Source organism: Erwinia phyllosphaerae (assembly GCF_019132875.1).
Taxonomy (GTDB): Bacteria; Pseudomonadota; Gammaproteobacteria; order Enterobacterales; family Enterobacteriaceae; genus Erwinia; species Erwinia phyllosphaerae.
Genome location: NZ_JAHSPF010000010.1, coordinates 52,973 through 110,643 on the forward strand (window position 1 = coordinate 52,973; position 57,671 = coordinate 110,643).

The following is a 57,671-nucleotide window of genomic DNA, read 5'->3' on the forward strand; positions in this document are numbered from 1 at the left end:
CATGGACGCTGGCTGTCGCGCCATCTGAGAAAATCTGCCTGAGCAATAGCCGGAGGTGTTCAGCCTCCGGCTATTCGTCTTAAGCCAGCAGCTTTTTCACTGCGGTGGCAAAGCGATTCATCCCTTCTTCAATATCGGCCGGTTCAATCACCAGAGAAGGCGCGAAACGGATAACATCCGTGCCGGCGTTGAGGATCATCACGCCTTCTGCCGCAGCAGCGTTCAGGAAATCGCGTGCTTTGCCCGCATGCTGCGGCTTCAGCGCCGCGCCGATCAGCAGCCCTTTACCACGGATGTCGGTGAACAGATCCAGCTGTGCATCCAGCGCTTTCAGAGCGGTAACAAACTGCTCGCGACGCGCTTCCACGCCGTTCAGGACCTCTTCGGTATTGATAATATCCAGCGCCGCTTCCGCTACTGCGCAAGCCAGTGGATTACCGCCATAGGTGGTACCGTGAACGCCCGGAGCCATAACGGAAGCGATTTCGTTGGTGGTCAGCATGGCGCTAACCGGGAAACCGCCGCCCAGCGCTTTCGCGGTGGTCAGAATATCGGGCTGCACGCCGTAATGCTCATGGGCAAACAGCTTGCCGCTGCGGCCCATGCCGCTTTGCACTTCATCCAGCACCAGCAGCGCCTGATGTTTATCGCACAGCTCGCGCAGGCCCTGCATAAATTCCTGCGTCGCGGGCATTACGCCGCCTTCGCCCTGAATGGGTTCAACCACGATGGCACAGGTATGATCGTCAATAACCGCTTTCACCGCCGCCAGATCGTTAAAAGGCACATGGATGATATCGGCAGGTTTCGGACCAAAACCGTCGGAATATTTTGGCTGTCCGCCAACGGAAACGGTAAACAGCGTACGTCCGTGGAAAGCATTATGAAAAGCAATAATCTTGCTTTTGAACGGCGAATGGCGTTTAGTAGCGTAGTAACGGGCCATTTTAAAAGCCGCTTCGTTGGCTTCGGCACCGGAGTTGGCAAAGAATACGCGTTCGGCAAAGGTGGCGGCAATCAGCTTGCTGGCCAGGCGCAGCGCAGGTTCGTTAGTAAATACGTTGCTGGTGTGCCACAGCGTTTCGCCCTGGGTTTTTAGCGCTTCTACCAGCGCCGGATGGCAGTGGCCCAGCGCGGTAACGGCGATGCCGCCAGAGAAGTCGACGTACTCTTTGCCCTGCTGATCCCAGACGCGACTGCCTTTTCCTTTTACCGGCACGAACTGCGCTGGTGCATAAACAGGCAGTATCACCTCATCAAACGTTGCGCGCGTTACCGCTAATTTATCCGCTGCCATTGCCTACCTCATCTTTTTTACGTTACAGAAAAGTGAAATTATAATCACAAAATATGCATAAAAAATCACTTTAAGGCAAACAATATTATTGCCTGAGGAAATTTTGCAGCAGCTGATGCCCCTGCTCGCTAAGAATACTTTCCGGATGAAACTGTACGCCCTGCAGCGGCAAATGACGATGCCGAAAGCCCATAATTTCATCGCGTTGCCCCTCACGCAGCGTCCAGGCCGTGACGTCAAACTCCTCGGGCAGCGAAGCCGACTCCACAATTAGCGAATGATAGCGCGTGACCGTCAGCGGATGATTCAGTCCGGCAAACACGCCGCCATCATTATGCTCAATCGCTGATGTCTTACCATGCATCACTTCCCGCGCCCGAACGACCCTGCCGCCAAAAGCCTGAGCTATCGCCTGGTGACCCAGACAAACGCCGAGGATGGGTATTTGCCCGGCAAAGGCCTGAATCGCCGCCAGCGAGATGCCGGCTTCGTTGGGCGTACAGGGGCCGGGGGAAATAACCAGATAGTCTGGCCGCAGCGCGCTGATTTGTGCCAGCGTCAGCTCATCATTGCGCTGCACCAGAACTTCAGCGCCCGCCTCGCAAAAATACTGATAAAGATTCCAGGTAAAAGAGTCATAGTTGTCGATCAACAGCAGCATGCGGGCTCCGGGAAAAGAATAAACGGCGCTATTCTACCCGGTTTATTCCCACTCGCTTACCACTTTGCCAAACGCGTCGGTCAGCGGTGCCAGATCGCCTGCCAGGCTTGCTTTAACGGCAAGCTGCCAGCTTTCACGGTCAATGCGGTTCCATTGAATATCGTAGCCGGCGTGGATAATCAGCTGTTCAAAGAACAGACGCTGGGCACGTCCGTTACCGCGTAAAAAAGGGTGCAGCACGGTCAGCTCGCAGTAGTACCAGGCCAACCTTTCGGCCAGCTGCTCAGGCGGAAGATCGGCAAGGCCGTTTTCCTCTTCCAGCGCCTGCATCAGCGCATTTCCCTCTTTTTCGATATATTCGAAATGACAGCAGGGCGTGTCGCCAATAGTGATATCTACCTGACGCAGTTCACCGGCATCGTCCAGCACGTCCTGGAAAAGTTCACGGTGCATCGCCCGCAGGTGAGGCAAACCCGGATTGCGCGCGCCCAGCTCGGGCAAAGCGCCGCTTAATAAAAAGCTCGCCAGGAAATTATTTGGCAGGCGCTGCTGCCAGAGGGTGTTTTTTTGCTTATCGGTGAGCTTTTTAGACATGGTTTCTCCTTGAAGGGGTAATTGCTGCTGAAGCGTTAAGTATAAGCAGCAATCCCCCATGCGGAGCGTTAAGGCAGGACTTTTGCGGAAAGGATAACTACAGGCTTAACGGGAACGTTCTGGTAAGGCCCTACGTTCTGCGTCGGCACCTGGGCGATTTTATCCGCGACGTCCTGGCCTTTGATAACTTTACCAAAGACGGCGTAGCCAAAGTCACGCTGGCCGTGATCCAGGAAGGCGTTGTCGGCGACGTTAATAAAGAACTGGCTGGTGGCGCTGTCTTTATCGGCGGTGCGGGCCATGGCGATGGTGCCGCGCTTGTTCAGCAGGCCATTGTCCGCTTCGTTTTTAATGGGCGCATTGGTCGGTTTCTGCTGCATATCAGCGGTAAAGCCGCCGCCCTGCACCATAAAGCCGGGGATCACGCGGTGAAAAACGGTGTTGTTATAAAAGCCGTTATTAACGTAATCAACGAAGTTTTTCGTGGAAACCGGGGCCTTTTGATTATTGAGTTCCAGCTCAATATTGCCAGCGGAAGTCGTCAGCAGCACGTGCGTGTCTCCCTTTGCCGCCAGAGCAGACGTAGAGAGCGTAGAGAGCGTAGAGAGCGCAAAAACGGTGGCGACCGCTGTCAAAGTGCGTTTTAACATGAAAGATTCCTTACTTAAGGGCTACAGGCCGAAAGTTGATTGTAAAGAGGCGGTTATCTGTGCGCCAGCGTTTTACCTTTATTTACCTGGTGAACCGCGACGCAAACGCTTTCGCCAGGCAGAAAACGGTGATATTCGTCACGAAAGTAATGAATACGCTCGGGAATAGTTACATTATTTATTTAAGCAGATCACGATTACCGCTACACTGCCCACGCTTAGCGTGAGCGTCCTGCTTCACGATTTTTGACCCCACAGGCCACACTATGACTAATCGAAACCGAATCGGGTTAACCTGGATCAGCTTTTTTTCCTATGCGCTCACGGGCGCGGTAGTAATCGTCACCGGCATGGTGCTGGAAAATATTGCTGACTACTTCCATCTGCCGGTTGCGCAGATGAGCAACACCTTCACCTTTCTTAACGCCGGCATCCTGGTCGCTGTTTTCCTGAATGCCTGGCTGATGGAAATCGTGCCGCTCAAACGCCAGCTGATGTTCGGCTTCGTGCTGATGGTGCTGTCGGTGCTGGGACTGATGACCAGCCACTCGCTCAGCGTTTTCTCGCTGTGTATGTTTGTGCTGGGCGTGGTCAGCGGCATTACCATGTCGATTGGCACTTTCCTGATTACGCATCTGTATGAAGGCCGCCAGCGCGGTTCGCGTCTGCTGTTTACCGACTCCTTCTTTAGCATGGCGGGCACCATTTTCCCGATTATTGCCGCCGCGCTGCTGGCTCGTGCACTGCCGTGGTACTGGGTCTATGCCTGTATTGGTCTGATCTATGTAGCGATTTTTGTGCTGGCGCTCTGCTTCGAGTTCCCGGTGCTGGGCAAAAAGGCCGCCGTGCAGAATGTAGAAAAAGAGAAATGGGGCATTGGCGTACTCTTTCTGTCGATTGCCGCGCTGTGCTACATCCTGGGACAGCTTGGCTTTATTGGCTGGGTACCGCTGTACGCGACCAAAAGCATGGGAATGGATCTGACGCAGGCCGGCGCGCTGGTCGGCAACTTCTGGACCGCCTATATGATTGGCATGTGGGCATTTAGCGCCATTTTACGTTTCTTCGATCCGCAGCGCATTGTGACGGTACTGGCCCTGCTGGCAACCGTGCTGATGTACTGGTTTATTAGCAGCAGCGACGCCGCGATGCTGAAGTGGATTATGATTAGCCTGGGCTTCTTCTCCAGCGCTATCTACACCACGCTGATTACGCTGGGTTCGCTACAGACTAAAGTCTCTTCCCCTAAACTGGTGAACTTTATCCTGACCTGCGGCACCGTTGGCACCATGCTGACCTTTGTCGTCACCGGCCCGATTGTGGATAAGCACGGCGCTCATGCTGCCCTGTTTACCTCTAATCTGCTGTACGCGGTGGTCTTTGTGATGTGTCTGCTGCTGGGCTTTGTCAGCAAGCACAAGCTGCATGGCCATATGTCCTCACATTAATAAAAAAGGCCGGGTAACCGGCCTTTTTTATCCACGCGGCTAGCGCCGGAAATCCACCTGTTCGCTCTCCTGCAAATGGATCGTCGTTACCGCAGGCTGCGTTTTTGCAATCACCCTTCCCTGACGAATTGAATAGCGCGTTGGCACCTGGCGGCGCAGCGCGTCAAACCCATTTTCCGCAGGCAGGATAACAAGGTTAGCGCTGTTGCCGGGCCGGATACCATAATCCGTCAGCTGCAAGGTTCTGGCGCTGTAGTCGGTGACAAGTTTCATTCCTTCATTCAGCTGACCATAGCCCATCAGCTGGCAAACATGCATCCCCATATGCAGCACCTGGAGCATATTGGCGGTGCCAAGCGGATACCACGGATCGAAAACATCATCGTGACCAAAGCAGACGTTGATATCCGCTTCCAGCATCTCCTTTACGCGCGTTATGCCACGCCGTTTGGGATAACTGTCAAAACGCCCCTGAAGATGGATATTAACCAGCGGATTGGCGACAAAATTGATGCCGGAAAGCTTCAGCAGACGAAACAGCCGCGAGGTATAAGCGCCGTTATATGAATGCATTGCCGTAGTGTGACTGGCGGTAACGCGCGCGCCCATCTTTTCGCGCAGCGCCAGTGCCGCGACGGTTTCGACAAAGCGCGACTGTTCGTCATCTATCTCATCGCAGTGAACGTCAATCATGCGCTGATATTTCTGCGCCAGCGCGAAGGTTTTGTGTAACGACTCGACGCCATATTCACGGGTGAATTCGAAATGCGGAATAGCGCCAACCACGTCCGCGCCGAGCCTTAGCGCCTCTTCCAGCAGCGCTTCGCCGTCCGGATAAGAGAGGATCCCCTCCTGCGGAAAAGCCACAATCTGTATATCTACCCAGGGCGCCATTTCACTTTTTACTTCCAGCATGGCCCGCAACGCGGTAAGACCAGGGTCGGAAACGTCCACATGCGTACGCACGTGCTGGATGCCGTTAGCGATTTGCCATTTTAGCGTCTGGTAAGCGCGCGTTTTTACATCTTCGTGGTTCAGCAGCGCCTTGCGTTCTGCCCAGCGTTCGATGCCTTCAAACAGCGTACCGGAGGCGTTCCATGCCGGCTCGCCTGCGGTTTGCGTGGTATCAAGATGGATATGAGGTTCGATAAACGGCGGAAAAGCCAGCCCGCCTTCCGCATCCAGCGCATCGGCGGAAGGCGTGCTTTGAGTCTGGGGCGATATAGCCGCGATTTTGCCGTCGCGGATGTCAATCTGCCAGAGTCCTTCACGCTCCGGCAAGCGAACGTGATAAATGCTTTTTAAAGAAGAAGGCTGCATAAAAGACGCTCCTGAGCACCAATGGTCTGTTAACCCTAACACTATTCAAACAGGACAAAACGCAGGCAAAGCCTGAAATTTCCATAACTTATCTAAAAATGTTTATTAATCAGTCATCTACCCATAAAGGAGTATTTGGAAAGTGCCTTGATATACATCAATAACCCTGAAGGACGCCGCGCTATTGTAGCGGCATTCTTTTGCTATGGGAGGCAAAATGCGCACCCGACTCGTTATTATCGGCAACGGCATGGTCGGCCATCGCCTGCTTGAAGAGCTGGCTGAAAAGGCCGCACCTGACCAGTTTGCCATCACCGTTTTTTGCGAGGAGCCGCGCGTTGCTTACGATCGCGTACACCTCTCCGCTTATTTCACCCATCATAATCCTGAGCAGCTGTCGCTGGTGGCGGACGGCTTTTATGCCAGCCATAAAATTAGCGTGCTAACCGGTGAGAAAGCCTTAACTATCGACCGCCAGCAGAAAGTGGTCTTTTCGGATACCGGTCGCGCGGTTCCCTATGACAAGCTGGTGCTGGCAACCGGCTCTTATCCCTGGGTCCCGCCGATTAACGGTGCGGAAGGCAAAAACTGCTTTGTTTATCGCACCATTGAAGATCTGGACGCCATTGAATCTCGCGCCCGCCATAGCCAGAGCGGCGCGGTCATCGGCGGCGGGCTGCTGGGCCTGGAAGCAGCAGGCGCGCTGAAAAGTTTAGGGGTTGAAACCCATGTAGTGGAATTCGCGCCGGTGCTGATGGCGGAGCAGCTCGATCCAATGGGCGGCCAGCTGCTGCGGCAGAAAATTGAAAATATGGGCGTCAGGGTGCACACCAGCAAAAATACCCGCCAGATTACCGACAGCCCGTCAGGCGGAAAAACGCTGCGCTTTGCCGATGAAAGCGAGCTTGCCGTCGATTTTATCGTTTTCTCCACCGGTATCCGTCCTCAGGACAGCCTTGCCAGAGCAGCAGGCTTACCGGTTGGCCCGCGTGGCGGGGTTATCATTAACGATAGCTGCCAGACGGCGGACGCGGATATCTATGCCATTGGGGAATGCGCCGCCTGGCAAAACCTCGTTTATGGCCTGGTCGCGCCGGGCTACAAGATGGCGCAGGTAACGGCCGATAGCCTGCTGGGCCAGCAGAACGCGTTTACCGGCGCGGACATGAGCGCCAAACTCAAGCTGCTGGGCGTGGACGTAGGCGGCATTGGCGATGCGCACGGCCGTACAGAAGGCGCGCGCAGCTACGTTTACCTGGACGAAAACAAAGAAATTTATAAGCGCCTCGTGGTCAGTGCTGACAACAGCCGCCTGCTTGGCGCGGTGCTGGTTGGCGATACCAGCGATTACGGTAATCTGCTCCAGCTGATGCTCAACGGTATAGCGCTGCCGGAAAATCCTGATGCGCTCATCCTGCCAGCGCATGCGGGCGATAAACCCGCTATCGGCGTAGAGTCGCTGCCGGAGACGGCGCAGATCTGTTCCTGCTTTGACGTGACCAAAGGCGATCTGCTGCTGGCCGTACATAACGGCTGCCACACCGTGGCGGCGTTAAAAGCGGAAACCAAAGCGGGCACCGGCTGCGGCGGCTGCGTGCCGTTAATGACTCAGGTACTCAACGCCGAGCTAAGTCGCCAGGGCATTGAGGTTAACAGTAACCTTTGCGAACACTTCCACTATTCTCGCCAGGAGCTGTATCACCTGATCCGCGTGGAGGAGATCCAGACTTTTGACCAGCTGCTCGGCAAATATGGCCAGGGCTACGGTTGTGAAGTCTGTAAACCCGTGGTCGCCTCGCTGCTGGCTTCCTGCTGGAATGACTACGCCCTTCAGCCGCAGCTGGTACCTTTACAGGACAGTAACGACAGCTTTTTAGGCAATATTCAGAAAGACGGCACCTATTCCGTTATCCCTCGTTCTGCAGGCGGTGAAATCACGCCAGCGGGCCTGATAGCCATTGGGGAAGTTGCCGACAAGTATGGGCTTTATACCAAGATCACCGGTTCGCAGCGCATCGGCCTGTTTGGCGTGCAGAAAGATGATTTACCTGCGGTCTGGAAAACGCTGATCGACGCCGGATTCGAAACCGGCCACGCCTATGCCAAAGCGCTGCGCATGGCAAAAACCTGCGTAGGCAGCAGCTGGTGCCGCTACGGCGTCGGCGACGCCGTCGGGCTGGGCGTGCTGCTGGAAAATCGTTATAAAGGCATCCGCACGCCGCACAAAATGAAGTTTGGCGTCTCCGGCTGTACGCGGGAATGTTCGGAAGCGCAGAGCAAAGACGTTGGCATTATTGCCACGGAAAAAGGCTGGAACCTCTACGTTTGCGGCAACGGCGGCATGAAGCCGCGCCACGGCGACCTGCTGGCGGCGGATCTGGATCGGGAAACTTTATTCCGCTATCTGGACCGGTTTATGCTGTTCTATATCCGCACGGCCGACAAGCTCCAGCGCACCTCATTGTGGCTGGAAAGCCTGGACGGCGGCATCGACTATCTGAAGCAGGTCATCATTGCCGACAAGCTGGGGCTGAATGCGCAGCTGGAAGCCGATCTGGCCCGTCTGCGTGAACGGTTTATCTGCGAATGGCAGGCCACGCTTGCACAGCCGGAACGGCTTGCCCGCTTCAGCCACTTTATCAACAGCGAGCAGCGCGATCCGCTGGTGCAAAGCGTGGCGGAACGCCAGCAGCACCGTCCTGCGCGTCCGGAAGAGCGTATCGCTATCGTGATGGAGGAAGAACAGTGAGCCAGTGGCATCGCGTTTGTCCGTTAGAACATATCCAGCCCGCTACCGGCGTTTGCGCGCTGGTGGAGGGTGTGCAGGTAGCGCTTTTCCGCCCGCGCGCCGACGAAGAAGTGTTTGCGCTGAGCAATATCGATCCCTTTGCGCAGGCCAGCGTGCTTTCGCGCGGCATTATTGCAGAACATCAGCAGACGCTATGGGTGGCCAGCCCGCTGAAGAAACAGCGCTTTCGCCTCAGCGATGGCCTGTGCATGGAGGATGAAAGCCGCTCCGTGCCCACCTGGCCTGCCAGAGTGTGTGACGGTATAGTAGAAGTTGCGCTTTAACTCAGGGCCGCCGGTCGGCGGCCCCTTTTCTTGCCTGTGAGCCACCTATGGATTTCTTCCCTCTTTTTTGCGACCTGCGCCGTAAAGCCGTGCTGCTGGTCGGCGGCGGCGCGGTTGCCGAACGCAAAGCGCGCCTGCTGTTGAAAGCGGGCGCGGATCTGCGCGTCTGCGCTACGCATTTTTCTCCTCAGTTCACGCTATGGCAGCAGGAAGAGGCGCTTACGCTGCATCATGCCGCGTTTTCGCCCGAGATGCTCGCGGGCTGCTGGCTGGTGATAGCCGCTACCGACGATGACGAAGTTAACCAGCAGGTCAGCGCCAGCGCCGAAGCCAGACAGATTTTCTGTAACGTGGTGGACGCGCCTGAAAGCGCCAGCGTAATTATCCCTTCCATCGTAGACCGTTCACCGCTGCTGGTGGCCATTTCCAGCTCGGGCAACGCGCCGGTAATGGCTCGCCTGCTGCGCGAAAAAATTGAGGCGCTGCTGCCGCAACATCTGGGGAAAGTCGCCGCCTGGGCGGGTTCACTGCGGCCAAAGGTGAAAAGTGCTTTTGCAGATAGCAGCCAGCGCAGACGCTTCTGGGAAAAGCTTTTCCACCACGATCGCCTGGCGCAAATGCTCGCTAACCGTGACGTGGTGCAGGCTGAAAGCCTGACGGAAGCGCTGCTTACCGAACCGCTGGAGCAGCGTGGCGAAGTGGTGTTGGTCGGTGCCGGGCCTGGCGATGCGGGATTGCTGACGCTAAAGGGCTTGCAGCAGATCCAGCAGGCGGACGTGGTGGTTTACGATCGGCTGGTTTCGGCAGAAGTGCTGGAGCTGGTCAGGCGAGATGCAGAGAGGATTTTTGTCGGCAAACGCGCCGGTTTCCACTGCGTGCCGCAGGGATCCATCAATCAGCTCCTGCTGGAGCAGGCGCAGCAGGGTAAACGCGTCGTGCGTCTTAAAGGCGGCGACCCCTTTATTTTTGGTCGCGGCGCGGAAGAGCTGGAGACGCTGGCGGACTCGGCCATTCCCTTTTCCGTGGTGCCGGGCATTACGGCGGCATCGGGCTGTTCCGCTTACAGCGGTATTCCTTTGACCCACCGCGACTATGCGCAAAGCGTGCGGCTGGTCACCGGTCACGTGCAGAAGAACGGCTCGCTGGACTGGCAGAACCTGGCGGCAGAAAAGCAAACGCTGGTGTTTTATATGGGTCTGACGCAGGCGGCAGACATTCAGAAACAGCTAATGGAGCACGGAATGGATGGCGCAATGCCGGTCGCGCTGGTAGAAAACGGCACCTCGACCAGGCAACGGGTAGTCAGCGGGCGGCTGGATGAACTGGCGTCGCTGGCACAACAGGCACAAAGCCCGTCGCTGATCATTATTGGCCGGGTAGTGGCGTTACGCGAGCGGCTGCGCTGGTTTTAACAGGCGAAGGTAGCAACCAGGCCATCAGGGATAATTTCACGGCGTGTCCGTGTTTTGCTCTGCCTCTGTTCATCGGCATGAAAGCGCCCTGATGGCCGTTAACAATCTGAAGCGGCACAGGGCCGCTTCGCAAACCGTTACGGCTGAGCGACAAAGCCTACGGCTTCATACACTTTTTTCAGCGTTTCCTGCGCCTGAGCGCGCGCTTTCGCCGCGCCGTCACGCATTACCTGCTCCAGCAAAGCCTCGTCGTTGCGGTAACGGTGATAGCGCTCCTGCAGCTCGGTCAGCATGCCGGATACCGCTTCGGCTACCGCACCTTTCAGATGACCATACATCTGGCCTGCAAACTGCTGCTCCAGCTCGGGGATGCTGGTGCCGGTCACGCCGGAAAGGATATCCAGCAGGTTAGAGACGCCCGCTTTGTTCTTAACGTCGTAACGCACCACCGGTGGCTCATCGCCGTCGGTCATCGCGCGCTTAATCTTTTTCACTACCGACTTAGGATCTTCCAGCAGGCCGATAACGTTGTTGCGGTTATCGTCCGACTTGGACATCTTTTTGGTCGGCTCCAGCAGCGACATCACGCGCGCACCGGATTCAGGAATAAACGGCTCGGGCACTTTGAACACGTCGCCATACAGGGCGTTGAAACGCGCCGCTACGTCACGGCTCAGCTCCAGATGCTGTTTCTGATCTTCACCAACAGGTACCTGAGTAGTTTGATAAAGCAGAATATCTGCCGCCATCAATACCGGATAGTCAAACAGTCCGGCATTGATGTTCTCTTCATAGCGCGCGGACTTATCTTTGAACTGCGTCATACGGCTCAGCTCGCCGAAATAGGTATAGCAGTTCAGGATCCAGCCCAGCTGCGCGTGCTCCGGCACGTGTGACTGCACAAAAATCGTGCTTTTTTGCGGATCGATACCGCAGGCCAGATAGAGCGCCAGCGTGTCCAGCGTGGCTTTACGTAGCGCAACAGGATCCTGGCGCACGGTGATCGCATGGAGATCGACAATGCAGTAGATGCAGTCGTAATCGTCCTGCATGCCGACCCACTGACGCAGCGCACCCATATAGTTACCGATAGTCAGTTCGCCGGAAGGCTGTGCGCCGCTAAATACGATGGGTTTCATCTTTTTTCGTCCTGCTCCAGCCCGAGTGCGGGCAACAAATCGTTAAAATGGTCGAGCACCAGCGTCGGCTGGCTGCTCGCAATCGGCTCACCGTAGTTATAGCCGTATGTCAGGCCCACGCAGGGCGTGCCTGCCGCCTGCGCGGCCTGGATATCGTTGCGGGAATCGCCCACAAACAGCAGCTCGGCGGGTAGCAGGCCAAATTTTCCCAACACCAGAAACAGCGGTGCCGGATGCGGCTTTTTCGCGATAACGTCGTCGCCGCCGATAATCAGCGAAAAGCAGCTGTCGATGCCGAGAGAAGCCAGCAAAGGTGCCACAAACGGCGTCGGCTTGTTGGTCACCACGGCCATTGGCATACCGGTTGCCGCCAGCTTGTGTAACCCCTCTTTGACGCCGGGAAACAGTTTACTGCCGCTTTCGACAACGGTGGCGTAATGCTTATCAAGCAGCACGCGGGCGTCGCGCAGCAAATCGCTTTCTGGCTGATGGCCAAGCGCCCAGGTTAGCGCGCGCTCAATCAGTACGTCCGCGCCGTTGCCAATCCAGGTAGAAACGCGTTCAAGGCCGGCAGCCGGTAAATCAAGCGCCTGTAACGCCGCGTCTACTGCGCTGGTCAGGCCCGGTGCGCTATCGGTCAGCGTCCCGTCGAGATCGAACGCCAGCGCGCGAATATCAGTGAAACGAGCCATGACGTGATTTCTCCAGTTCCGTACGCATATCATCAATGACTTTTTTGTAGTCAGGCTGATTGAAGATAGCGGAACCCGCTACGAACATATCCGCGCCCGCTGCGGCAATCTCGCCAATGTTTTCTACCTTCACGCCGCCGTCCACTTCCAGACGAATATCGTAGCCGCTCTGGTCGATGAGCTTACGGGCCTGGCGCAGCTTGTCCAGCGTGCCGGGGATAAACGACTGGCCGCCGAACCCTGGGTTCACAGACATGATCAGCACCACGTCAACCTTATCCAGCACGTAGTCAAGATAGCTGAGCGAAGTCGCCGGATTAAACACCAGGCCCGCCTTGCAGCCGTGCTCTTTAATCAGCTGTAACGTGCGGTCAACGTGTTCTGACGCTTCCGGATGGAAGGTAATGTAGCTGGCGCCAGCCTTAGCAAAATCGGGGATCAGGCGATCGACCGGTTTCACCATCAGATGCACATCAATCGGGGCAGTAATACCGTAATCACGCAGCGCTTTCAGCACCATCGGCCCCATCGTCAGATTGGGCACATAGTGATTGTCCATTACGTCAAAATGTACGACATCGCCACCGGCAGCCAGCGCTTTAGCCGTGTCTTCGCCCAGGCGGGCAAAGTCTGCAGACAAAATTGACGGAGCTAGTAAAAACTTTTTCATCCATTTCTCCCAATTAGCGCGCCTGACGACAGGCACGTCGAGCTGTTGAGGTTCAGTCGCTGCTAAACAGCGCCAGCAGCTCATTGACCTGAAGGCGTCCGCTGCCGCTGCGGCTGATCGAGCGTCGGGCTTTGATCTGATGCAGCTGTGCGGCCTGATACCATTCGCGAGTCAGCGGCGTATCGTGATTGGAAATCAATACCGGAATACGATTATCAACGGCCAGCTTTTGCGCCAGCTCGGCCAGGTGCTGCTGCTGCTGCAGGCTGAAACTGTTGGTGTGGTAGGCGGTAAAATTCGCCGTCGCCGACAGCGGCGCATAAGGCGGATCGCAATAGACGACCGAACCCGGCTGCGCCCGACCTAGCGTATCAGCGTACGACTCGCAGATAAAGGTGGCGTTTTGCGAGCGCTCAGAGAACCAGTACAGCTCATCCCGAGGAAAATAGGGTTTACGGTAACGGCCAAAGGGCACGTTAAACTCACCGCTTAAATTGTAGCGGCACAGTCCGTTGTAGCAATGACGATTAAGGTAGAGAAACAGCACGCTGCGGCGATACGTATCGGTAGAATGGTTGAATTCAAACCGACGAGCGTAGTAAAACTCCGCATCGTTACTTTCGCTGGTAAACAGCGCGGCCGCATCCGCTACAAACTCGTCGACGCGATCTTTTACCACGTTGTAGAGATTGATCAGATCGCCGTTGATGTCCGCAAGCACGTAGCGCGGAAAGTGCGTGTTAAGGAATACGGATCCTGCGCCAACGAAGGGCTCAATCAGGCACTCGCCTTCTGGCAGATGACGCTGGATATCGTTAAGCAGCGGAAATTTTCCGCCCGCCCATTTTAAAAAAGCGCGATTTTTTTTCATGCCGTCGTTTTATTACACTTACTGTTCTGGCTGCGGTCACACCGACAGCATATCTGCGCTTTAAATTGCCAGCCCGCATAACGCGGGCTGGCAGAGGATCTCTTCAGGCCGGTTAGCCGTTAATTTTCTGACTCTTTCTTCACCTGGCTGACCGGTTTCACCCAGGGGCTTTTCGCCTGGACTTCTGCCGGTAGCGAGGCAACCGCGCGCTTCGCATCTGCTGGCGTAGCGTAAGCGCCGCTGACCAGCACATACCACGGCTGGCCGTTGCGCGTGGTTTTATAGACGTGATAGCTACTCAGATTCTGCTTTTTCGCCCACGCGTTCAGCGTATCGGAACGTGAGGCGCTGCTCAGCTGGAGCGTATAGTTACCGCCCGTCACGGCAGGCGCAGCTTTCGCTGGTGCGTGCTGAGAGCGACTTTCGCTGGCTACGGCAGCCGGTTTAGACGTGGCGGCCTTGTGCGTAACCTGCGGCTGCGTAACCTGATGCGACGTCGCGGCCGGTTTGTGCGCAGGTGCCAGCTGGCGCGTTGGCGCAGTGACAGGTTTATTCACCGTACCACCACCCGCTACGGTTGCCTGTCCGGTCGGCAGTGAACTCTCCTGCCCGCCGGATGCGGCAGAATCAACCTGTCCTTGCTGGCTGGAAAGCGCGTTGTTTAGATCGCCCGGTAGCTCAACACGCTGCTGGCCAGCTGGCGTTTGCAGAGGTTGCGCTTCGGTTGGCGTAGAGGATACCGGCGGTGCGCTAAGTTCCTGAGGCGCATTGCCCGCGGCAGCGTTATCTGCTGGCGCGTTACCTGTGGATGCATTATCCGCTGGCGCGTTAGCAGGCGCGGCTGAATCGCTTGCCGGTTGCTGCGCACCGCTTTGCCCGCTGATAGAGGCAGAGCCGGACAGATCGATATTTTTATCGCCGCTGCCGGAAGCCGCTGGCGCGGTTGCCTGCTGCTTCTGCTGGTCGCCATCGCCTGATGACGTCAGCGTCGAACCGATGCCGATAACAATCAGCAGCAGCACCAGAATGCCGATCCCCATCATCATCTGCTGGCGGGAAACGGGTACTTTAGGAGCAGAAGACGGCTTGCGAGACCGCTGTGGGCGGCGATCGCTGGTATCGGGCTTTAATTCGTCTTCCGGTTTAAAATCGTCCATTGAGGCTCCTCCAGTAAAGCAGCAGCACCGCTTGATGCGGCAGTGTTATAAACGGTCAGGCAGACAATCGTTAATCGCAGCCAGCACCGTATCATGTCCGACGCCGCCGCGCACGCAGGCCCGGCCTAAAGCCAGCGGCAGCACCAGGCGCAGTTCACCCGCCAGCACTTTTTTATCGCGCAGCATATGCGGCAGATAATGTTCCGCCTTCATGCTTTCCGGACCCTGTACCGGCAGTCCGGCACGCCGCAGCAGCCTGATAATTCTGTCGGTATCGGCAGAGGAAAATTCCCCCAGGCGCTCGGCCGTACGGGCCGCCATCACCATTCCGGCCGCAACGGCTTCGCCGTGTAGCCAGTTGCCGTAACCCATATGCGCTTCAATGGCGTGACCGTACGTGTGTCCCAGGTTCAGCAGCGCGCGCTGACCCATTTCACGCTCGTCGGCAGCGACCACTTCTGCTTTTAGCTCACAGCAGCGGCGAATGCAGTACGCCATCGCCTTGCCGTCCAGCGCCAGCAGCGCCTCCAGGTTTGCCTCCAGCCAGCTAAAGAACTCGCCGTCCAGAATGATGCCGTACTTGATCACTTCCGCCAGGCCAGACGCCAGTTCGCGAGCGGGCAGCGTGCTGAGGCAATCAATATCGATAACCACCGAAGCCGGCTGATAAAACGCGCCGATCATATTTTTACCCAGCGGATGATTCACGGCCGTTTTACCGCCAACGGAGGAGTCCACCTGGGAAAGCAGCGTGGTAGGTACCTGGATAAAACGTACGCCGCGCTGGTAGCTGGCGGCCGCAAAACCGGTCAGATCGCCAATAACGCCGCCGCCTAAGGCAATCAGCGTGGTATCACGACCGTGGGGCTTTTCCAGCAGGGCGGTGAAAACCTGGTCCATTACCGCCAGCGTTTTGTACTGCTCGCCATCGGGAAGGATTACCTGGTCAACCTTGACGCCAGCGTCGGACAGCAGCTGGCGCACAGGCTCAAGATAGAGCGGCGCCAGCGTCTGGTTGGTCACCAGCATAGCGCGATCGCCCGCCTTAAGGGGCCAAAAAGAAGCCGGATCGTTGAACAGTCCGGCAGCGATAGTTATGGGGTAACTGCGTTCCCCCAAAGTGACGGTAATCTTCTCCATGAAGCACCCTAATTTTGGCCCACAGGCGGGGACTGGCGGTTAGCTCTTTTCTAACATATTGATAATCTGGTTTGCGACCACTTTAGCGCTCTGATCGTCAGTGCGAATAGTAACGTCGGCAATCTCTTCATACAGCGGATTGCGTTCGTCGGCCAGCGCTTCCAGCACCTCGCGCGGCGGAGATTCCACCTGCAGCAAAGGACGCTTTTTATCACGCTGCGTACGCGCTAACTGTTTTTCGATGGTCGTTTCCAGATAAACCACAACGCCACGAGCGGAAAGCCGGTTGCGCGTTTCGCGTGATTTAACAGAACCGCCACCGGTCGCCAGGACAATGCCCTGTTTCTCAGTGAGTTCGTTGATGATTTTTTCTTCGCGATCGCGGAAGCCTTCTTCGCCTTCGACGTCGAATACCCAGCCCACATCCGCTCCGGTACGTCGCTCAATTTCTTGATCGGAATCGAAAAATTCCATATTGAGTTGCTGAGCTAACTGACGCCCAATAGTGCTTTTGCCGGCACCCATAGGCCCAACCAGAAAGATATTGCGTTTCTCTGCCATTTTTTCGGTATTACTAAGACAATTCGTTAATGATACCCCGTCCTACAGCGGACAGGACATGAACTGAAACCTCATGAGCGATAGTGCGAGAGTCAGAGGAAAATTATCTCAACACTGAAGGTGTTTTGGCAACCGATTAAATTGACCTTGCCCATTGCGCCCACACCTGGCGCGTTCAGTCCGCTTGATTTATCACTCCGATGTCACAGCATCGGCTACGCCGGTTGCGCACGATAAAAAACGGGTAAATGCATTTTCTTAAAGCCAAACCGAGGCCTGTAATTCAAAAATCGCTAAACCTTGTAAGCTAATTCCGCTCTTGCGTCAAACGCATATGGCTGCAATCCACTAAAAAAGCTTACGACCGTCCAGTTTGTTACAAAAAAAACTTACTCATCACGGATCAGCCGCGGCGTGATAAAGATAACCAGCTCTCGCCTCTTCTGCTCGGTGGTAGCATGACGAAAAAGCGTGCCCAGCAGCGGAATATCGCCCATTAGCGGTACTTTGCGTTGCCCTTTTGCGCTCTGCTGCTGGAAAATACCGCCCAGCGCCAGCGTCTGACCGTCCTTTAGCGTAACCTGGGTCTGGATTTCCTGCTTATCAATTGCGATATATTCGCCTTCGCCGTTACGAATCGTGCTGCCGGGCAGGTTCTGGCTGATATGCAGTTTCAGCATTATCCGTCCGTTTGGCTGCACGACGGGCGTCACATCCATCCCCAACACCGCCTCTTTAAATTCCACGCTGGTGCCGCCACTGGTTCCGCTGGAGACCTCATAAGGAATTTCAGTGCCCTGCTTGATGCTGGCCGGCTGCTGATGCGAGGTAAAAAGACGCGGGCTGGCGATGATCTCCAGCTGGTTTTCCTGCTCCAGCGCGCTCAGTTCCAGGTCGAGCAGCCTGCCGTTCATCCGCGCTAAGGTAAAACCAAACGTCATTGCCGGGTTCGCTACCGGCACCTCCACCCTTAGCTGGCTGGCCCGCAGCGCCTGAGAGATTTGCTCTTCTCCACTCATCCCCCAGCGCACGCCCAGTTCACGCAGGCTCTCTTTGCTGATAGTCACGATATGCGCTGCCAGCTCTACCTGCTCCAGCGGCGTGTCCAGGGTAGCCACCCAGCGCTGGACGTTATCCAGGGCCGCCTGCGTGTCGTATAACACCAGGCTATTGGTGCGCGTATCAACCGTTACGCTGCCGCGTGAGGTCATGAGCCTGGCACGTGACGCCTGCAGGCTGGCGTTAACCTTTTCAGCCTCGGCGTAGCGCAACGTCAGCGCCAGCGTCTTCAAAGGCAGCGTTTTTTCCGCTTCTTCACGTTCCAGCGCCTGCTGACGCTGCTTTTCTGCCTGCCAGCTTAGTGGAAAAACCAGCAGCACGTTGTCTTCTGTGCTGATATGCAGCTGTGCCAGGCGAGAAATCAGCGACAGCGCCTGCTGCCAGCTGACCTCTTTTAACCTGATGGAAAGCCGCCCCTCCACGCCCGGCGCCACCAGCAAGTTTAGCTGCTGGTAATCCGCCAGCGCCTGCAATATCTGGGCAACGGGCGCGTCATCAAAAGCCAGCGAAAGCGGCGTCTGGCTGGCGTACAGCGGCCTGGCCAGTACCAGAAGAAGCGTTGCGATTAACAGACGGATCGGTTTCATAGAGGCTTCCCTGCAAATTTATGGTGAAAGGCGGACACCGTCTGGCCGATTGCAGCCTGATGCTGAACGCCGTCACGCGCTGTAACAGCCAGCGCGGCGTAGGCCACTGCTGCTGTGCCCACAGCTGGCCCTGACCGCCGCTCGTCACCAGCCAGGCGCGATAATCTCCTTCTTTGCCGATTATGCCGCGCAGCCGTGGCACCAGCGCGCTTTTTGCTGGCGTATCGCACAGCACATTTTCCGGCGGCATAAAAGGATCGCGGGCTGCTTTAGCCGCGTTCATACAGATAAAAATAAGCAGCGCCAGCGGATAAATTGCCGCCGGTCGACGGCTCCTTTTCCACAGCGAACTAGCCGTCATAACGCAGTACCATTTTTAATAACAGCTGCTCGTTGACGCGCTTCAGGCTAAACAAAGGAAAATCGATAGCGGCCTGCTGCTCGCTCAGATAGCGAAACAAAGCCTGCGCCTGCTCCCAGCTAAGCGCCAGAGTCAGTTCGCCGCCCTGCGCATTCGGCTGCCAGCTTTGCAGATTGCCGCCTGCCGCTTTTGTCAGCGACAGCAGTGAAAAAGGCTGCTGCGCTGTGGGCCGTAGCGCCTGTTGTAGCCTGGCTATTTCCGCTTCGGTTTGGGTTAAGGAAGCGCTTTTTATAAAATGTTCTGTCAGTAGCCGATAGCGCTTTGCCTCCTGCCGCTGCTGCCCGCTAAGCTGCACGATTTTTTGCTGAAGCGGCCGCTGCCAGCCTTGCCAGAAGGTCAACGCCGCCAGACCGACAGCCGCAGCAATAAGCAGCGTCCGTAGCCAGAAAGCCAGCGAGCACCAGCGGTACAGCCATCTGCTAATCATCACCACCGCCTTTTTGTTCCAGCGCCAGCACAAGACTGAACCGAATCGCGTCCTGCCCGTCGCGGCCGATCCTGCCGTTTTTTACCTGCGCAAACAGCGCCAGCGAGTGCAAACGCTGGCGAAAGCGCTCTATCTCCGACATTTGCAGACAGAAACCCGTCACGTTCAACGTTTCTGCGGTTTTGGTTATTTCGCTCAGCCAGAGCGTGGCGGGCAGCAGGCCGGGCAGCTTTAGCATAAATTCATACCACGCATTAAACCGCTGCTGCCGGGCGACGCTGGCAGCCAGCGCGGCGCTAAGCTGCTCTTTTTGCTGGGCAAGGCGGGTTAAACGAGCTTTGAGCTTTTCAAACTGCCCGTTGACTCCCTTTAGCTGCTGGACCTTGTGCTGCTGCTGTTCAGCGAACCACTGCGCGTCCGCCAGCGGTACGGCTGCGGAACTCAAAACAGCCAGCAGCGCGACTGCCAGCAGGCCATCGCGCCGAAGCCGTAACAGCAGCAGCCGACGCCGCCAGGGAAGCAGATTGACCCAGACCATCAGGCGTCTCCCGGCCGTAAGGCAAGCCCGGCTGCCAGCGCAAAAGTGCCGGTAAACAGCGGTAGCGGCGGCTGTTTAAATGCAAAAGCCTCCAGCGGATTGAGCCATGTCGCCTCAGCGGGAAGCGCCTCCGCCAGCGCCGAGCTGTAATAAAACGTCGGCACATCGGCAAGGTGCCTTTCTCGCAGCCTGGCCAGATCGCTTGCCTCATGGGCCGGGCACCATCCCCATTCCGGCTGCTGGCGTGCGCAATACCATAGCCAGTGATCCTGCAACCGATGCACCAGCGCCGCCTGAGGAGCGAGCTGCAAATGCTGCGCCAGCGCAAACAGCGCCGCCGGTGCCAGCTCCAGCACCTGCGGCCTGAGCCCTGCCGTACCCAGACAGGTCAGCCAGGCCTGAACGGCCTCAAGGCGCGCGGCGGTAAGCCATAACCGACTGCCGTTTGCTTCCGCCCGATAGTCAAGCGCAAGTTTGTCCGGCTCGATGGGAAAAAATCGCTTCGCCGCCGCTGCGATATAGCTGCTACGCTCTGGCTCATGCAGTGGTGTTTGCGGTAGCTCAAGCGGATGCTGCAGTACCAGCTGCACGGGAAAAGTCACGCGCAGCGAGATTTGCCGGGGCAGCTGCCTGCGCCACTGCCGCAATAAGGGGATAAGCGGTTCGGGTCGTTGCACCAGCCCGTTGCTTAACGTATCGTGCGGCAACGCATGCTGCCACCAGTGCCGTAGCTGCCAGCCGTTTCGACGGCGCTGGATCGCCAGAGCGCAAAGCTGTCCGTTCTGAATATCCAGGCCGACTTGCCATGTCTGAAATGCCATTTCGCGCGGTCTCCCTGTCCGGTGAAAAAATGATGTATCCAGGCTTCTGGCTTGCCTTTATACTACCGCGCGATTGTTTATAAACTGTCCAGGCGACTTAAGATGGAAGATATCAGGTGAAGTTCGTAAAGTATTTTTTGATCCTTGCAGTGTGTTGCATTTTGTTGGGAGCTGGCTCGATTTATGGTCTGTACCAGTACATACAGCCACAGCTGCCCGACGTTGCCACGCTGAAAGATGTCCGGCTGCAAACGCCGATGCAGGTTTACAGCGCCGATGGCGAGCTGATTGCACAATATGGCGAAAAGCGTCGTATCCCGCTAAAGCTTGACCAGATCCCGCCCGAAATGGTGAAGGCCTTTATCGCTACCGAAGACAGCCGCTTCTACGAGCATCACGGTATCGACCCTATCGGTATTTTCCGTGCGGCGAGCGTCGCGCTGGTATCTGGCCACGCTTCACAAGGTGCCAGCACCATTACCCAGCAGCTGGCGCGTAACTTCTTCCTCAGCCCTGAACGCACGCTGATGCGTAAAATCAAGGAAGCGTTTCTTGCCATCCGCATCGAACAGATGATGAGCAAAGACGAGATCCTTGAACTCTACCTGAACAAAATCTATCTGGGTTATCGCGCTTATGGCGTGGGTGCCGCTGCACAGGTCTATTTTGGTAAAAATGTCGACCAGCTGTCGTTAGGGGAAATGGCGATGATTGCCGGTCTGCCGAAGGCACCGTCAACCTTTAACCCGCTCTATTCCCATACTCGTGCACTGGCGCGTCGTAACGTCGTGCTTAACCGCATGCTGGATCAGAACTACATCACGCAGTCGCAGTATGACGAAGCGCGTAACTCGCCGCTGGAAGCGCACTATCACGCACCGGAAATCGCTTTCTCCGCACCTTATCTGACCGAGATGGTGCGCCAGGAGATGGTGAAACGCTATGGCGATAACGCCTATAACGACGGCTTTAAGGTCACCACCACCATCACGCGTAAACTGCAGCTGGGCGCACAGAAAGCGCTACAGGACAATGTGCTGGACTACGATATGCGTCACGGCTATCGCGGCCCGGCTAACGTGCTGTGGAAGGTAGGCCAGGCACCGTGGGGACGTACGGAAATCCTGAAGACGCTGAAGTCGTTGCCGGTTTACGGTCCGCTGTATCCGGCGGTGGTTACCGAAGCAAACCGCGAGGAAGCAGAGGTAATGATGCGCGACGGCACCAGCGCTACGCTGAATCTGGCCGGTATGCGCTGGGCGCGTCCTTATAAATCGGATACGACACAGGGCCGCACGCCTGGCAGCGTCACCGACGTGGTGCAGCCGGGCCAGCAGATTTGGGTGCGTCAGGTAGAGAGCGCATGGTGGCTGGCCCAGGTGCCGGACGTAAACTCCTCGCTGGTTTCCCTGGATCCGCACAACGGTGCCGTTCGCGCCCTGGTCGGCGGTTTCGACTTTAACCTCAGCAAATTTAACCGTGCAACCCAGGCGCTGCGCCAGGTCGGTTCGAATATCAAACCGTTCCTCTATACCGCGGCAATGGATCGTGGGCTGACGCTGGCTTCGATTCTGAACGACGTACCCATCTCTCGCTGGGATGCCGGGGCCGGTGCCGACTGGCGGCCAAAAAACTCACCGCCAACCTATGACGGCCCGATTCGTTTACGTCAGGGGCTTGGGCAGTCGAAAAACGTGGTAATGGTGCGCGCGATGCGTGCGATGGGCGTCGACTACGCCGCAGAGTATCTGCAGCGCTTTGGCTTCCCGGCGCAGAATATCGTGCATACCGAATCACTGGCGCTCGGTTCCGCTTCCTTCACGCCGCTGCAAATGGTGCGTGGCTACTCAGTGATGGCAAACGGCGGCTTCCTGGTCGATCCTTTCTTTATCAGCAAAATAGAGGATGAACAGGGCCATACGCTGTTTGAAGAGAAGCCGAAGGTAGCCTGTCCGGAGTGTAATTTGCCGGTGATTTACGGCAACACGCAGAAGGCCGTGGCGCTGAGTGAAGACAGCATTGAAAACCCGACCATTTCACAACAGGGTTCGAATGTAGCCGTGCCGCAGCCGCAGCTGGAACAGGTGCCGCCACAGCCGCAAACTGGCGAACAGCAGTATGCGCCGCACGTGATTAACACACCGCTGTCGTTCCTGATTAAAAGCGCGTTGAACTCCAATATCTTTGGCGAGCCAGGCTGGATGGGAACCGGCTGGCGTGCAGGTCGCGATCTGAAGCGTAACGATATTGGTGGTAAAACGGGGACAACCAACAGTTCAAAAGACGCCTGGTTCTCCGGCTATGGGCCTGGCGTAGTGACCTCTGTCTGGATTGGCTTTGACGACCATCGCCGCGATCTGGGCCGCACCACCGCTTCCGGTGCGATCAAAGATCAGATCTCCGGCTATGAGGGCGGTGCGAAGAGCGCGCAGCCAGCCTGGGATGCCTACATGAAGGTGGCGCTGGACGGCGTACCGGTACAGCCGCTGACGCCGCCTGATGGCGTGGTGACCGTCACCATTGACCGCCGCACCGGCAAGCTGGCCAACGGCGGCGGCAATACGCGTCAGGAGTACTTTATCAACGGCACCCAGCCAACGGAGTATTCCGTTCATGACGTCGGCACTACGCTGATGGATAACGGCGAGAGCCACGAGCTGTTCTGATCGGCGCCAGAGGCGCTTTCATTTCACTCAGTAGCTATATTAAAGCCCGGTTTTTACCGGGCTTTTTCATATTAAACGTGCGGCCCCACAGGAAAGTTCTGCGGACACGCGTCATATCACTCTACGGCAGAAGCCTGATAGCTCAGCCGGCCTTGTTTAACCAGCCATTCCCGCACCAGAAACAGCGCGCTGACGTTACGCGCTTCACGGAAGTCTGGTTCCTGCAGCAGCGCCATCAGATTATCCAGCGGCCAGCGGATTTGCGGCAGCGGCTCCGGTTCATCGCCTTCCAGACTCTCTTCATAAAGATCCTCCGCGACGACGATATTCATTTTGCTGGAAAAATAGGACGGTGCCAGCGTCAGCTTGCCCAGCTGTTCTAACTGGCGAGCGCCAAAACCGGCCTCCTCCTTCAGCTCGCGGTTTGCCGCTTCGAACGGGGTTTCGCCAGGATCGATCAGGCCTTTAGGAAAACCCAGCTCATAACTTTCCAGTCCTACCGCATATTCCCGGATAAGAATAAGGTGATCATCAATAATCGGCACAATCATGACCGCTTCATGCTCGGTCGGCTTCATGCGCTCATAGACGCGCTGAGCGCCGTTGCTGAACAGCAGATCGACAGCCTGTACGGTGAACAGGCGCGAGCGCGCAACGGTTTCGACATTCAGAATTTTGGGTTTTTGCAGTTGTCCGGTCATAGTGGCCCCAGGAAAAGCCAAAAAAATGAGCGTAATAGCTCGCCAGTCACGGTAAATTAACCGATAGTTTCCCCATTGTGCGGGAGTAAACGGGGGATGCCAATCATCGCATACATCATTTTACACCGTTATAACAAATCGACCGATAAGTAATTAAATTGTTTTAAAAAAGTCAATGCGTGATTTACAAAATAGGAATATACCGATACTTCTCGTACGGGCGGCTTGCTACCATCACGGCCGGGACTTATCTACAATTATTCTAATTTTATGATTTTGCGCGCTATTTTAATAAACATCGCAGATTGCCAGCGCTGCCTGAAGCCGTCACAATATCGATATAACTATGACTCAGGACGGTAATTGCCAGCGTAATGGTGGAAGCAGGATGGCGGAGAGGAAAGCATGAGCACAATAGTCATTATATTGGCTGTAATGCTGACCTGTTCAGTGGGGGCGGGTTGTTTTTTTTGGTACGCTATGCGGCATCGTCCGCCGTTGGCGAAACCACTGCCATTCATTAATCCTCCCTTTCGTAAACTGAGCGACGAAGAGCGTAAAGCCGTTGAGCGCTATATCGGCTCACTCGAAAAAAGCCGCAGCGCCACGCTTCCCGGCGGCACCAGCAGCAAAGCTGACCATCTGGTGTTAACTTCGCAAAGCAGTAACGTCTATCCGGTTACGCGTTCTATCACGCGCTACGGCCTCTCTACCGACGAACCCCATAAATGGCGCTATTACCTGGATGCGGTCGAAGTCCATCTGCCGCCGCTGTGGGAACAGCATATCGCCGAAGAAAACTACGTCGAGCTGATCAAGACGCAAACCATTCCGCTGGTGATTTCCCTGAACGGTTATTCGCTGGCGAACTACGTTTATGAGCCACCCGCGCTCGGCCCGGTTACGCGTCCGGCCGGCCAAAATGCCTCCATCAGAAAAGAAGAAAGCGAAAACATTGACCTGCTCAGCGTGCGTAAAGAGACGCCCGAGGAGTATGCGCTCAGCCGTCCCGACGGCACAAGGGAAGCGACGGCCATCTGCTTAGCCTTGCTGCTGCTGTTTATCAGTCTTATCGGGCCAGTGGTGATTATGCCGTGGCTGGTGCTGACCGCGCTGGTTACTATAGTGGTAAGCTGCTGGTCGCTCTGGCGTCGTCCGGGCGAAAAAGATTTGCGTGAGATTCACTGCCTGCGCGGCGCGCCCAAGCGCTGGGGGCTGTTTGGCGAATCTAACCAGGGTCAGGCCAGCAATATTTCACTGGGTATTATCGACCTGGTTTATCCTCCGCACTGGCAGCCTTATGTCGCTCACGACCTGGGCCAGCCGACGGAAGTGGATATCTATCTGAATCGTCAGGTTGTGCGTCAGGGCCGTTTTCTGTCGTTACAGGATGAAGTGCGTAACTTTCCTATCCAACGCTGGCGTAAAAACCTGGTGCTGGCGGCGGGGTCACTGCTGGTGCTGATGCTGCTGGTCACGCTGGTACCTTTAAGCATGCCGCTAAAGCTGAGCATGGCCTGGCTGAAAGGCACGGAAAGCGTGCAGGTGCACGACGTGCAGGATCTGGAAAAAGTCGCTTTGCGCGTGGGCGACAGCCTGAAAGTCAACGGCTATGGCATGTGTTCCGTGCCGGCAACCTATCAGGGTAACCGCACCTACGCGTTTATGCCTTTTGACTGTTCGGCGGTTTACTGGAATAACGCCGCTCCCCTGCCCCAGCCGCAGTCGGACATTATTGATAAAGCCACGGCGCTGCTCAGCACCACCAGTTTGCAGCTGCATCCGCAAAACAACAGCGATCCAAAACTTAATCCGCAGCTTGCCACCGCTATTCAAAAATCGGGCATGATCCTGCTGGATGACTTTGCCGATATCGTATTGAAAACGCAGGATCTGTGTAGCCAGGAGCAGGATTGCGTGCGGCTAAAGAACGCGCTGGTTAATCTGGGCAACGCGAAAGACTGGGAAACGCTGGTACGCCGTGCCGATTCCGGTGCGCTGACCGATACCAACGTCCTGCTGCGTCCGGTGAGCGCAGAGGCGCTGGAAAATCTGGTCAACACCGCCACCTCGTCTTTTTTCTATCGGGAAACGCGACGCGCGGCGGAAGCGCTTAACAGTCCTCCGCCCGGCGGCTTTTTGATTATTAGCGATGAAGGCCGCCAGCTGGTCAGCCAGCAGGCACCGAGCGTTTCCCTGTTTGACTTCAACGCGCCCGACCAGTGGCCAGAGCTACAGCGGCTGGCAGGTATGCTGCTGCATACGCCATTCTCCGCCACGGGTATCGTCACCAGTATTACCACCGACGCCAACGGCACGCGCCATATTGCGCTGCACAGCGAGCCGGATGCCGTGAAGCTGGGCCGCTATCTTGGCACCAGCCTGCTGCTGCTGTTGGTCGCCCTGAGTTTTGTCATCAACTCTCTGCTGGCCTTAAAGCGTATCCACCTTAACCGCGTACGCACCACCGCGATTCAGGACTACTATGACAAATGCTTTAACCCTGCGTTAAGCACGCCCCAGAGCATCCGCCCGCTGTTCTGAGCCGGGCGGTTTTATGCTATTTTTAAGGTTATCGTCCCCTCTGCGCTATCCCATAGACTTCTCTCCGGCCCGAGCCGGAGAAGCACCTTGATTTCTGACAGGCAACCCATACATAGGGATATTCCCAAACAGGAGCAGCGATGAAAGAGAAACCCGCAGAAGCGGTTCGGCTCGATAAATGGCTGTGGGCCGCTCGCTTCTATAAAACCCGCGCGGTCGCACGTGAGATGATTGAAGGCGGTAAAGTTCACTACAATGGCCAGCGCAGTAAGCCGAGCAAGATTGTCGAAGTGAACGCCGAACTGACGCTTCGTCAGGGCAACGATCAGCGTACGATCACGGTGCTGGCGACGGGCGACCAGCGCCGTCCGGCAAGTGAAGCTCAGCAGATGTATGCCGAAACGGCAGAAAGCATTGAAAAACGGGAAAAGATAGCGCTGGCGCGAAAAATGAACGCGCTGACTATGCCGCATCCTGACCGTCGTCCCGACAAAAAGGAGCGCCGGGACTTAATGAAATTTAAAAATTCTGGCGACGAGTAGCTCGCCACAACGAGAGAGAATTATGGCTCATCAAGACCAAATGCACCGTTATCTGTTCGAAAACTACGCCGTGCGTGGCGAACTGGTGACGGTATCCGACACCTGGCAGCAAATTATTAATGGCCATGACTATCCGCTGCCGGTGCAGAAAGTGCTGGGCGAGCTGCTGGTTGCGACCAGCCTGTTAACCGCCACGCTGAAGTTTGATGGTGATATCACCGTTCAGTTACAGGGCGACGGGCCGCTGAATCTGGCCGTGATTAACGGCAACAACCGTCAGGAAATGCGCGGCGTGGCGCGCGTTAACAGCGAAATCGCGCCAGAGAGCAGCCTGAAAGAGATGGTCGGCAACGGCTATCTGGTGATCACCATTACGCCAGCACAGGGCGAGCGCTATCAGGGCGTGGTCGGTCTGGAAGGTGAAACGCTGGCCGAATGCCTGGAAGATTACTTTATGCGTTCCGAGCAGCTGCCGACGCGCCTGTTTATTCGCACCGGCGAAGCAGAAGGACAGCAGGGCGCTGGCGGTATTTTGTTACAGGTACTGCCCGCTCAGGATGCCCAGCAGGAAGACTTTAACCATCTGGCCACGCTGACCGAAACGATTAAAACGGAAGAGCTGCTTGGCCTGCCGGCTAACGAGGTGCTGTGGCGTCTCTATCATCAGGAAGAAGTTACGCTTTACGATCCGCAGGACGTGATCTTCCGCTGCACCTGTTCTCACGAACGCTGCGGCGAAGTGCTGCGCAGCCTGCCGGAAGCGGAAGTGGACGAGATCCTGGCCGAAGACGGTAAGATTGATATGCACTGCGATTACTGCGGCAGCCACTATATTTACGATGCCGTAGATATTGCCGCAATCCGTAACGACTCTGCCGCTGGCGACGAGCGCGTGCATTAATTTAAATACGCTGTCGGCGTAAATGCCGACAGCGTATTTCTCCCCTGTTTTTTAATATGCCCTTTCTCCGTAGTTATCTTTTTAAACCCGTATTGGAACGAATACGCTGAGGCGTTATTAATCGTTTCACGCGCTGCCTCTCATTTCTGTTGCCTGCCCCTTCACCTCAGGTTTCACGCGTGTAAACTGCGCGCGATCGTTATTTACACTTTATTAAGGATTTGCTAACCATCAGGGTTAATGAAACGTTATTCTCTGTTCATCTGCAGCAAAACCGAAAAGACAAAGGAGCAGTAACATGCGTGACCTGACCCCGCAGGATCTCGTCGAATATGGCATTACAGACGCGGTTGAAGTTATTTACAACCCCGATTTCGACACGCTGTATCAGGAAGAAACACGTCCCGAGCTAAGCGGCTTCGAGCGCGGCACCCTTACGCAATCCGGCGCGATTGCCGTCGATACCGGCATTTTTACCGGCCGTTCGCCAAAAGATAAATATATCGTTCGTGATGACACGACTCGCGACACGCTATGGTGGAGCGACCAGGGTAAGGGCAAAAACGACAACCAGCCGCTGTCGCCTGAAGTCTGGCAGCAGCTTAAATCGCTGGTAACGACGCAGCTTTCCGGCAAGCGTCTGTTTGTGGTCGACGCCTGGTGTGGTGCCAACCCCGACACGCGACTGAGCGTGCGCTTCATTACGGAAGTCGCCTGGCAGGCACACTTCGTTAAAAACATGTTTATCCGTCCGGAAGACGCCGATCTCGACAGCTTTGTGCCTGACTTTGTGGTGATGAACGGCGCGAAATGCACTAACCCGGACTGGCAGCAGCAGGGCCTGCATTCTGAGAACTTCGTGGCCTTTAACCTGACCGAGCGTATTCAGCTGATCGGCGGGACCTGGTACGGCGGCGAGATGAAAAAAGGTCTGTTCGCCATCATGAACTACCTGCTGCCGCTGAAAGGCATCGCTTCTATGCACTGCTCCGCAAACGTTGGCGTAGAGGGTGACGTCGCCGTTTTCTTTGGTCTTTCCGGCACCGGTAAAACCACGCTTTCCACCGATCCTCATCGCCAGCTTATTGGCGATGACGAGCACGGCTGGGATGACGACGGCGTGTTTAACTTTGAAGGCGGCTGCTATGCCAAAACCATCAAGCTGTCCGAGCAGGCCGAGCCGGAGATCTATCACGCTATCCGTCGCGACGCGCTGCTGGAAAACGTGGTGGTTCGCGCTGACGGTTCGGTCGATTATGATGACGGCAGCAAGACCGAGAATACCCGCGTCTCCTACCCGATTTACCATATCGACAACATCGTTAAGCCGGTTTCAAAAGCGGGCCACGCACGTAAGGTCATTTTCCTGACCGCTGATGCGTTTGGCGTGTTGCCGCCCGTTTCTCGCCTGACGCCAGACCAGACGCAGTATCACTTCCTGTCGGGCTTTACCGCCAAGCTGGCCGGGACGGAGCGCGGCGTAACCGAGCCGACGCCTACTTTCTCTGCCTGCTTTGGCGCGGCGTTCCTGACGCTTCACCCGACGCAGTATGCGGAAGTACTGGTAAAACGCATGGCCGCAGCGGGCGCGGAAGCGTATCTGGTCAATACCGGCTGGAACGGCAGCGGCAAACGTATTTCGCTGAAGGATACGCGCGCGATTATCAATGCGATTCTGAACGGCGAGCTTTCCAGTGCGGAAACGGTAACGCTACCGATCTTTAACCTGGCGATGCCGCTTGCCCTGCCGGGCGTTGACAGCGCGATCCTCGATCCGCGCAACACCTATGCAGACGCCGCGCAGTGGCAAGAGAAAGCGCAGGATCTGGCGAAGCTGTTTATCACTAACTTTGATAAATACACCGATACGCCAGCCGGCGCAGCCCTGGTCCCGGCCGGGCCGCAGCTGTAACAGCAAAATTGTTCAAAGCGAGGTTTTGCACAAGCTTATACAACATCAGGTGGCGTTCAGGCCAGTGAATAGCTGCAGAGGCCAAAAAGCTACGGTGTGGCTGCAAAAAATGCCGGCACGCATGGACCGTATAAGTTTGTCAGCAGCCTAAAGCCGGTGACTCCACCGGCTTTTTATTATTAGCTTTACGATAATTTTATCCTTCACGCATTCCGATCTTCATGTTTCTAAAACTTATTAAGCTTTGTTATCGCTGGCACAATAAGTTTTTTATTTTTCTTACCTGTGGCTAAAGCGGCTTTTCTTTTTCTCTGTACTTTTAAACACACCCTGACCATGAAAGTTTTTCACTTTCCGCAATCAACTCGCAGAAATGTTTACTAAAAAGTACCGGTTATTTTAATTTCAAAACCCCGAATATCGCGGCGGCAGGCTTGTTTATTAAATAAATTAAAAAAGCGATGGGTAAGAGATGGGCGTAAAAGTAAAACCTAAAGTACTTTCCGGCCATAAGCATAAAAGCCTTAGCCGGAAAGTTTTTAATATTCAGCCGGTAGTCGTAGGCGGCGCCATATTAGCCGGCAGCGGGAGGTAAGCACGGATGCGCAGCCCGCCCCGCTCGCTTTCACCGATTTCCAGCGACCCCTGGTGCGCATCGATAATACGCTGCACTATCGCCAGGCCAAGACCGGTGCCGCTGGTGCTGCGCGCGCTGTCACCGCGCACGAAAGGCTGTAGCAGATGCTTAAGCTGTTCGGGCTGAATACCGGGACCGTCATCTTCAACCTGAAACCAGGCGCGCTGCAGTTCGCTACCGCTGCTGACCTTGATCCAGCCGTTGCCATAGCGCGCCGCATTGACCACCAGATTGGCAAGCGCGCGTTTAATCGACAGCGGATTGATATCCAGCATCAGTTCGGCCGGCATTACGGCGTTTTCGATTTCCCGCTCGTAGCCGCTTTCCGCTGCCACTACTTCGCCCAGCACGCCGTTTAAGTCTGCGCGCTCGGTCTGCATCTCCTGGCCGGTACGCAGATAATCGATAAACTGTTCGATAATGGCGTTGCACTCTTCGATATCTTTATTGATCGACTCCGCCAGATAGCCATCTTCCTGCGCCATCATCTCCGTTGCCAGGCGGATACGCGTCAGCGGCGTGCGTAAATCGTGGCTGACGCCCGCCATCAGTAGCGTACGGTCATCGGCCAGCTGCTTCACGCCTGCGGCCATCTGGTTAAAAGCGCGGGTCACCGAACGCACTTCGGAAGCGCCATATTCACGCAGCGGCGGCGGAATAATGCCTTTTCCCACCTGTAGCGCGGCATGCTCCAGCTCCACCAGCGGCCGGTTTTGAATGCGGATAAACAGCCACGCGCCACCTATCGCTAACAGCATAATCGCCAGCGTGTAGCGGAACAGCGGCGAAAAGTCGCCCTGGTGAATTTCGGTGAGGGGTACACGCACCCAGATATCCGGCGACAGCCAGGTTTTCAGCCAGACCACCGGCGAATTTTTGTTCACCTCGACGCGCACGTCGGTTGGGCCACCGAGCTGCTGCGCCATCTGCTGGCTGAGGAATTCGTAATGTTGCGCCCAGCGTAATCCGCTCTCTTCCGCCGCCGCGTTGGTATACAGTGAAATACCCAGCTCGCGATAAATTTCGCGACGAAACGCCGGCGGCACCTCAAGCTGCGTGCCGTCTTCCAGCTGTAACCTGTCGGTCATCAGCATCCGCACCTCATACGCCAGCACCTTATTGAACTGCTGCAGGCTGGGCAGAATGGCAAAATTCAGCACCACCAGATAGGTTGTCACCAGGCTGACAAACAGCAGAGTGACAATCAGCAGCAGCGTGCGGGCAAAGGAACTGCGTGGAGAGAAGCGGATTCGCCTCATGCTTTACTGCCGTCCGGTACGAAAACGTAGCCCAGGCCCCACACGGTCTGGATATAGCGTGGATGGGCCGGGTCTTCTTCTACCATGCGGCGCAGGCGAGAGATCTGCACGTCGATAGAGCGTTCCATGGCGCTGTACTCGCGGCCACGCGCCAGGTTCATCAGCTTATCGCGGGAGAGCGGCTCGCGCGGATGGCTGACCAGCGCTTTCAGGACGGCAAATTCGCCGCTGGTTAACGGCATTGGCTCATCTTCGCGGAACATTTCGCGCGTGCCCAGGTTCAGCTTAAATTTGCCAAAAGCGATAACCGCTTCTTCCTGCGAAGGCGCGCCCGGCAGTTCATTAGCCTGACGACGCAGCACGGCACGGATACGGGCCAGCAGTTCGCGCGGGTTGAACGGTTTTGGAATATAGTCATCCGCGCCAATTTCCAGGCCAACGATACGGTCAACTTCTTCCCCTTTCGCCGTCACCATAATAATCGGCATCGGGTTACTCTGGCTGCGTAAACGGCGACAGATAGAAAGGCCGTCTTCGCCCGGCAGCATCAGATCCAGCACCATCAGATGAAAGGATTCGCGGGTTAACAGGCGATCCATTTGTTCAGCGTTCGCCACGCTGCGTACCTGGAAGCCCTGCTCGGTCAGATAACGCTCCAGCAGCGCGCGTAAACGCATATCGTCATCCACGACCAGGATTTTGTAGTTTTCTTGCATTTCGATACTCCCAAAGGCGCTATTGCCTGAGCCATTATTCTTAAAAAAGATGCCTGAATGTAACAGCCAATAATGGTTTATATTCTAGCCCAAATTGTTACAAAGCATATTAAACAGCAGCTTATCTTTAATTTCTCAGCGAAACTACGTGGCCGAATGTGGCCTTTGCTGGCCGAATAGTGATGACAAACAAACAGTAACGGAGGTCCGGAAAAAAGAGCAAGGTATTTGCATCGCTGGCCGGGCCGCAACAAAATAGCGCCTGCACTCCCATCCAAGAGACAGATAACGATGAAAACCAAGCTGATCACCCGCGAAGGTTACGACAAGCTGAAGGCCGAACTGGACTTTCTCTGGCGAATCGATCGGCCGGAAGTGACGAAAAAAGTGACCTGGGCCGCCAGCCTCGGCGACCGCAGCGAAAACGCCGACTATCAGTACAACAAAAAACGCCTGCGCGAAATTGACCGCCGCGTGCGTTATCTCACTAAGTGTCTTGAGCAGCTGCGTATTGTGGACTATTCGCCGCAGCAGGAAGGCAAAGTGTTTTTCGGTGCCTGGGTAGAAATTGAAAACGACGACGGCGAAACCAAACGCTTTCGCATCGTTGGCTACGATGAGATCTTTGGTCGTAAAGACTATATCTCTATCGACTCGCCGATGGCCCGCGCGCTGCTGAAAAAAGAGCCTGGCGATCTGGCGGTTGTCCAGACGCCCGTTGGCGAAGCGAGCTGGTATGTGAATACCATCGACTACGTTAAAGAATCCTAATCGGCGCAGCCCGGAAGGCCACAAGCTGGCATTTCCCGGCTGCAATCCGTATAACTGTCCGCCAGTTTAAGCCAGAAAGTAACCCATTATGAAAGATTCGCTGAGCCGCATAATTGCAAGTGAGCTGCAGGCGCGAGCAGAACAGGTTGATGCCGCTGTTCGCCTGCTGGATGAAGGAAACACCGTGCCGTTTATCGCACGCTACCGCAAGGAAGTGACCGGCGGCCTGGACGATACCCAGCTGCGCCAGCTGGAGACGCGTCTGGGCTATCTCCGCGAGCTAGCCGATCGCCGCGAGGCGATTCTGAAATCGATTGGCGACCAGGGCAAGCTGACCGACGAGCTGGCCAGCGCCATTGGTAATACCTTAAGCAAAACCGAACTTGAAGATCTCTATCTGCCTTACAAGCAAAAACGGCGCACGCGCGGTCAGATAGCTATCGAAGCGGGTCTTCAGCCGCTGGCCGATACGCTGTGGCAGGATCCGTCCCACGAACCGGAGCAGCTTGCCGCGGGCTTTATCGACGCCGGGAAAGGCGTAGCCGACAGCAAAGCCGCGCTGGATGGCGCTCGCTATATTTTGATGGAGCGTTTTGCCGAGGACGCCTCGCTGCTGGCAAAAGTCCGCGACTATCTGTGGAAAAATGCGCACCTGACTTCGCGCGTGGTGGCTGGCAAAGAAGAGGAAGGCGCGAAATTCCGCGACTACTTCGATCATCACGAAGCGCTGGCTACCGTCCCTTCACACCGCGCGCTGGCTATGTTCCGCGGCCGTAATGAAGGCTTTTTACAGCTTGCGCTGAACCCCGATCCGCAGTTTGACGAACCGCCGCGCGAAAGCCACGGTGAACAGATTATTACCGACCATCTCGGCCTGCGCCTGAACAATGCTCCGGCTGACGGCTGGCGCAAAGCGGTAGTGAGCTGGACATGGCGCATCAAAGTGCTGCTGCACCTTGAGACCGAGCTGATGGGCACCGTGCGCGAACGCGCAGAAGATGAAGCCATAAATGTTTTCGCCCGTAACCTGCACGATTTGCTGATGGCTGCGCCTGCGGGTATGCGCGCGACGATGGGCCTCGATCCTGGCCTGCGTACCGGCGTTAAGGTGGCCGTGGTAGATGCAACCGGCAAGCTGGTGGCTACCGACACCGTCTATCCCCACACCGGACAGGCTGCCAAAGCCGCCGCTGCCGTTGCCGCGCTGTGCACAAAGCACCAGGTTGAGCTGGTGGCCATCGGCAACGGTACCGCCTCACGCGAGACCGAACGTTTCTATCTGGACGTGCAGAAACAGTTCCCGCAGGTAAAAGGCCAGAAAGTGATCGTCAGCGAGGCGGGCGCTTCGGTTTATTCCGCTTCCGAGCTGGCCGCGCTGGAGTTCCCGGATCTGGACGTCTCGCTACGCGGAGCGGTTTCTATCGCCCGTCGCTTACAGGACCCGCTCTCTGAACTGGTGAAGATCGATCCAAAATCCATCGGCGTAGGCCAGTATCAGCACGACGTCAGCCAGAGCCAGCTGGCGAAAAAGCTGGATGCGGTGGTGGAAGACTGCGTAAACGGCGTGGGGGTGGATTTGAATACTGCTTCCGTGCCGCTGCTGACCCGCGTGGCGGGCCTGAGCAAAATGATGGCGCAGAATATCGTGGCCTGGCGCGACGAAAATGGCCGCTTCCAGAATCGTCAGCAGCTGTTAAAAGTCAGCCGCCTGGGGCCAAAAGCCTTTGAGCAGTGCGCGGGCTTCCTGCGGATTAGCCAGGGCGACAACCCGCTGGATGCTTCTACCGTGCACCCGGAGACCTATCCGGTGGTAGAACGTATTCTTGCCGCCACCGAGCAGGCGCTGAGCGATCTGATGGGCAACTCAACCACGCTGCGCAACCTGCGTGCGGTCGATTTTACCGACGAGAAGTTCGGCGTTCCGACGGTCAGCGATATCATTAAAGAGCTGGAAAAACCGGGTCGCGATCCGCGCCCCGAGTTTAAAACCGCCCAGTTTGCCGAAGGCGTTGAGACGATGAACGACCTGCTGCCGGGTATGGTGCTGGAAGGGTCGGTGACCAATGTGACCAACTTTGGCGCTTTCGTCGATATCGGCGTGCATCAGGATGGCCTGGTGCATATCTCTTCGCTGGCCGACAAGTTCGTGGACGATCCACACAAGGTAGTGAAGGCTGGCGATATCGTTAAGGTGAAGGTGATGGAAGTCGATTTGCAACGTAAGCGTATCGCGCTGACCATGCGTCTTGACGAACAGCCGGGTGAAACCAACGCTCGCCGCGGTGCCGGCCGCGACAATAACCGTCCGGCACAGAACAAGGCCCGCCCTCGTCCTGCTGCCCAGCCTGCGGGCAACAGCGCGATGGGCGATGCGCTGGCCGCCGCTTTCGGTAAAAAATAAGCCCTCAGCGAGCGGGGAAGATCCTCCGCTCGCCTCTCCCTTTATTGCCAGATTCTTCCAGTTACCTTCCTGAACTTTCCGCTTACTTTCCTGTTCCTCTCGCCTGACGCAATCTTGTTCTGCATCAACAATAGTAAGAAGCATTCTCATTATAATCACGCCGGTCAATTATCACGGCACGGCATGCTGCCAGGGTGGTTATATGCAACTCATTTCCAGTAAACGCTATAAAATTGTCGATTTCTCTCCCGCCATTAGCCCGGTTTTCCGGCAGAAACTGTTGTTGCAGGGGCTACGGCCAGGCGCCGAGTTTCGCATCACCGCTATCGCGCCGTTTGGCGGCCCCGTTAAAATAGAAAACGGTTACGCCAGCCTGGCGCTGCGACGTAAAGATCTCTCCTTCTTCCAGCTTGACTGCCTGACCTGAAACGAGCGTAACCATGAAAACCTTAACTATTGGCCTTATCGGCAACCCTAACGCGGGTAAAACCACGTTGTTTAATCAGCTGACCGGGGCCAGGCAGCACGTGGGCAACTGGGCTGGCGTTACCGTCGAGCGCAAAGAGGGGATTTTTTCTACCGCGCAGCACAAGGTACGGCTGGTTGATTTACCGGGCACCTATTCGCTGACCACGGTTTCTGAGCAAACCTCGCTGGATGAGCAGATCGCCTGTCGTTATATTCTGAGCGGCGAAGCGGACCTGCTGATAAACGTGGTGGACGCCAGCAATTTGGCCCGCAACCTTTATCTGACGCTACAGCTGCGCGAGCTGGGCGTGCCCTGCATCGTCGCGTTAAATATGCTGGATATTGCCGAAAGCCAGCACAAACAAATTGATGTGGATCGCCTGGCCGCCGGGCTTGGCTGCCCGGTGATCCCGCTGATTTCTAATCGCGGAAAAGGCATCGATCGGCTCAAAGCGGCCGTCGACGACTACAGCAGCCAGTCGGGCCCGCTGCCGGTAACCTATCCTGAAGAGATTGAAAGCCAGGCCGCTACGCTGCAGGCCGCCATGCTGGATCGGCTGCCCGTTGCGCAGCGCCGCTGGCTGGCGATCCAGATGCTGGAAGGCGATATCTGGTGCCGTGCGCAGGCTGGCGATGCCGCGGCGCTCCTGATTGATCAGGCCAGTGCGCCGCTGCACATTACTCAGGCGCGCTACGCCGCTATTGCACGGCTGTGCCAGCACGCGGTGGTAATGGGTGATGCAACGCCGCACCGCCTTTCCGCCCGACTGGACGCGCTGGTGCTGAACCGCTGGCTGGGTATACCGATCTTCCTGATGGTGGTCTACCTGATGTTCTTTCTTGCCATCAATCTGGGCGGCGCGCTTCAGCCGCTGTTTGAGCAAGGCTCTGCCGCGCTCTTTATTGACGGCATGCAGTGGCTGGGCGCAACGCTGCATTTCCCGTCCATCCTGACGCTGTTTCTGGCGCAGGGAATTGGCGGAGGTATCAACACCGTGATGCCGCTGATCCCGCAAATCGGCCTGATGTACCTGTTTCTGGCCTTTATGGAAGATTCTGGCTATATGGCCCGCGCCGCTTTCGTGGTGGACAGGCTAATGCAGGCACTGGGCCTGCCCGGCAAGTCCTTCGTGCCGCTGATTGTCGGCTTTGGCTGCAATGTCCCGGCGGTAATGGGAACGCGAACGCTCGACGCACCGCGCGAACGCCTGATGACGCTGTTAATGGCACCTTTTATGTCGTGCGGCGCCCGCCTGGCTATTTTTGCCGTGTTCGCCGCGGCCTTCTTTGGCAACGGCGGCGCGCTGGTGGTGTTTAGTCTTTATCTGCTGGGGATCGTGGCGGCTATCGTCACTGGCCTGGTGTTAAAACATACGCTGCTGCGCGGTGAGGCTGCGCCCTTTATGATGGAAATGCCGACGTGGCACGTGCCGCACCTGAAAAGCCTCTGCCTGCAAACCTGGCAACGCCTGAAAAGCTTTGTGCTGCGCGCGGGTAAGGTCATCGTGGTGGTCAGTATTCTTATTGGCGGCCTGAATAGCTTTTCCTTTAGCGGCCAGCCGGTTTCCAGCATTAACGACTCGGCGCTGGCAACCGTCAGCCGTCAGCTCACGCCGCTGCTGAATCCGATTGGCGTGGATAACGATAACTGGCAGGCGACGGTTGGCCTGGTCACCGGCGCAATGGCGAAAGAGGTGGTTATCGGCACGCTGAACACGCTTTACACCGCCGAAGCGCTGCATGAAGAAGCCTTTGACGCAGAGAATTTTAATCTGCTGGCCGAGCTGGAAGACGCGGTCACGCAAACCTGGCAAGGCGTAAAAGAGGCCTTTCAGCTGAGCGTCCTGCTGCATCCGCTGGAGGCCAGTAAAGGCGACGGCAATATGGCCAGCGGCGCAATGGGCGTGATGCACACGAAATTTTCCAGCGATATCGCCGCTTACAGCTACCTGATTTTTGTGCTGCTGTACGTACCTTGCGTCTCGGTGATGGGCGCGGTCGCGCGGGAAAGCAGCACTCGCTGGATGTTGTTCTCTAATTTCTGGGGGCTAAACCTGGCTTATTCGCTGGCCACGCTGTTTTACCAGCTGGCTACCTTCAGCAGCCATCCCCAGTCAAGCGCGTTTACGCTGCTGGCGGTCGCGCTGTTCAATCTGCTGTTGTGGATAGTAATGAAAAATATTACGTTGACGCCGGAAAGGCTGGCGGTACAAACCCTCCGCGTTAATGGCTGCGCGGGTTGCAGTAAAAAGGGACGCTGCCATTAACCGGCGAGCCGCCGCATGAAGTTGCGATTTTGCTTCAAAGGTCTACAGTGAAAACTAACGTGGCTGTAAACCAATGCGGTGGCTCACTGAACAAAAATGGAAATTATCAATAACTTAATCGATAAGATCTATGGAACCTTTCCTGCCGACTGCCTGAAGCGGCTGACGGATGCTATCAGGGAAACGCAGCAGGCGCTCAGCTACCGGCGTAAAGCGCACTGGGATGAGAAAGACGTGGTGCTGATTACCTATGCCGATCAGTTCCGCGAGAGCGAAGCGCCCACGCTGCAAACCTTTTCTCGCTTCTATCAACAGCATCTACAGTGTTTTAACCTGGTTCATCTGCTGCCCTTTTTCCCCTACTCTTCCGACGACGGCTTTTCCGTTATTGATTACCACCGCGTTAACGCTATCTGCGGCGAATGGTCCGACGTGGCGGAGCTGCATCAGCATACGCGGCTGATGTTTGATTTTGTCTGCAACCATATCTCTGCCCATAGCGCCTGGTTTAAACACTATCTGGCGCAGGATCCGGGCTGGGACGATTTCTTTATCAGCATGCCGCCGGGTACGGATCTGAGTGCGGTAACGCGGCCAAGAACCTCTCCGCTGCTGACGCCTTTTACGCTGGCAAACGGCGAAACGCGCTTTATCTGGACGACTTTTAGCGCCGATCAAATCGATCTGAACTTTGCCAGAGCGGAAGTGCTGCTGAATATGGTTAAGGTCCTGCTGGATTATCTGACGAAAGGCGCGGATTACATCCGGCTGGATGCGGTTGGCTATATGTGGAAAACACCCGGCACCTCGTGTATCCATCTGGAGAAAACCCACCAGCTGGTTAAGCTGTTTCGCGCTATTGCTGACGAGGTCGCACCCGGCACGGTGATTATCACTGAAACCAACGTGCCGCATAAAGATAACATCAGCTATTTTGGCAACGGTCACGATGAAGCGCAGATGGTTTATCAGTTCTCGCTGCCGCCGCTGCTGCTGCACGCTATTCATTACGGCTCTTCACGCGCGTTGAAAAAATGGGCCGCCTCGCTGGATGCCGGCAACGGCGCAACGACCTGGTTTAATTTCCTGGCTTCACACGACGGCATTGGGCTGAATCCACTGCGCGGCATCCTGCCGGAAACGGAGATAGTCTCGCTGGTCAGGGACCTGGCGCTGGAAGGGGCATTAATTTCCTATAAAAATAATCCCGACGGCACCAGTAGCCCTTACGAAATTAACGTGACCTATATGGATGCGTTAAATAAGAAAGAGGACAGTGACGATACGCGGTTCCAGCGCTTTATGCTGGCGCACGCGGTCCTGCTGGCTTTTCCGGGCGTGCCAGCCATCTATATTCAAAGCATTTTAGGATCGCGCAACGATATGGAAGGCGTCAAAGTTGCCGGCCATAACCGGGCCATTAACCGCGAAAAATATGCCATCAGCGAGATTGAGGCGGCGCTTAGCGATACGCGTTCTTTACGCCATAAGGTTTATCACGGCCTTAGCCAGCTTATACAGTTGAGAACCCGCCAGCCCGCTTTTCATCCCGATAATCCTGTGGAAGTGCTGGAAAGCGATAACTCGCTGTTTATTTTACGCCGGAAATCCGCAAAGGCGCATGAACAGGTGCTGTGCATCTTTAATCTGAGCGGCAAAGAGGTGACGTACAGGCTGCCGGACGAGCGGCTCTATCGCGATATTGCCGGGAACAGCATTTTCGACAGCAATCACCCGCTAACGCTGCCACCGTGGCACTATCTGTGGTTGAAGAATGCTGGGGAGAAACAGCAGGCAGAATAATTTCTGCCTGCCGGGCTAAAGCTTATTTATAAACGTCGGCAATCGCGCTGAACTTGCCGTGCTCGCGGCCGGCGATAATCAGATAATATTTACCGCCCTTTTCATCCGCCAGCTTAGACAGTACGTGTTTAGCGTCCATTGGCGAGGTCGTTTCCGCCGTGGTGTGCACCGTACCAATTTTTTCCAGCTTCATGTTTTTAACTTCTTCTTTGGTCACTTCTTTTGCCGCCAGCGCAGCAAAAGGCAGTGACATTGCCAGCACAGCAACAGCCATAGTTTTCAGTTTCATCAGAGACACTCCGCGTTAGTTTTATTTTAATCCGCCGCTGCCTTCGACTATAGGGTGTGGTAAAGCCAGTCCCACTCAGAGGTAAGCAAGGTCAGCGTCCCCGATAATTATTATCGCTAACCAATAATTCGCCAGTTTTCAGCGGAAAATTACCGCGGCAATTCCAGGTCAAAATCAAGCAGTTGCTGGCAGAAGTCTTCGGGATGCGAAATAAAAGGCGCGTGCGCGGCTTTCTCAATAATGACCGAGCTGCTCTGCGGCCACTGTTCATCCAGCAGCGAAGCTATTTTGCGCGGAACCAGACCATCCAGCGCGCCGTATATCCGCAGCAGCGGGACGGCCAGCCCCTGCATTTTTTCTCGCAGATCGACCGTGCGTAAAATTTCCAGGCCACCCTGTAAAACACTCACTTCCGGCGCAGGCAGAGAAAGCACCACGCTTTTCAGCTGGCGCGCATCCTGCCTTGCCGTTGTGGTACCCAGCGTTTGCAGCGCCAGAAAACGCTCGACGGTACGCTGAAAATCTTCGCTCAGCTGCTGCTGGAAGTTGCTTAACGTTTCGGGCTTGATGCCGGGCCACTCTTCCTGCGCGGTAAAGCAGGGTGAAGACGCGACGGTGATCAGACCGCGAACGCGCTGCGGATGCTGTAGTGCAAGAGAGCTGGCAACCAGGCCGCCCAGCGACCAGCCGAGCCAGACCGCTTGTGCAGGCGCAAACGGCAGCAGATTAGCGACCATCTCTTCCACGCTCATCGCCGGAAAACCCTCGCTGCGGCCATAGCCCGGCAGGTCCACCAGGTGCAGACGAAAATGCGGGCTGAGTCGCGCGACGACGTTTTGCCATACACCCGCGTTCAGACCCCATCCGTGCAGCATCACAAGATCGCGATCTCCCGTGCCGATTGTCTGCCAGTAAAGCTGCGCCATCTTTTATTATCCTGTTTTGGTCATGGAGGACGCTATGCTATCAATGCCCGCCGCCTGTTGGCTATGCCAGATGCCGCTGGCGCTTGCCCATCACGGTATCTGTAGCTATTGTCTGCGCACGTTATCGCGCCCGCGTTGCTGTCCGCGCTGCGGTATGCCTTCGCTTTATCCCGAGGCTGAATGCGGACGCTGCCTGCGCCATCCGCCGTCGTGGCAGCAGCTGGTATTTGTCACCGACTGGCAGCCGCCGCTGCAAAATCAGATCTGCCAGCTGAAGTTTTTTCACAAGACAGCACATTCGGCGATGCTGGCGCGGCTAGTTTTGCTAACCTGGTTAACGGCGCACCGTGAACGACGGCTGGTGCGGCCCGATCTGCTGTTGTGCGTGCCGCTGCATCATAGCCGTGCCTGGCGGCGCGGTTATAATCAGCTGGAGGAGCTGGCTCGTTATCTGGCGCACTGGCTGGCTTGCCCTTACCACCCTGCCGGACTATGCCGAAAAAAGCGGACGGCCGTGCAGCATTTTTTGACTGCGCGAGCCAGGCGCCGCAACCTGCGCGGCGCGTTCAGGGTTGAAAGCGAGGTCAAAGGGCGGCATATCGCTTTACTGGACGACGTCGTGACCACCGGCAGCACCGTGGAAGAGATTAGCCGTATCCTGCTGGCCGCCGGTGCCGCCAGCGTGCAGGTTCTGTGCCTTTGCCGCACCTTGTAGAGCGTCGGCGATGAGCGTAAAATAAACCCACTAATTTAGTCAACTATTGAGCAATCGCCATGATCCGAATTACTGATTCTGCGCAAGAGCACTTTGCAAAACTGCTGTCCAAACAGGAAGAAGGCACCCAGATTCGCGTATTCGTTATCAATCCGGGTACGCCTGGTGCGGAATGCGGCGTTTCTTACTGCCCACCCGATGCGGTAGAAGCCACGGATACCGAGCTGAAGTTTGAAAAACTTACCGCTTACGTTGACGCGCTGAGCGCGCCTTATCTTGAAGAGGCGGAAATCGACTTTGTTACCGACAACCTGGGTTCCCAGCTGACGCTGAAAGCCCCTAACGCCAAAATGCGTAAGGTGAGCGACGACGCGCCGCTGATTGAGCGCGTAGAGTATCAGCTACAGGCCACGATTAACCCGCAGCTGGCCAGCCACGGCGGTAAAGTTTCGCTGATGGAGATTACCGAAGACGGCTTCGCTATTCTGCAGTTTGGCGGCGGCTGTAATGGCTGTTCAATGGTTGATGTGACGCTGAAAGAAGGCATCGAAAAAGAGCTGCTGGCGACCTTCCCGGAGCTGAAAGGCGTGCGCGATTTAACCGAGCACCAGCGTGGCGAGCACTCGTTCTACTAAGCGGTTAATAGCAACAGCCGGGCGGCCGTGAACCGCCCGGCTTTTTTATGGCTATAAATGCCCTGAAACAGAAAAAGGCAGGATGGCGAACGCCCGATGCCGGTCAAATGCTTCAACCCTGTCGTTAAGATAGTGAAAAGCCGCTCTGGAGACTTTCGCGATTCACTATAATTCGCCCTGACTAATTTAAACGGATTAAAAAACAGGAATCGATAAGGTGAACAGGGTTTTAACCAGAGTCTTTCAGTGGGCAATAGCCACGGGCATTATGCTAATTGCCGCCCAGGCTACCGCTGCCGATAATTTACCAACCGTGAAGCCGGTTATGGACTGTAGCCAGTTAAGTTCCGTCAACCTGAGCAATAAAATTGGCGGGAAAGTCACTATTAATTCTGCGGCCCCGCTGAAAACTGCTGAGGGAAGCTTTTGTCAGGTAAAAGCGACCATCGCGCCTTCGATTGGTATCGAAGTTGCGCTGCCACAACAGCAGTGGACGCAGCGTTTTCTTCAGGTGGGATGCGGCGGATTATGTGGAGAAATCAACCTTAGCCCGACCAACGTCAGCGGCTGCGCACCAGCCACGCAGGGCGAGTTCGTGGTTGCCGCAACCGACATGGGCCACAGCGGCAGCATGATGGATGCCAGCTGGGCTGAAGATCCGCAAAAACGCATCGATTTTGCTTATCGCGCCAATCACCTCACAGCCCTGCTGGCGAAAGCTCTGATCCAGACTTACTACGGCCAGACGCAGAAGTATGCCTATTTTATGGGTTGTTCCGATGGCGGACGTGAAGCGCTGATGGAAGCGCAGCGTTTCCCGGACGACTTTGATGGTATTACCGCAGGCGCTTCAGCCGCCTTTTTCCAGTTCCAGAATTCATTTTTCCACGGCTGGGACGTGGTCGCTAATCAGCGTGCGGACGGCTCAGCGATTCTGTTGCAGGACCGCCTGCCCATTCTTCATCGTGCGGTACTGGCGCACTGTCCGACTCTTTCTGGCATCAACGATGGATTACTGGCCAATCCGTATGCCTGCACCTTCTCACCAAAGTGGGTTAACACCTGCGCGGCAAATCAGACGGATAAATCGAACTGCCTGACAGCAGAAGAAATCAGCGTCGTGGAAAAACTCTATCGCGGTGCCTCAGACAGCGAAGGCAATCAGTTTGTTGTCGCCGGTCTACCGCTCGGATCTGAGCTGCGCTGGCCGGTTCCGGCTACCGCTAACGGTCACTCTATGGCGGAAACGATGGCATTGCCCGCGCTGCAATCGGTATTGCTACCGGGCGGGAAACAAAACATTACTACCCTGCACGATTTCCCGTTGAACAGACAAAACTTTGCGGCGGTTGCACAGCTGGCTCCGCTGTATAACGCGGCCAATACCAATCTCAGCGGTTTTATGAAGCGAGGCGGTAAACTGATTATGTGGCACGGCCTTGCTGATGATTCCGTTAGTCCGGCCTTTTCCATCGCTTACTATCGTGGCGTGCAGGCCTATCTTGGCGAGAAATCTACAGAGCAATTTCTTCGTCTGTTCCTGCTGCCGGGCGTAGGCCACTGCGGCGGCGGGGAAGGATTAGATCAGGTTAATCTGCTTTCACCACTGATGGCGTGGACCGAGCAAAATCATGCGCCTGAAAAACTGATTGCGGGCAAATCAGCCGTTGCTGAGCCGACCGCAGGCATGCCCGCAAAGCCGCAGAGTAAAACGTCAGAAGTGGGAAAAGATGCGGAAGCCCATTTCCACGGCGTACTGCGCGTAAGCTCGCCGGTCGCTGTCGCAATGCCGACGTTGAAAGCTACGCGTCCCGTATTCCCTTATCCTTATATTGCGAAATATAACGGGAAAGGATCGCCTGACAGCGCAGAAAATTACGTGCCCATAAAATCAGCCGCCTTTGACAGGCTGGTGGTCGGTAAACCGGCCAGCGATTTTATCGGCCCGAATAACCAGAAAAATTATGTTGTAGACGGTAAGACGTTAAAGGCTCAGCCATAAGGCGTGCCGTTTTTTGTATTTTTCACATAAAAAACCGGCTTATCAGGCCGGTTTTTTTTATTTTTAAGCTGGTATCACCAGGACGGCCTACGCTTTTTTCTCCGCTTTACGCCGACGGTTGACCTCTTTTAACAGCAGATTGACCTGGGTATCGGCAAACATCTCCTCCAGCGTTTTGCTTAGCTTGCGTCGCCAGTTGGGATACTGATCCGTTGTGCCCGGCACGTTAACCGGCCTGTCCATATCCAGTAAGTCTTCCGGCTGCAGTCCCAGCAGGGCGCTGTTGCTGTCGGCCAGAAAACGGTGCATGCCCCGATTAAGCTGCGGCGACATTTTAACCAGGCTGGCTTTTTTGCCGCTGTTCTTCGGCACGCAGCCGTAACGGTGCAGCGCTTCCAGCAGCGCCTGCTTTTGCCGCGCCCTGTCCTGATACAGGCTGTGCAGCACAACCTTGTCCGGATAAAGTCCTAAAACTTCCCCCATCTCCAGGTCGACCGCGTTCCAGAAACCGCGCAGCGTTGGCAGATCGTGCGTGGTGGCGCTGGCCATCGACTGCCTTACCCATTTGGCTGGCGGACGATAGCGGTCGTGGCTTTCCTGCTCAAAATAGAGCACCTTCCACGAATAGATGCCGCACTCGCGAAGTTTAGAAATAATTTCCGCCGGCACCGTCCCTAAGTCTTCACCGATCACCATGCACTGATTACGCTGGCTTTCCAGCGCCAGAATCGCCATCAGATCGTCAACCGGGTAGTAAACGTAGGCGCCAAAGTTGGCCGTTTCACCATAAGGGATCCACCACAGGCGCAGCAGCGACATGACGTGATCGATACGCAGCGCGCCGCAGCTCATCATGTTGGCCCGCAGCAAATCGATAAACGGCTGATAGCTTCGCGCCGTCATGATATGCGGATCCATCGGCGGCAGGCCCCAGTTTTGTCCCAGCGGGCCCAGCACGTCCGGCGGTGCGCCGACCGAAACATCCATACAGTACAGCTCTCTGTCGCTCCAGGTTTCCGCGCCGCCTTCCGCCACGCCAACGGCCAGATCGCGATACAGCCCTATCGGCATGCCGCGCTGCTGGCTTTCCTGCCAGCATTCGTCAAACTGCCGGTTTGCCAGCCACTGCATCCACAGCCAGAAATGCACTTCGTCTTCATTTTGCTGGCAAAACTGTTTTACCGCTTCGCCGTGCGCTTCGCGCAGGTTTTCCGGCCACACCGGCCAGCCCCAGTAATCTTCATTCTCTTTCAGCATTGCACCGTGCAGCGCATCGAAAGCGGCCTGCCAGTAAAGGCTCTCGCCGCCCTTCTCTACAAATGCGGCAAAGTGCGCGCGGCTGGGATGGTCTTCCTGGTGCTGGCTAAAGCGCTGCCAGGCGTAGCGTAGGGCAAATATCTTCAGCTCGCCGACCACGCCATAGTCTACCCACTCCTCTTCCCTTGCCTGCTTTAGCCGACGTTGAATCGCCTGGCCGCGCAGCCAGCGCTGGCCTTCTTTGCTTTCCTGAAACTCCGGCACCGCATTAACGTCGATATAGAGTACGTTGAGCCAGCGCCGCGAGGAGGGGCTGTAAGGACTGGCGTTAGTCGGACTGGCCGGATAAAGCGAATGAATGGGATTAAGGCCGATAAAGGCGCCGCCGCGATCGGCCACTTCCGCCAGCATACGTTTTAAATCACTAAAATCGCCGATGCCCCAGTTATGTTCCGAACGCACCGTGTAAAGCTGTACGCAAGCTCCCCAGAGCTTTTTATCCTGACGCAGCGGTTCCGGCTCGTAGCAGCGTTTAGGCGCCACGATAATCCGGCACTGCCACTCTTTTTTGGTCTGGCGCAGCGACAGCTGATGGTAGCCATAGGCCAGCGAAGACGGCAGCGTAACCGATTCGCCAGCGCTCACCTCGCCCTGGTATTCACGTCCCTTTTCCGTAATAAGCCGCCACTGGTAGCTGCCTTTACCGCCTACCTCCAGCTGCATAGTGCGTTTACGCCGGAAGACCTTGCACGGCGGCACCGGGCCTGGCTTATCGCGCTTTGTGGACATTGCCGCCAGCAGACGCTGACGGATATCCATGGAGATCTCTTCCTGTTCGCCTTTTGCATTAACATAACGGGCGGCGATACCTGCCGCCGCCGCTGCCTGTTCAAACTTCTTTTTATCCATTGCTGCTCCCTTATCGTCTGGCCTGCCAAATGCGCTGTTGATAATCGCGGATAGAACGGTCAGAGCTGAACATGCCGCAGCGCGCGGTGTTCAGAATGGTCATTTTGGTCCAGGCATCCTGGTCCCGATAAAGCTGTTCGGCCCGCTTTTGCGCCTCGCAGTAGCTGGCGAAATCGGCCAGTACCTGCCAGAAATCGCCGCCCGCGCCCAGGCTGGAGAGCATGGGTTCAAACGCCTTTTTGTCACCGTTGCTGAAGAAGCCTTTTTCCAGCTCTTTCAAAATAGCGTCCAGATGCTTGTCTTTTTTACGTAGCTTAAGCGGTGCATAACCGTTTTTTTTCAGCGCTTTCACTTCGTCTACGGTGTGGCCAAAAATAAAGATGTTTTCCGCGCCTACCTGTTCGGCAATCTCGACGTTGGCACCGTCGAGCGTGCCAACGGTCAGCGCGCCGTTTAGCGCCAGCTTCATGTTGCCGGTGCCGGAAGCCTCATAGCCTGCGGTAGAAATTTGCTCGGAGATATCGGCCGCCGGGATCATCATTTCGGCGGCGGTAATGCGATAGTCAGGAATAAAGACAACCTTCATCCTGTCGCCAATAACCGGGTCGTTATTGATTTTCTCGGCCACTTTATTGATGGCATAGATGATGTTTTTTGCCAGGTAGTAGCCCGGCGCGGCCTTGGCGCCAAACAAGAAGACGCGCGGCACAAAGTCCATATCGGGGTTTTCGCGCAGCCGCTTATAGCAGGAGAGGATATGCAGCAGGCCAAGGTGCTGGCGTTTGTACTCGTGCAGCCGTTTGATTTGCACATCGAATATCGCTTCAGGATTAATCACTATGCCGGTTCGCTGGTGAACATAGTCGGCCAGCCGAACTTTATTGGCGTGCTTGATTTCCCGATAGCGCTGGCGGAAAGCGGGGTCGTCGACGAAAGCTTCCAGACCTTTTAATGCGTCAAGGTTATTGACCCATTCGACCTTAAGCGTGTCGTCGATAAGTTCTGACAGCAGCGGGTTACACTGCTTTAACCAGCGGCGCGGCGTAATGCCGTTGGTGACGTTATGAAATTTAGCGGGCCAAAGCTGGTGATATTCCGGAAAGAGATCTTTAACCACCAGCTCGGAGTGCAGCGCCGCCACGCCGTTAACCGCAAAGCCGCTGACCACGCACAGGTTCGCCATGCGCAGCTGGTTGTCGTAAAGCACCGCCAGCTTTTCCCACACCGCCTCATCGTTCGGCCACTGCTTCTCTACCTGCTTTTTAAAGCGTCGGTTAATCTCTTTGATAATCAGGTAATGGCGCGGCAGCAGCGAGCGCACCAGCCGCTCATCCCAGCGCTCCAGCGCCTCCGGCATCAGCGTGTGGTTGGTATAGGCAAAAGTGTTGCTGACAATCGCCCAGGCATCATCCCATTCCAGCTGATGCTCATCCAGCAGCACGCGCAGCATCTCGGGAATGGCAATGGTAGGATGCGTGTCGTTTAGCTGGATAACTTCATAGTCGGGCAGTTCCGTCACCGGCCTGCCCGCGCGATGGTGGCGGCGTAAAATGTCCGCGACCGAACAGGCGCACTGAAAATATTGCTGCATCAGGCGCAGCCGTTTGCCATCCTGATGATTGTCGTTGGGGTAGAGTACCTTGGTCAGCTTTTCCGCTTCGATACCCTGCTGCTCCGCCTGCAGAAATTTGCCGTCGTTAAACAGCGTCAGATTAAAAGGATGCGCATGGCTTGCCTGCCAGAGCCTCAGCGGCTGCACTACGCCATTTTGATAGCCGATAACCGGCAGATCCCAGGCCTCGCCGCGCAGCGTCACGGCGGGCTGCCATTCCACTCCGCCCTGCGCATTCTTAATAGTTTTGCCGCCAAAATGGACGTCAACGTCCAGTGCGGCGTTATGGCGGAACCACGGATAGCTGGCGCGGTGCCAGTCATCCGGCGCTTCCATCTGTCGGCCATCGGCAAAGGATTGTCGAAACAGGCCATACTGGTAGTTCAGGCCATAGCCGGTAGCGGACTGGCCCACCGTGGCCATCGAATCCAGAAAGCAGGCGGCCAGGCGCCCCAGGCCACCGTTACCCAAAGCGGGATCGACCTCTTCCTCCAGCAGCTCGCTTAAATCACGCTGGTGCGCCGCCAGAGATGCCTTCACGCCGTCATACCATCCCAGGTTCAGCAGATTGTTGCCGGTCAGCCTGCCGATCAAAAACTCCATAGAGATGTAGTTTACGTGACGCTGCTTTTTTACCGCTTTCATCGGCGGTGCGGCGGCAAGCAGTTCGGCAAGCGCGCCGCTCAGCGCCTGCCACCACTGATAAGCCGTCATCTCATCTGCTGCAGAAAGTCCAAAGTGCTGCCACTGGCGGGTTAAAGCCGCCTCAAAACGTGCCTGATTAAATTTCTGATGCGACATACCGCTTCCTTTTGAAATGGTAAGAGGAGAACAGGCGGGACACATACAGTTAAGACCTGAACAGAAAAAAATGCTCATGCGGGGGAGTGAAAAAGTCGAAACGTTTTTTCTTAAGATTTCAAAGGGGCAAGGTTAGCGGGGTAATCTGCGGTGTTTTGCGGTAGCGTTTTTAAGCCGTGAAAAAAACGCCGCCGCCAGGCTTTATCAGCGGGTCCGTGCCGCTAGCGTTGCCGACACTCCTTGTCGATCTCTTTCTCAATCTCAGCCGGGCTGGCGTGCTGCGTCAGAAGCTTGAAGCGGTACTTCAATTTAAGGCCCTGCGCATCACACCGGCCCGACTCTGCCAGCGCCACTGCCGCGCTATAAGCCTGATAGCAGGCGTCTGCATCATCAACATGCTGTTTACACTGGCTAAAAACTTGCCAGGTCAGGTCGGGCCTTGCGCTATACCAGACAATTTGCGGGCTGCTTTTTATCTCTTTCAGCAGCTGCGGCAGGTAAAAATAGCCGGCGGCGAACCCAATAAGTAACACCGGGATTAAAACTACGCCGAAACTCATTTTTCTCTTCATGCCTGTTTGCGCTCCTGCAACCCGCTATCTATTGCTGCCATACGAGGCCTCAGCAAATTTCCAGATGGACTTCGTGCTGTTCGATAGTTTTAAGTACGCCCGGCGGCGGTAGCTCGTCGGTGAACATATAATCTATCAGGCTCATATTGCCCAGGTTAACCATGGCGTTACGGCCAAACTTTGAGTGGTCGGCCACCAGCATCACGCAGCGCGAGTTTTCAATAATCGCCCGCTTGGTGCGTACCTCGTGATAGTCGAAGTCCAGCAGCGAGCCGTCCATATCGATGCCGCTGATCCCCAGGATGCCGTAGTCCAGCCGAAACTGAGAAATATAGTCCAGCGTCGCCTCGCCCATAATGCCGCCGTCGCGCGTGCGCACTTCACCACCGGCCACAATCAGGCTGAAGTCGGGTTTGCTCATCAGCAGCATCGCCACGTTGAGGTTATTGGTCACAATACGCAGGTTGTTGTGGTTCAACAGCGCATGAGCAACCGCTTCTGGCGTGGTGCCGATATCGATAAACAGTGAGGCACCGTCCGGGATCTGGCTGGCGACGCGCTGCGCAATACGCGCCTTTTCCGCCGACCACATCATTTTGCGGTCTTGCCAGGCGGTATTTTCCGAGCTGGAAGGCAGCGCCGCGCCGCCGTGGTGGCGCTGGATTTTATTTTGCTCTGCCAGTTCGTTCAGGTCGCGGCGAATGGTTTGCGGGCTGACGGTAAAATGATCCACCAGCTCTTCGGTACTGACATAGCCCTGACGACGAACCAGATCGATAATGGCGTCGTGACGTTGCGTCTGCTTCACAAAGCTCTCCTGTATATGCGCTATCTTGTTTTTCGGGTATCGACAAAGGCCATTGCCAGCCCGAGCAGCAGTCCGGTAACGTGCGCGGCGTTGGCGATGGACAGGTTAAACCAGCCCATATAGCCGATGACCAGCCAGACAAGGGAAAATGCCATCAGGCCACGCTCAAGGTAAATCCCGCTGGCGGGATCTCGTTCTCCCCGCAGCCACGCGTAGCCCATCAGCGCGTAAACCACGCCGGAAAGACCACCAAACATGACGCCGCTGAATTTTGCCTGCATCCAGCCGCTGAGCAGCGCGGAGATTAACATAATGACAAAGAGCTTGCCGCTGCCGAGCCGTTTTTCAATCGCGCCGCCCAGATACCACCACCACAGCAGGTTAAACAGAATATGCACCAGTGAAAAATGCAGCAGCGCATGGCTGAACCAGCGCCACAGCTGCAAATGCTGGTCGGCATTGGGCCAGGAGAGCCAGCCCATGACGGTGCGGTCGCCCACAATCTGCATCAGGATAAAGACGATAAAGCAGGCAGCGATGACGGTCAGCGTCAGCGGGCCAGCCCGCTCGCGGATATTGGCCATCAGTGACGAGCCGCTATAGGAGATGCCGCTGGTGGTCGTGCCGGACTGCCAGCTGGCCGCCAGATAACGTGGATGATTGGGCTCACGGATAAACTGACCGAGTTCGTTTTCGACCAGATTCAGCTGTGAATCGTCATCCAGCCACAGCGTATAGCGGTCATCATGCTCAATACGCAGCCTTACACCCCGCGTCGCCATATAGTCCACAAAGGCCTGCGCCATGCGGGGATTAGCAAACTCAGTAATACGCGTCATCGCCGGTAAAATCCCTGTTTATAGTATAAAAATGTTTTATTTTGCGGCTATTCTGCGCCAGAAGAAATCTGTTGTGGGAAGACAGCGCGCCATGCGTCAAAGCCGCCGTCGATGCTGTAAGCCTCTTTAAACCCCTGGCTCAGCAGATACTGGGCCACGCCCTTGCTGCTGTTGCCGTGATAGCACATTACCAGCACCGGTGCGTTCAGGTCACTTTGCTGCATAAAAGCAGGCAGGGTGGTATTGGTAAGATGAAAAGCGCCGCTGGCATGGGCTGCCAGGTAGCTTTGTGGATCGCGGATATCTACCAGCTGCGCTTTTTCTTGCGAAAGCTTAGCCTGCGCCTGCTGTACGTCGATACACTCAAATTGGTCCATGGTCTGTTCTCAAAAGATGACAATCGGGCGCTATTGTATCGCGATCAAAGCCAACAATAACCCAATAAAGCACAGGGCTATATGGCTTTTTCCTGAACAATTCTGTTACCTCCATCACGCATAAATGTTTTTATTCGGTTAACGCTGGCGTCGGTGTCGCTTTGCGATTATTATAATGCTCGAAAACGAACATTTAAGAACTATTCCGAACATCGGAGGAGATGACGTGGAAACCAAAGACTTGATCGTAATCGGCGGCGGCATCAACGGTGCTGGCATTGCGGCAGATGCCGCAGGACGCGGCCTGTCTGTGCTGATGCTCGAGGCGCAAGACCTGGCGTGCGCGACCTCTTCCGCCAGTTCTAAACTGATCCACGGCGGCCTGCGCTACCTGGAACACTATGAATTCCGTCTGGTCAGCGAAGCGCTGGCCGAGCGCGAGGTGCTGTTAAAAATGGCCCCGCATATCGCCTTCCCTATGCGCTTCCGTTTGCCGCACCGTCCGCATCTGCGTCCGGCCTGGATGATCCGCGTTGGCCTGTTTATGTATGACCATCTGGGCAAACGCACCAGCCTGCCCGGCAGCAAAGGGTTGCGTTTTGACTCAGATTCGGTGTTAAAACCTGAAATTACGCGCGGTTTCGAATATTCCGACTGCTGGGTAGACGATGCTCGCCTGGTGGTCCTCAACGCGCAGGAAGTTGAGAAGCGCGGCGGCGAAGTGCGCACGCGCACTAAAGTGACTCGCGCCTGGCGTGAAAACGGCCTGTGGAAGGTTGAAGCGGAAGACATCGACTCCGGCAAAACCTTTACCTGGCAGGCAAAAGGCTTAGTTAACGCCGCTGGCCCGTGGGTTAAGCAGCTGTTTGATGACGGCCTGCAGCTTAAGTCACCTTACGGTATCCGCCTGATTAAAGGCAGCCATATCGTTGTGCCGCGCGTGCATACGCAAAAGCAGGCTTATATTCTGCAGAACGAAGACAACCGTATCGTCTTTGTGATCCCGTGGATGGACGAGTTCTCTATTATCGGCACCACCGACGTTGAATATAAAGGCGATCCGAAAAACGTCCATATCGACGAGAAAGAGACCGAATATCTGCTGAAAGTGTTTAACAGCCACTTTAAAAAGAACATCAGTAAAGACGATATCGTCTGGTCTTATTCCGGCGTGCGTCCGCTGTGCGATGACGAATCCGATTCGCCGCAGGCCATCACCCGCGACTATACGCTGGACGTGCGTGACGATAACGGTAAAGCGCCACTGCTGTCGGTGTTTGGCGGCAAGCTGACCACCTATCGCAAGCTGGCCGAGCACGCGATGGAGAAGCTGTCGAAGTACTACAGCAACGCAGGCCCGGCCTGGACACGCAACTGCGTACTGCCGGGTGGTGATATCGCCGGCACGCGTGAAGATTACGCTGCCAGCCTGCGTCGCCGCTATCCGTTTATTACAGAACAGATGGCGCGCCATTACGCTCGTACCTACGGCAGCAACACGGAGCTGTTCCTGAAACCGGCTAAAAGCCTGGAAGATTTGGGCGAGCTGTTTGGTCATCATTTCTATGAAGCCGAGCTGCGTTATCTGGTCGAACACGAGTGGGTGCGCGAGCAGGATGATGCGCTGTGGCGTCGTACCAAAGAAGGGATGTTCTTAAACGAGCAGCAGCGCGCGCGCGTTGGCGCATGGCTGGCAGAGCATGCAAAGAAACCGGCGCTGTCGCTGGCGTCGTAACTCCTGTAACAGCGTGATGCAAAAAGGGCGGAATTGATTTCCGCCCTTTTTTATATTTACAGATTAGAAGACTAAACCCGCGTTATTACAGCCGAATCGGCTTAATATTCCAGATCTCGTCTGCGTATTCCTGAATCGTCCTGTCGGAAGAGAAATAGCCCATATTGGCAATATTCAGCAGCGTTTTACGCGTCCACTCTTCCGGATGACGGTACAGCTCGTCCACTTTATCCTGCGTATCCACATAGCTACGGTAGTCCGCCAGCAGCTGATAGTGGTCGCCCAGATTCACCAGCGAATCAAAAATATTGCGGTAGCGGCCCGGTTCCTGTGGACTGAATACGCCGGTCGCAATCTGATTCAGCGTCTGCTGCAGTTCGGCATCCTGCTCGTAAATCTCGTGTGAGTTATAGCCTTGTGCACGCAGCTCTTCAACCTGAGGCGTGGTGTTGCCGAAGATAAAGATATTCTCTTCACCCATGTGTTCCAGCATCTCGACGTTGGCACCGTCCAGCGTGCCGATGGTCAGCGCGCCGTTCAGGGCAAACTTCATATTACTGGTGCCGGAGGCCTCGGTACCCGCCAGCGAGATCTGTTCAGAGAGATCGGCGGCCGGGATAATGATCTGCGCCAGGCTAACGCTGTAGTTAGGGATAAACACGATCTTCAGCTTGTTTTTTACCTGCGGATCGTTGTTGATCACATTCGCTACGTCGTTGATCAAATGAATAATATGTTTTGCCATGTAGTAAGCCGAAGCGGCCTTACCAGCAAAGATATTTACGCGCGGCACCCAGTCAGCCTCCGGATCGGCTTTGATCCGGTTATAACGCGTGATGACGTGCAGCACGTTCATTAGCTGCCGCTTATATTCATGTATACGCTTGATCTGCACGTCAAACAGCGCGTGCGGATCGATAACGATATCCATTTTCTGCGCGATATGTTCCGCCAGCCTTTTCTTGTTGATCAGCTTGGCGTCGCTGATCCTCTTCAGGAAGCCGGGATAGTCGATATGCTGCTTCAGCTCGTCAAGCTGGCTTAAATCCGTGCGCCAGGTGCGGCCAATGGTGTCGTCCAGCACTTCGGAAAGCGAAGGGTTAGCCAACGCTACCCAGCGGCGCGGCGTAACGCCGTTGGTTTTGTTACAGAAGCGGCCAGGGAACAGCGCGGCAAAATCCGCAAACAGCGACTGCACCATCAGGTTCGAGTGCAGTTCAGATACGCCGTTAACCTTGTGGCTGACCACTACCGCCAGCCAGGCCATACGCACCTGACGCCCGTTAGCTTCATCAATGATCGAGATGCGCGATTGCAGATCCCAGTCGTCGGGATAGTAGTCCTGAATGGTTTTCAGGAAGTAGTCATTGATATCGAAAATAATTTGCAGATGGCGCGGCAGGATCTTGCCGATCATATCAACCGGCCAGGTTTCCAGCGCTTCCTGCATCAACGTGTGGTTGGTATAGGAGAAGACCTGACAGGTCACTTCAAACGCGTCGTCCCAGCTGAACTTGTGCTCGTCAATCAGCAGCCGCATCAGCTCAGGGATCGCCAGCACCGGATGCGTGTCGTTCAGATGGATAGCGATTTTATCCGCCAGGTTGTCAAAGGTCTGATGCATAACCCAGTGACGGTTAAGAATGTCCTGCACCGTGGCCGATACCAGGAAATACTCCTGACGCAGGCGTAGCTCGCGTCCGGAATAGGTGGAGTCGTCCGGATAAAGTACGCGCGACACGTTTTCCGAGTGGTTTTTATCTTCTACAGCGGCAAAGTAATCGCCCTGGTTAAATTTCCCAAGGTTGATTTCGTTACTTGCCTGCGCCCCCCACAGCCGTAGGGTGTTGGTGGCGTCCGTATCAAACCCCGGAATGATCTGGTCGTAGGCCGTTGCCAGCACTTCTTCCGTTTCCAGCCAGCGGGAACGGCTGCCTTCATGCTGAATGCGGCCGCCAAAACGGACTTTGTAGCGCGTGTTAAAACGCTGAAACTCCCAGGGATTACCATATTCCAGCCAGTAATCCGGCGATTCCGCCTGGCGTCCGTCAACGATATTTTGCTTAAACATACCGTAGTCGTAGCGGATACCGTAGCCGCGTCCGGGCAGGCCCAGCGTCGCAAGCGAATCCAGGAAGCAGGCGGCCAGGCGGCCTAAACCGCCGTTGCCCAGCCCCGGATCGTTCTCTTCGCCAATCAGCTCTTCCAGATCGAAGCCCATCTCTTCCAGCGCGGCGCGGGCATCGTCGTAGATGCCCATTGCCAGTAACGCATTGGAGAGCGTACGCCCTACCAGAAACTCCATCGACAGATAATAGACCTGACGCACATCCTGCGACAGCTGCGCACGGTTAAAGCGCAGCCAGCGTTCCACCATCCGATCCCGTACCGCCAGCAGCGTCGCGTTCAGCCATTCATGTTTATTGGCAATAGAAGGATCTTTGCCAATCGTGAACATCAGTTTATAGGCAATGGAGTGTTTCAATGCCTCGACGCTGAGCGTTGGGGCCGTATAAGTGAAAGGTGCGTTCATATCAGTTTTCCGGTTTCTTTATAACAAACGTTGATAGAGATCGCGGTAAGCCACGGCGGCCACCTGCCAGCTAAAATCCATCGCCATCGCCTGGCGCTGTACGTAGCGCCACAGCGAAGGACGAGACCAGAGCACAAAGGCGCGACGAATCGCTCGCAGCAACGACCAGGCGTTGCTGTCTTCAAATACAAAGCCGCTGGCAATGCCGTCGGCCAGGTTTTCCAGCGAGCTGTCGTTAACCGTATCGGCCAGGCCGCCGGTACGCCGCACCAGCGGCAGCGTGCCGTATTTCAAACCGTACAGCTGCGTCAGGCCGCACGGCTCAAAGCGGCTTGGCACTACGATAACGTCGGCCCCGCCCATAATGCGGTGCGAGAAAGCCTCGTGATAGCCAATCTGTACGCCAACCTGGCCGGGATATTCCGCCGCCGCCGCAAGAAACCCTTGCTGCAATACCGCATCGCCCGCGCCAAGCAGCACCAGCTGGCCGCCCTGTTCCAGCAGGCCCGGCAGCGCTTCCAGCACTAAATCCAGCCCTTTTTGTTTGGTCAGACGACTGACGACGGCGAATACCGGCGCTTTCTCGTCAATCTTCAGCCCCATGGCAATTTGCAGCTGACGCTTGTTTTCCTGCTTGGCGTCCAGGACATCGCGGTTATAGCGTGCGGTCAGCAGCAGATCCTGTTCCGGATCCCAGATTAGCGGATCCACGCCGTTCAGAATGCCGGTTAAGCGCCCTTCCATCTGCCGCTGTTTCAGCAGATCCTCCATGCCATAGCCAAACTCCGGCTGGGTGATTTCGCGCGCATAGGTCGGGCTGACCGCCGTAATATGATCGGCATAAAAAAGCCCGGCCTTGAGATAGGAGATCTGTCCGTAGAACTCCAGACCATGCATATTGAAAAACGACCACGGCAGCTGGATCTGCTCCAGATGATGAGCGTAAAACAGTCCCTGATACGCCAGGTTATGCACGGTGAACACGGATTTCGCCGGACGTCCTCTGGCCGCCAGATAGGCGCAGGTCAAACCGGCATGCCAGTCGTGAGCGTGTACCACTTCCGGGCGCCAGAAAGTATCCAGCCCGCAGGCGATTTCACACCCCATCCATCCCAGTAGCGCAAACCGCAGGTAGTTGTCCGTATAGGCAAACTGCGACTCGTCGTGATACGGGCTGCCGGGACGATCGTATAACCCCGGCGCGTCGATCATATAAATCCCTACGCCGTCATACTCACCGTAGTGCAGCTCGACGTAACCCGCGAAGGTGTGCAGACGAGCCACCACTTCCGCGTCGGGAATGCCCTTCTTTATATCCGGAAACGCCGGAATCAATACTCTGGTATCAATCCCTGCCGCAATCTGCGCCGCCGGTAATGCCCCAACAACATCAGCAAGCCCGCCCGTTTTTAGCAGCGGGAAAATTTCTGAACAGACATGTAAAACCTGCATTATCGGCTCCTTTACTTTGTTCTGACGCGTTCCTCCGCATCAAACCCGTGCTTTATTTTTATGTAGTTAACTACGCCAACCCAG

At 55.9% G+C, this 57,671-nt stretch carries 50 protein-coding genes (2 of these 50 running past the window's edge); 19 read left to right on the forward strand and 31 right to left on the reverse strand.

Annotation, left to right across the window (positions count from 1 at the left end; translation table 11 throughout):
• Window positions 1-42, forward strand: the final stretch of a protein-coding gene (locus KUE00_RS16915) for a YccS/YhfK family putative transporter (RefSeq protein ID WP_246761113.1). The gene continues 2,037 nt to the left of window position 1, outside the view; the window shows 42 of its 2,079 coding nt (coding positions 2,038-2,079); its start codon lies off the left edge, out of view; it ends in the stop codon at window positions 40-42.
• A gap of 37 nt (window positions 43-79) precedes the next feature.
• Here the strand turns inward: KUE00_RS16915 and argD are convergent, their stop codons facing one another.
• From argD to ppiA, 4 genes are all read right to left on the reverse strand, one after another.
• On the reverse strand, window positions 80-1,297 hold the full coding sequence (gene argD / locus KUE00_RS16920) for a bifunctional acetylornithine/succinyldiaminopimelate transaminase (protein ID WP_246761115.1): 1,218 nt from the start codon (window positions 1,295-1,297) through the stop codon (window positions 80-82).
• An 85-nt stretch (window positions 1,298-1,382) separates the two neighbouring features.
• Window positions 1,383-1,958: an aminodeoxychorismate synthase component II gene (locus KUE00_RS16925; RefSeq protein WP_246761117.1), complete on the reverse strand. Its 576-nt coding sequence runs from the start codon at window positions 1,956-1,958 to the stop codon at window positions 1,383-1,385.
• Window positions 1,959-2,000: 42 nt separating this feature from the next.
• Window positions 2,001-2,552, reverse strand: a complete 552-nt coding sequence (locus tag KUE00_RS16930; RefSeq protein ID WP_246761119.1) for a putative adenosine monophosphate-protein transferase Fic — start codon at window positions 2,550-2,552, stop codon at window positions 2,001-2,003.
• A 68-nt stretch (window positions 2,553-2,620) separates the two neighbouring features.
• Window positions 2,621-3,202 (reverse strand): peptidylprolyl isomerase A, encoded by a 582-nt coding sequence (gene ppiA / locus KUE00_RS16935; RefSeq protein ID WP_246761121.1) that lies wholly within the window; start codon window positions 3,200-3,202, stop codon window positions 2,621-2,623.
• A 266-nt stretch (window positions 3,203-3,468) separates the two neighbouring features.
• Between ppiA and tsgA the strand changes: the two genes are divergently transcribed.
• Window positions 3,469-4,650 carry an MFS transporter TsgA gene (gene tsgA / locus KUE00_RS16940; protein WP_246761123.1) on the forward strand — a complete coding sequence of 394 codons (1,182 nt, stop codon included), beginning with the start codon at window positions 3,469-3,471 and terminating at the stop codon, window positions 4,648-4,650.
• Between the two features lie 39 nt (window positions 4,651-4,689).
• Here the strand turns inward: tsgA and KUE00_RS16945 are convergent, their stop codons facing one another.
• Window positions 4,690-5,970, reverse strand: coding sequence for a cytosine deaminase (locus KUE00_RS16945; protein WP_246761125.1), 1,281 nt, complete (start codon window positions 5,968-5,970; stop codon window positions 4,690-4,692).
• A gap of 217 nt (window positions 5,971-6,187) precedes the next feature.
• On the opposite strand from KUE00_RS16945, the gene nirB reads away from it, so the two are divergent.
• Genes nirB through cysG form a run of 3 tightly spaced genes read left to right on the forward strand, consistent with a single transcriptional unit; the run spans window position 6,188 to window position 10,454 of the window.
• Window positions 6,188-8,719 (forward strand): nitrite reductase large subunit NirB, encoded by a 2,532-nt coding sequence (gene nirB, locus KUE00_RS16950; RefSeq protein ID WP_246761127.1) that lies wholly within the window; start codon window positions 6,188-6,190, stop codon window positions 8,717-8,719.
• Window positions 8,716-9,042, forward strand: coding sequence for a nitrite reductase small subunit NirD (gene nirD, locus KUE00_RS16955; RefSeq protein ID WP_246761129.1), 327 nt, complete (start codon window positions 8,716-8,718; stop codon window positions 9,040-9,042). Before nirB ends, nirD begins: the two co-directional genes overlap by 4 nt.
• Before the next feature lie 47 nt (window positions 9,043-9,089).
• Window positions 9,090-10,454, forward strand: coding sequence for a siroheme synthase CysG (cysG, locus tag KUE00_RS16960; RefSeq protein ID WP_246761131.1), 1,365 nt, complete (start codon window positions 9,090-9,092; stop codon window positions 10,452-10,454).
• A 137-nt stretch (window positions 10,455-10,591) separates the two neighbouring features.
• Here cysG and trpS read toward each other — a convergent pair whose 3' ends face one another.
• The 12 genes from trpS to pilM all read right to left on the reverse strand — a co-directional run bounded on the left by trpS (window position 10,592) and on the right by pilM (window position 20,537).
• Window positions 10,592-11,593: a tryptophan--tRNA ligase gene (trpS, locus tag KUE00_RS16965; RefSeq protein ID WP_246761133.1), complete on the reverse strand. Its 1,002-nt coding sequence runs from the start codon at window positions 11,591-11,593 to the stop codon at window positions 10,592-10,594.
• Complete coding sequence (locus tag KUE00_RS16970) at window positions 11,590-12,285, reverse strand: phosphoglycolate phosphatase (protein ID WP_246761135.1); 696 nt, start codon at window positions 12,283-12,285, stop codon at window positions 11,590-11,592. The genes trpS and KUE00_RS16970 overlap by 4 nt, the downstream gene beginning before the upstream one ends.
• Window positions 12,269-12,955 carry a ribulose-phosphate 3-epimerase gene (gene rpe / locus KUE00_RS16975; protein WP_246761137.1) on the reverse strand — a complete coding sequence of 229 codons (687 nt, stop codon included), beginning with the start codon at window positions 12,953-12,955 and terminating at the stop codon, window positions 12,269-12,271. The genes KUE00_RS16970 and rpe overlap by 17 nt, the downstream gene beginning before the upstream one ends.
• 52 nt (window positions 12,956-13,007) lie before the next feature.
• Window positions 13,008-13,826 (reverse strand): adenine-specific DNA-methyltransferase, encoded by an 819-nt coding sequence (gene dam, locus KUE00_RS16980; protein WP_246761138.1) that lies wholly within the window; start codon window positions 13,824-13,826, stop codon window positions 13,008-13,010.
• Between the two features lie 119 nt (window positions 13,827-13,945).
• Window positions 13,946-14,983, reverse strand: coding sequence for an SPOR domain-containing protein (locus KUE00_RS16985; RefSeq protein ID WP_246761140.1), 1,038 nt, complete (start codon window positions 14,981-14,983; stop codon window positions 13,946-13,948).
• Between the two features lie 45 nt (window positions 14,984-15,028).
• On the reverse strand, window positions 15,029-16,123 hold the full coding sequence (gene aroB, locus KUE00_RS16990; RefSeq protein WP_246761142.1) for a 3-dehydroquinate synthase: 1,095 nt from the start codon (window positions 16,121-16,123) through the stop codon (window positions 15,029-15,031).
• Window positions 16,124-16,162: 39 nt separating this feature from the next.
• Entirely contained in the window at window positions 16,163-16,684 is a 522-nt protein-coding gene (gene aroK, locus KUE00_RS16995; RefSeq protein ID WP_004160692.1) for a shikimate kinase AroK, read from the reverse strand.
• A gap of 389 nt (window positions 16,685-17,073) precedes the next feature.
• Window positions 17,074-18,330, reverse strand: coding sequence for a DNA uptake porin HofQ (gene hofQ / locus KUE00_RS17000; protein ID WP_246761143.1), 1,257 nt, complete (start codon window positions 18,328-18,330; stop codon window positions 17,074-17,076).
• On the reverse strand, window positions 18,239-18,691 hold the full coding sequence (locus KUE00_RS17005; protein ID WP_246761145.1) for a hypothetical protein: 453 nt from the start codon (window positions 18,689-18,691) through the stop codon (window positions 18,239-18,241). Before KUE00_RS17005 ends, hofQ begins: the two co-directional genes overlap by 92 nt.
• Window positions 18,681-19,178, reverse strand: coding sequence for a HofO family protein (locus tag KUE00_RS17010; protein WP_246761147.1), 498 nt, complete (start codon window positions 19,176-19,178; stop codon window positions 18,681-18,683). The genes KUE00_RS17005 and KUE00_RS17010 overlap by 11 nt, the downstream gene beginning before the upstream one ends.
• The gene (locus KUE00_RS17015; protein WP_246761149.1) at window positions 19,171-19,716 is read right to left on the reverse strand and encodes a PilN domain-containing protein; all 546 of its coding nucleotides are present in this window, start codon (window positions 19,714-19,716) and stop codon (window positions 19,171-19,173) included. The genes KUE00_RS17010 and KUE00_RS17015 overlap by 8 nt, the downstream gene beginning before the upstream one ends.
• Window positions 19,716-20,537 (reverse strand): pilus assembly protein PilM, encoded by an 822-nt coding sequence (gene pilM, locus KUE00_RS17020; protein WP_246761151.1) that lies wholly within the window; start codon window positions 20,535-20,537, stop codon window positions 19,716-19,718. The genes KUE00_RS17015 and pilM overlap by 1 nt, the downstream gene beginning before the upstream one ends.
• A gap of 116 nt (window positions 20,538-20,653) precedes the next feature.
• On the opposite strand from pilM, the gene mrcA reads away from it, so the two are divergent.
• Complete coding sequence (gene mrcA / locus KUE00_RS17025) at window positions 20,654-23,203, forward strand: peptidoglycan glycosyltransferase/peptidoglycan DD-transpeptidase MrcA (RefSeq protein ID WP_246761153.1); 2,550 nt, start codon at window positions 20,654-20,656, stop codon at window positions 23,201-23,203.
• A gap of 116 nt (window positions 23,204-23,319) precedes the next feature.
• Here the strand turns inward: mrcA and nudE are convergent, their stop codons facing one another.
• Window positions 23,320-23,904 (reverse strand): ADP compounds hydrolase NudE, encoded by a 585-nt coding sequence (gene nudE / locus KUE00_RS17030; protein ID WP_246761155.1) that lies wholly within the window; start codon window positions 23,902-23,904, stop codon window positions 23,320-23,322.
• Window positions 23,905-24,309: 405 nt separating this feature from the next.
• Between nudE and KUE00_RS17035 the strand changes: the two genes are divergently transcribed.
• From KUE00_RS17035 to pckA, 4 genes are all read left to right on the forward strand, one after another.
• The gene (locus KUE00_RS17035) at window positions 24,310-26,448 is read left to right on the forward strand and encodes an intracellular growth attenuator family protein (protein WP_246761157.1); all 2,139 of its coding nucleotides are present in this window, start codon (window positions 24,310-24,312) and stop codon (window positions 26,446-26,448) included.
• A gap of 140 nt (window positions 26,449-26,588) precedes the next feature.
• Entirely contained in the window at window positions 26,589-26,990 is a 402-nt protein-coding gene (hslR, locus tag KUE00_RS17040) for a ribosome-associated heat shock protein Hsp15 (protein WP_246761159.1), read from the forward strand.
• Window positions 26,991-27,012: 22 nt separating this feature from the next.
• A complete protein-coding gene (gene hslO / locus KUE00_RS17045) occupies window positions 27,013-27,891 on the forward strand; it encodes an Hsp33 family molecular chaperone HslO (RefSeq protein ID WP_246761161.1) in 879 nt (292 codons plus the stop codon).
• Window positions 27,892-28,189: 298 nt separating this feature from the next.
• Window positions 28,190-29,803 (forward strand): phosphoenolpyruvate carboxykinase (ATP), encoded by a 1,614-nt coding sequence (pckA, locus tag KUE00_RS17050; protein WP_246761162.1) that lies wholly within the window; start codon window positions 28,190-28,192, stop codon window positions 29,801-29,803.
• A 546-nt stretch (window positions 29,804-30,349) separates the two neighbouring features.
• Here pckA and envZ read toward each other — a convergent pair.
• Both envZ and ompR read right to left on the reverse strand, forming a co-directional pair.
• Window positions 30,350-31,699, reverse strand: coding sequence for a two-component system sensor histidine kinase EnvZ (envZ, locus tag KUE00_RS17055; RefSeq protein ID WP_246761164.1), 1,350 nt, complete (start codon window positions 31,697-31,699; stop codon window positions 30,350-30,352).
• Window positions 31,696-32,415: an osmolarity response regulator transcription factor OmpR gene (gene ompR / locus KUE00_RS17060; protein WP_001157751.1), complete on the reverse strand. Its 720-nt coding sequence runs from the start codon at window positions 32,413-32,415 to the stop codon at window positions 31,696-31,698. Before ompR ends, envZ begins: the two co-directional genes overlap by 4 nt.
• A gap of 291 nt (window positions 32,416-32,706) precedes the next feature.
• Here ompR and greB point away from each other — a divergent pair, with 291 nt between their 5' ends.
• From greB to KUE00_RS17085, 5 genes are all read left to right on the forward strand, one after another.
• Window positions 32,707-33,186 (forward strand): transcription elongation factor GreB, encoded by a 480-nt coding sequence (gene greB / locus KUE00_RS17065; RefSeq protein ID WP_246761166.1) that lies wholly within the window; start codon window positions 32,707-32,709, stop codon window positions 33,184-33,186.
• An 85-nt stretch (window positions 33,187-33,271) separates the two neighbouring features.
• Window positions 33,272-35,587 carry a Tex family protein gene (locus KUE00_RS17070; protein WP_343215892.1) on the forward strand — a complete coding sequence of 772 codons (2,316 nt, stop codon included), beginning with the start codon at window positions 33,272-33,274 and terminating at the stop codon, window positions 35,585-35,587.
• Window positions 35,588-35,789: 202 nt separating this feature from the next.
• Window positions 35,790-36,014, forward strand: a complete 225-nt coding sequence (locus KUE00_RS17075) for a FeoA domain-containing protein (RefSeq protein ID WP_246761170.1) — start codon at window positions 35,790-35,792, stop codon at window positions 36,012-36,014.
• A 13-nt stretch (window positions 36,015-36,027) separates the two neighbouring features.
• Window positions 36,028-38,322 (forward strand): Fe(2+) transporter permease subunit FeoB, encoded by a 2,295-nt coding sequence (gene feoB, locus KUE00_RS17080; RefSeq protein WP_246761171.1) that lies wholly within the window; start codon window positions 36,028-36,030, stop codon window positions 38,320-38,322.
• A 96-nt stretch (window positions 38,323-38,418) separates the two neighbouring features.
• Window positions 38,419-40,125 carry an alpha-amylase family glycosyl hydrolase gene (locus KUE00_RS17085; protein WP_246761173.1) on the forward strand — a complete coding sequence of 569 codons (1,707 nt, stop codon included), beginning with the start codon at window positions 38,419-38,421 and terminating at the stop codon, window positions 40,123-40,125.
• Between the two features lie 22 nt (window positions 40,126-40,147).
• Here KUE00_RS17085 and KUE00_RS17090 read toward each other — a convergent pair whose 3' ends face one another.
• On the reverse strand, window positions 40,148-40,414 hold the full coding sequence (locus tag KUE00_RS17090; RefSeq protein WP_246761175.1) for a YdgH/BhsA/McbA family protein: 267 nt from the start codon (window positions 40,412-40,414) through the stop codon (window positions 40,148-40,150).
• Between the two features lie 149 nt (window positions 40,415-40,563).
• A complete protein-coding gene (gene bioH / locus KUE00_RS17095) occupies window positions 40,564-41,340 on the reverse strand; it encodes a pimeloyl-ACP methyl ester esterase BioH (RefSeq protein WP_246761178.1) in 777 nt (258 codons plus the stop codon).
• Between the two features lie 34 nt (window positions 41,341-41,374).
• Here bioH and gntX point away from each other — a divergent pair, with 34 nt between their 5' ends.
• The 3 genes from gntX (at window position 41,375) to KUE00_RS17110 (ending at window position 44,692) form a co-directional block, all read left to right on the forward strand.
• Window positions 41,375-42,055, forward strand: a complete 681-nt coding sequence (gene gntX / locus KUE00_RS17100) for a DNA utilization protein GntX (protein WP_246761180.1) — start codon at window positions 41,375-41,377, stop codon at window positions 42,053-42,055.
• A 59-nt stretch (window positions 42,056-42,114) separates the two neighbouring features.
• A complete protein-coding gene (gene nfuA, locus KUE00_RS17105) occupies window positions 42,115-42,690 on the forward strand; it encodes a Fe-S biogenesis protein NfuA (protein WP_246761182.1) in 576 nt (191 codons plus the stop codon).
• 217 nt (window positions 42,691-42,907) lie between these two features.
• Window positions 42,908-44,692, forward strand: coding sequence for a tannase/feruloyl esterase family alpha/beta hydrolase (locus KUE00_RS17110; RefSeq protein ID WP_425523590.1), 1,785 nt, complete (start codon window positions 42,908-42,910; stop codon window positions 44,690-44,692).
• An 87-nt stretch (window positions 44,693-44,779) separates the two neighbouring features.
• Here the strand turns inward: KUE00_RS17110 and malQ are convergent, their stop codons facing one another.
• From malQ to glpE, 6 genes are all read right to left on the reverse strand, one after another.
• On the reverse strand, window positions 44,780-46,858 hold the full coding sequence (gene malQ / locus KUE00_RS17115; RefSeq protein WP_246761184.1) for a 4-alpha-glucanotransferase: 2,079 nt from the start codon (window positions 46,856-46,858) through the stop codon (window positions 44,780-44,782).
• 10 nt (window positions 46,859-46,868) lie between these two features.
• Window positions 46,869-49,271: a maltodextrin phosphorylase gene (gene malP, locus KUE00_RS17120; RefSeq protein ID WP_246761185.1), complete on the reverse strand. Its 2,403-nt coding sequence runs from the start codon at window positions 49,269-49,271 to the stop codon at window positions 46,869-46,871.
• A gap of 221 nt (window positions 49,272-49,492) precedes the next feature.
• On the reverse strand, window positions 49,493-49,843 hold the full coding sequence (locus tag KUE00_RS17125; RefSeq protein WP_246761187.1) for a hypothetical protein: 351 nt from the start codon (window positions 49,841-49,843) through the stop codon (window positions 49,493-49,495).
• 49 nt (window positions 49,844-49,892) lie between these two features.
• Window positions 49,893-50,651, reverse strand: a complete 759-nt coding sequence (locus KUE00_RS17130; protein ID WP_246761189.1) for a DeoR/GlpR family transcriptional regulator — start codon at window positions 50,649-50,651, stop codon at window positions 49,893-49,895.
• Between the two features lie 20 nt (window positions 50,652-50,671).
• A complete protein-coding gene (gene glpG / locus KUE00_RS17135) occupies window positions 50,672-51,490 on the reverse strand; it encodes a rhomboid family intramembrane serine protease GlpG (RefSeq protein ID WP_246761191.1) in 819 nt (272 codons plus the stop codon).
• A 47-nt stretch (window positions 51,491-51,537) separates the two neighbouring features.
• On the reverse strand, window positions 51,538-51,867 hold the full coding sequence (gene glpE / locus KUE00_RS17140; RefSeq protein WP_246761193.1) for a thiosulfate sulfurtransferase GlpE: 330 nt from the start codon (window positions 51,865-51,867) through the stop codon (window positions 51,538-51,540).
• A gap of 226 nt (window positions 51,868-52,093) precedes the next feature.
• On the opposite strand from glpE, the gene glpD reads away from it, so the two are divergent.
• Complete coding sequence (glpD, locus tag KUE00_RS17145) at window positions 52,094-53,602, forward strand: glycerol-3-phosphate dehydrogenase (RefSeq protein ID WP_246761195.1); 1,509 nt, start codon at window positions 52,094-52,096, stop codon at window positions 53,600-53,602.
• 85 nt (window positions 53,603-53,687) lie between these two features.
• Here the strand turns inward: glpD and glgP are convergent, their stop codons facing one another.
• The 3 genes from glgP to glgC all read right to left on the reverse strand — a co-directional run.
• Window positions 53,688-56,135 (reverse strand): glycogen phosphorylase, encoded by a 2,448-nt coding sequence (glgP, locus tag KUE00_RS17150; protein WP_246761197.1) that lies wholly within the window; start codon window positions 56,133-56,135, stop codon window positions 53,688-53,690.
• A gap of 18 nt (window positions 56,136-56,153) precedes the next feature.
• Window positions 56,154-57,587, reverse strand: a complete 1,434-nt coding sequence (gene glgA / locus KUE00_RS17155) for a glycogen synthase GlgA (protein WP_246761199.1) — start codon at window positions 57,585-57,587, stop codon at window positions 56,154-56,156.
• A 66-nt stretch (window positions 57,588-57,653) separates the two neighbouring features.
• A protein-coding gene (glgC, locus tag KUE00_RS17160) for a glucose-1-phosphate adenylyltransferase (protein ID WP_246761201.1) crosses the window boundary here: on the reverse strand, window positions 57,654-57,671 show its 3' portion. Its footprint extends 1,272 nt past the window's final position; only the last 18 of its 1,290 coding nucleotides appear in the window; its start codon lies off the right edge, out of view; the stop codon is at window positions 57,654-57,656.

What these genes read in the sequence shown, in the direction of transcription:
- argD (WP_246761115.1), bottom strand. Translation starts at nt 1,297, where the DNA reads ATGGCAGCGGATAAATTAGCGGTAACGCGCGCAACGTTTGATGAGGTG.
- KUE00_RS16925 (WP_246761117.1), bottom strand. Translation starts at nt 1,958, where the DNA reads ATGCTGCTGTTGATCGACAACTATGACTCTTTTACCTGGAATCTTTAT.
- KUE00_RS16930 (WP_246761119.1), bottom strand. Translation starts at nt 2,552, where the DNA reads ATGTCTAAAAAGCTCACCGATAAGCAAAAAAACACCCTCTGGCAGCAG.
- ppiA (WP_246761121.1), bottom strand. Translation starts at nt 3,202, where the DNA reads ATGTTAAAACGCACTTTGACAGCGGTCGCCACCGTTTTTGCGCTCTCT.
- tsgA (WP_246761123.1), top strand. Translation starts at nt 3,469, where the DNA reads ATGACTAATCGAAACCGAATCGGGTTAACCTGGATCAGCTTTTTTTCC.
- KUE00_RS16945 (WP_246761125.1), bottom strand. Translation starts at nt 5,970, where the DNA reads ATGCAGCCTTCTTCTTTAAAAAGCATTTATCACGTTCGCTTGCCGGAG.
- nirB (WP_246761127.1), top strand. Translation starts at nt 6,188, where the DNA reads ATGCGCACCCGACTCGTTATTATCGGCAACGGCATGGTCGGCCATCGC.
- cysG (WP_246761131.1), top strand. Translation starts at nt 9,090, where the DNA reads ATGGATTTCTTCCCTCTTTTTTGCGACCTGCGCCGTAAAGCCGTGCTG.
- trpS (WP_246761133.1), bottom strand. Translation starts at nt 11,593, where the DNA reads ATGAAACCCATCGTATTTAGCGGCGCACAGCCTTCCGGCGAACTGACT.
- KUE00_RS16970 (WP_246761135.1), bottom strand. Translation starts at nt 12,285, where the DNA reads ATGGCTCGTTTCACTGATATTCGCGCGCTGGCGTTCGATCTCGACGGG.
- rpe (WP_246761137.1), bottom strand. Translation starts at nt 12,955, where the DNA reads ATGAAAAAGTTTTTACTAGCTCCGTCAATTTTGTCTGCAGACTTTGCC.
- dam (WP_246761138.1), bottom strand. Translation starts at nt 13,826, where the DNA reads ATGAAAAAAAATCGCGCTTTTTTAAAATGGGCGGGCGGAAAATTTCCG.
- KUE00_RS16985 (WP_246761140.1), bottom strand. Translation starts at nt 14,983, where the DNA reads ATGGACGATTTTAAACCGGAAGACGAATTAAAGCCCGATACCAGCGAT.
- aroB (WP_246761142.1), bottom strand. Translation starts at nt 16,123, where the DNA reads ATGGAGAAGATTACCGTCACTTTGGGGGAACGCAGTTACCCCATAACT.
- aroK (WP_004160692.1), bottom strand. Translation starts at nt 16,684, where the DNA reads ATGGCAGAGAAACGCAATATCTTTCTGGTTGGGCCTATGGGTGCCGGC.
- hofQ (WP_246761143.1), bottom strand. Translation starts at nt 18,330, where the DNA reads ATGAAACCGATCCGTCTGTTAATCGCAACGCTTCTTCTGGTACTGGCC.
- KUE00_RS17005 (WP_246761145.1), bottom strand. Translation starts at nt 18,691, where the DNA reads ATGACGGCTAGTTCGCTGTGGAAAAGGAGCCGTCGACCGGCGGCAATT.
- KUE00_RS17010 (WP_246761147.1), bottom strand. Translation starts at nt 19,178, where the DNA reads ATGATTAGCAGATGGCTGTACCGCTGGTGCTCGCTGGCTTTCTGGCTA.
- KUE00_RS17015 (WP_246761149.1), bottom strand. Translation starts at nt 19,716, where the DNA reads ATGGTCTGGGTCAATCTGCTTCCCTGGCGGCGTCGGCTGCTGCTGTTA.
- pilM (WP_246761151.1), bottom strand. Translation starts at nt 20,537, where the DNA reads ATGGCATTTCAGACATGGCAAGTCGGCCTGGATATTCAGAACGGACAG.
- nudE (WP_246761155.1), bottom strand. Translation starts at nt 23,904, where the DNA reads ATGACCGGACAACTGCAAAAACCCAAAATTCTGAATGTCGAAACCGTT.
- KUE00_RS17035 (WP_246761157.1), top strand. Translation starts at nt 24,310, where the DNA reads ATGAGCACAATAGTCATTATATTGGCTGTAATGCTGACCTGTTCAGTG.
- hslR (WP_246761159.1), top strand. Translation starts at nt 26,589, where the DNA reads ATGAAAGAGAAACCCGCAGAAGCGGTTCGGCTCGATAAATGGCTGTGG.
- hslO (WP_246761161.1), top strand. Translation starts at nt 27,013, where the DNA reads ATGGCTCATCAAGACCAAATGCACCGTTATCTGTTCGAAAACTACGCC.
- pckA (WP_246761162.1), top strand. Translation starts at nt 28,190, where the DNA reads ATGCGTGACCTGACCCCGCAGGATCTCGTCGAATATGGCATTACAGAC.
- envZ (WP_246761164.1), bottom strand. Translation starts at nt 31,699, where the DNA reads ATGAGGCGAATCCGCTTCTCTCCACGCAGTTCCTTTGCCCGCACGCTG.
- ompR (WP_001157751.1), bottom strand. Translation starts at nt 32,415, where the DNA reads ATGCAAGAAAACTACAAAATCCTGGTCGTGGATGACGATATGCGTTTA.
- greB (WP_246761166.1), top strand. Translation starts at nt 32,707, where the DNA reads ATGAAAACCAAGCTGATCACCCGCGAAGGTTACGACAAGCTGAAGGCC.
- KUE00_RS17075 (WP_246761170.1), top strand. Translation starts at nt 35,790, where the DNA reads ATGCAACTCATTTCCAGTAAACGCTATAAAATTGTCGATTTCTCTCCC.
- feoB (WP_246761171.1), top strand. Translation starts at nt 36,028, where the DNA reads ATGAAAACCTTAACTATTGGCCTTATCGGCAACCCTAACGCGGGTAAA.
- KUE00_RS17085 (WP_246761173.1), top strand. Translation starts at nt 38,419, where the DNA reads ATGGAAATTATCAATAACTTAATCGATAAGATCTATGGAACCTTTCCT.
- KUE00_RS17090 (WP_246761175.1), bottom strand. Translation starts at nt 40,414, where the DNA reads ATGAAACTGAAAACTATGGCTGTTGCTGTGCTGGCAATGTCACTGCCT.
- bioH (WP_246761178.1), bottom strand. Translation starts at nt 41,340, where the DNA reads ATGGCGCAGCTTTACTGGCAGACAATCGGCACGGGAGATCGCGATCTT.
- gntX (WP_246761180.1), top strand. Translation starts at nt 41,375, where the DNA reads ATGCTATCAATGCCCGCCGCCTGTTGGCTATGCCAGATGCCGCTGGCG.
- nfuA (WP_246761182.1), top strand. Translation starts at nt 42,115, where the DNA reads ATGATCCGAATTACTGATTCTGCGCAAGAGCACTTTGCAAAACTGCTG.
- malQ (WP_246761184.1), bottom strand. Translation starts at nt 46,858, where the DNA reads ATGGATAAAAAGAAGTTTGAACAGGCAGCGGCGGCGGCAGGTATCGCC.
- malP (WP_246761185.1), bottom strand. Translation starts at nt 49,271, where the DNA reads ATGTCGCATCAGAAATTTAATCAGGCACGTTTTGAGGCGGCTTTAACC.
- KUE00_RS17125 (WP_246761187.1), bottom strand. Translation starts at nt 49,843, where the DNA reads ATGAAGAGAAAAATGAGTTTCGGCGTAGTTTTAATCCCGGTGTTACTT.
- glpG (WP_246761191.1), bottom strand. Translation starts at nt 51,490, where the DNA reads ATGACGCGTATTACTGAGTTTGCTAATCCCCGCATGGCGCAGGCCTTT.
- glpE (WP_246761193.1), bottom strand. Translation starts at nt 51,867, where the DNA reads ATGGACCAATTTGAGTGTATCGACGTACAGCAGGCGCAGGCTAAGCTT.
- glgP (WP_246761197.1), bottom strand. Translation starts at nt 56,135, where the DNA reads ATGAACGCACCTTTCACTTATACGGCCCCAACGCTCAGCGTCGAGGCA.
- glgA (WP_246761199.1), bottom strand. Translation starts at nt 57,587, where the DNA reads ATGCAGGTTTTACATGTCTGTTCAGAAATTTTCCCGCTGCTAAAAACG.